General features: G+C 59.6%; 45 protein-coding genes and 3 tRNA genes (2 of these 48 running past the window's edge). 28 read left to right on the forward strand and 20 right to left on the reverse strand.

Features of this window, described 5'->3' with window-relative positions; translation table 11 throughout:
- Positions 1-1,104, forward strand: partial view of a DHA2 family efflux MFS transporter permease subunit gene (locus D3M70_RS17865; protein WP_120127037.1) — the 3' portion only. 429 nt of this gene lie to the left of the window's left edge; the window shows 1,104 of its 1,533 coding nt (coding positions 430-1,533); the start codon falls outside the window, past its left edge; its stop codon occupies positions 1,102-1,104.
- 144 nt (positions 1,105-1,248) lie between these two features.
- On the opposite strand, the gene lpxH is transcribed toward D3M70_RS17865, so the two are convergent.
- A complete protein-coding gene (gene lpxH / locus D3M70_RS17870; protein WP_120127038.1) occupies positions 1,249-2,007 on the reverse strand; it encodes a UDP-2,3-diacylglucosamine diphosphatase in 759 nt (252 codons plus the stop codon).
- Entirely contained in the window at positions 2,004-2,507 is a 504-nt protein-coding gene (locus tag D3M70_RS17875) for a peptidylprolyl isomerase (RefSeq protein WP_120127039.1), read from the reverse strand. The genes lpxH and D3M70_RS17875 overlap by 4 nt, the downstream gene beginning before the upstream one ends.
- Before the next feature lie 272 nt (positions 2,508-2,779).
- Between D3M70_RS17875 and D3M70_RS17880 the strand changes: the two genes are divergently transcribed.
- Positions 2,780-4,480 carry a glutamine--tRNA ligase/YqeY domain fusion protein gene (locus D3M70_RS17880; protein ID WP_120127040.1) on the forward strand — a complete coding sequence of 567 codons (1,701 nt, stop codon included), beginning with the start codon at positions 2,780-2,782 and terminating at the stop codon, positions 4,478-4,480.
- Between the two features lie 9 nt (positions 4,481-4,489).
- Complete coding sequence (gene cysS / locus D3M70_RS17885) at positions 4,490-5,872, forward strand: cysteine--tRNA ligase (protein ID WP_120127041.1); 1,383 nt, start codon at positions 4,490-4,492, stop codon at positions 5,870-5,872.
- Positions 5,873-6,115: 243 nt separating this feature from the next.
- Here the strand turns inward: cysS and D3M70_RS17890 are convergent, their stop codons facing one another.
- Complete coding sequence (locus D3M70_RS17890) at positions 6,116-7,966, reverse strand: sigma-54-dependent Fis family transcriptional regulator (RefSeq protein WP_120127042.1); 1,851 nt, start codon at positions 7,964-7,966, stop codon at positions 6,116-6,118.
- Between the two features lie 341 nt (positions 7,967-8,307).
- Between D3M70_RS17890 and D3M70_RS17895 the strand changes: the two genes are divergently transcribed.
- The 6 genes from D3M70_RS17895 (at position 8,308) to D3M70_RS17920 (ending at position 14,332) form a co-directional block, all read left to right on the forward strand.
- Positions 8,308-9,402 carry an ABC transporter ATP-binding protein gene (locus D3M70_RS17895; protein ID WP_120127043.1) on the forward strand — a complete coding sequence of 365 codons (1,095 nt, stop codon included), beginning with the start codon at positions 8,308-8,310 and terminating at the stop codon, positions 9,400-9,402.
- Positions 9,402-10,520 carry an ABC transporter ATP-binding protein gene (locus D3M70_RS17900; protein WP_120127044.1) on the forward strand — a complete coding sequence of 373 codons (1,119 nt, stop codon included), beginning with the start codon at positions 9,402-9,404 and terminating at the stop codon, positions 10,518-10,520. The genes D3M70_RS17895 and D3M70_RS17900 overlap by 1 nt, the downstream gene beginning before the upstream one ends.
- Positions 10,513-11,379, forward strand: coding sequence for a carbohydrate ABC transporter permease (locus D3M70_RS17905; RefSeq protein WP_120127045.1), 867 nt, complete (start codon positions 10,513-10,515; stop codon positions 11,377-11,379). The genes D3M70_RS17900 and D3M70_RS17905 overlap by 8 nt, the downstream gene beginning before the upstream one ends.
- A gap of 10 nt (positions 11,380-11,389) precedes the next feature.
- Complete coding sequence (locus tag D3M70_RS17910; RefSeq protein ID WP_120127046.1) at positions 11,390-12,190, forward strand: carbohydrate ABC transporter permease; 801 nt, start codon at positions 11,390-11,392, stop codon at positions 12,188-12,190.
- A gap of 12 nt (positions 12,191-12,202) precedes the next feature.
- Positions 12,203-12,475: a DUF2160 domain-containing protein gene (locus tag D3M70_RS17915; protein ID WP_081568657.1), complete on the forward strand. Its 273-nt coding sequence runs from the start codon at positions 12,203-12,205 to the stop codon at positions 12,473-12,475.
- A gap of 84 nt (positions 12,476-12,559) precedes the next feature.
- Positions 12,560-14,332 carry an ABC transporter substrate-binding protein gene (locus D3M70_RS17920; protein WP_120127047.1) on the forward strand — a complete coding sequence of 591 codons (1,773 nt, stop codon included), beginning with the start codon at positions 12,560-12,562 and terminating at the stop codon, positions 14,330-14,332.
- 821 nt (positions 14,333-15,153) lie between these two features.
- Here D3M70_RS17920 and folD read toward each other — a convergent pair.
- Positions 15,154-16,008, reverse strand: a complete 855-nt coding sequence (folD, locus tag D3M70_RS17930; protein ID WP_120127048.1) for a bifunctional methylenetetrahydrofolate dehydrogenase/methenyltetrahydrofolate cyclohydrolase FolD — start codon at positions 16,006-16,008, stop codon at positions 15,154-15,156.
- A gap of 309 nt (positions 16,009-16,317) precedes the next feature.
- Here folD and D3M70_RS17935 point away from each other — a divergent pair.
- From D3M70_RS17935 to D3M70_RS17975, 9 genes are all read left to right on the forward strand, one after another.
- A tRNA-Arg gene (locus tag D3M70_RS17935) sits at positions 16,318-16,394 on the forward strand.
- Positions 16,395-16,455: 61 nt separating this feature from the next.
- Positions 16,456-16,531, forward strand: a tRNA-His gene (locus tag D3M70_RS17940).
- 57 nt (positions 16,532-16,588) lie between these two features.
- Positions 16,589-16,673, forward strand: a tRNA-Leu gene (locus D3M70_RS17945).
- A 374-nt stretch (positions 16,674-17,047) separates the two neighbouring features.
- Positions 17,048-18,358 (forward strand): trigger factor, encoded by a 1,311-nt coding sequence (gene tig / locus D3M70_RS17950; RefSeq protein ID WP_120127049.1) that lies wholly within the window; start codon positions 17,048-17,050, stop codon positions 18,356-18,358.
- Positions 18,359-18,448: 90 nt separating this feature from the next.
- Positions 18,449-19,090 carry an ATP-dependent Clp endopeptidase proteolytic subunit ClpP gene (gene clpP / locus D3M70_RS17955; RefSeq protein ID WP_120127050.1) on the forward strand — a complete coding sequence of 214 codons (642 nt, stop codon included), beginning with the start codon at positions 18,449-18,451 and terminating at the stop codon, positions 19,088-19,090.
- A 115-nt stretch (positions 19,091-19,205) separates the two neighbouring features.
- Positions 19,206-20,489, forward strand: a complete 1,284-nt coding sequence (clpX, locus tag D3M70_RS17960; protein WP_120127051.1) for an ATP-dependent Clp protease ATP-binding subunit ClpX — start codon at positions 19,206-19,208, stop codon at positions 20,487-20,489.
- A 182-nt stretch (positions 20,490-20,671) separates the two neighbouring features.
- Positions 20,672-23,068, forward strand: coding sequence for an endopeptidase La (gene lon / locus D3M70_RS17965; RefSeq protein ID WP_120127052.1), 2,397 nt, complete (start codon positions 20,672-20,674; stop codon positions 23,066-23,068).
- A gap of 146 nt (positions 23,069-23,214) precedes the next feature.
- Positions 23,215-23,487 (forward strand): HU family DNA-binding protein, encoded by a 273-nt coding sequence (locus tag D3M70_RS17970; protein WP_003183171.1) that lies wholly within the window; start codon positions 23,215-23,217, stop codon positions 23,485-23,487.
- A gap of 253 nt (positions 23,488-23,740) precedes the next feature.
- Positions 23,741-25,609, forward strand: a complete 1,869-nt coding sequence (locus D3M70_RS17975) for a SurA N-terminal domain-containing protein (RefSeq protein WP_120127053.1) — start codon at positions 23,741-23,743, stop codon at positions 25,607-25,609.
- Positions 25,610-26,451: 842 nt separating this feature from the next.
- Here the strand turns inward: D3M70_RS17975 and fabI are convergent.
- The 8 genes from fabI to gloB form a co-directional block, all read right to left on the reverse strand.
- Positions 26,452-27,246 (reverse strand): enoyl-ACP reductase FabI, encoded by a 795-nt coding sequence (gene fabI / locus D3M70_RS17980; protein WP_120127054.1) that lies wholly within the window; start codon positions 27,244-27,246, stop codon positions 26,452-26,454.
- Positions 27,247-27,264: 18 nt separating this feature from the next.
- Positions 27,265-28,875, reverse strand: a complete 1,611-nt coding sequence (locus D3M70_RS17985; RefSeq protein ID WP_120127055.1) for an ABC transporter ATP-binding protein — start codon at positions 28,873-28,875, stop codon at positions 27,265-27,267.
- Between the two features lies 1 nt (position 28,876).
- The gene (locus tag D3M70_RS17990) at positions 28,877-29,896 is read right to left on the reverse strand and encodes an ABC transporter permease (RefSeq protein ID WP_120127056.1); all 1,020 of its coding nucleotides are present in this window, start codon (positions 29,894-29,896) and stop codon (positions 28,877-28,879) included.
- 1 nt (position 29,897) lies between these two features.
- Positions 29,898-30,971, reverse strand: a complete 1,074-nt coding sequence (locus D3M70_RS17995; protein WP_120127057.1) for a microcin C ABC transporter permease YejB — start codon at positions 30,969-30,971, stop codon at positions 29,898-29,900.
- A 1-nt stretch (position 30,972) separates the two neighbouring features.
- The gene (locus D3M70_RS18000; RefSeq protein ID WP_120127058.1) at positions 30,973-32,853 is read right to left on the reverse strand and encodes an extracellular solute-binding protein; all 1,881 of its coding nucleotides are present in this window, start codon (positions 32,851-32,853) and stop codon (positions 30,973-30,975) included.
- Entirely contained in the window at positions 32,850-34,679 is a 1,830-nt protein-coding gene (locus D3M70_RS18005) for an extracellular solute-binding protein (protein ID WP_120127059.1), read from the reverse strand. Before D3M70_RS18005 ends, D3M70_RS18000 begins: the two co-directional genes overlap by 4 nt.
- Before the next feature lie 286 nt (positions 34,680-34,965).
- Complete coding sequence (locus D3M70_RS18010) at positions 34,966-36,573, reverse strand: LysM peptidoglycan-binding domain-containing protein (protein WP_120127060.1); 1,608 nt, start codon at positions 36,571-36,573, stop codon at positions 34,966-34,968.
- A 99-nt stretch (positions 36,574-36,672) separates the two neighbouring features.
- Positions 36,673-37,452 (reverse strand): hydroxyacylglutathione hydrolase, encoded by a 780-nt coding sequence (gene gloB, locus D3M70_RS18015; RefSeq protein WP_120127061.1) that lies wholly within the window; start codon positions 37,450-37,452, stop codon positions 36,673-36,675.
- A gap of 97 nt (positions 37,453-37,549) precedes the next feature.
- On the opposite strand from gloB, the gene D3M70_RS18020 reads away from it, so the two are divergent.
- From D3M70_RS18020 to D3M70_RS18035, 4 genes are all read left to right on the forward strand, one after another.
- The gene (locus D3M70_RS18020) at positions 37,550-38,308 is read left to right on the forward strand and encodes a class I SAM-dependent methyltransferase (protein WP_120127062.1); all 759 of its coding nucleotides are present in this window, start codon (positions 37,550-37,552) and stop codon (positions 38,306-38,308) included.
- Positions 38,309-38,347: 39 nt separating this feature from the next.
- Positions 38,348-38,800: a ribonuclease HI gene (gene rnhA / locus D3M70_RS18025; RefSeq protein WP_074759157.1), complete on the forward strand. Its 453-nt coding sequence runs from the start codon at positions 38,348-38,350 to the stop codon at positions 38,798-38,800.
- Between the two features lie 103 nt (positions 38,801-38,903).
- Positions 38,904-39,665: a DNA polymerase III subunit epsilon gene (dnaQ, locus tag D3M70_RS18030; protein WP_177418446.1), complete on the forward strand. Its 762-nt coding sequence runs from the start codon at positions 38,904-38,906 to the stop codon at positions 39,663-39,665.
- A gap of 47 nt (positions 39,666-39,712) precedes the next feature.
- A complete protein-coding gene (locus D3M70_RS18035; protein WP_120127099.1) occupies positions 39,713-40,267 on the forward strand; it encodes a GNAT family N-acetyltransferase in 555 nt (184 codons plus the stop codon).
- Positions 40,268-40,354: 87 nt separating this feature from the next.
- On the opposite strand, the gene D3M70_RS18040 is transcribed toward D3M70_RS18035, so the two are convergent.
- A complete protein-coding gene (locus tag D3M70_RS18040; RefSeq protein WP_120127063.1) occupies positions 40,355-40,567 on the reverse strand; it encodes a hypothetical protein in 213 nt (70 codons plus the stop codon).
- A 336-nt stretch (positions 40,568-40,903) separates the two neighbouring features.
- On the opposite strand from D3M70_RS18040, the gene D3M70_RS18045 reads away from it, so the two are divergent.
- Positions 40,904-41,470, forward strand: a complete 567-nt coding sequence (locus D3M70_RS18045; RefSeq protein ID WP_120127064.1) for an NADPH-dependent FMN reductase — start codon at positions 40,904-40,906, stop codon at positions 41,468-41,470.
- A 251-nt stretch (positions 41,471-41,721) separates the two neighbouring features.
- On the opposite strand, the gene phnX is transcribed toward D3M70_RS18045, so the two are convergent.
- Complete coding sequence (phnX, locus tag D3M70_RS18050; protein WP_120127065.1) at positions 41,722-42,549, reverse strand: phosphonoacetaldehyde hydrolase; 828 nt, start codon at positions 42,547-42,549, stop codon at positions 41,722-41,724.
- Positions 42,550-42,614: 65 nt separating this feature from the next.
- A complete protein-coding gene (locus D3M70_RS18055) occupies positions 42,615-43,724 on the reverse strand; it encodes a 2-aminoethylphosphonate--pyruvate transaminase (protein ID WP_120127066.1) in 1,110 nt (369 codons plus the stop codon).
- A 112-nt stretch (positions 43,725-43,836) separates the two neighbouring features.
- Between D3M70_RS18055 and D3M70_RS18060 the strand changes: the two genes are divergently transcribed.
- From D3M70_RS18060 to D3M70_RS18075, 4 genes are all read left to right on the forward strand, one after another.
- Positions 43,837-44,694: a LysR substrate-binding domain-containing protein gene (locus D3M70_RS18060; RefSeq protein WP_120127067.1), complete on the forward strand. Its 858-nt coding sequence runs from the start codon at positions 43,837-43,839 to the stop codon at positions 44,692-44,694.
- Between the two features lie 179 nt (positions 44,695-44,873).
- Positions 44,874-45,458, forward strand: coding sequence for a hypothetical protein (locus D3M70_RS18065; protein ID WP_120127068.1), 585 nt, complete (start codon positions 44,874-44,876; stop codon positions 45,456-45,458).
- 20 nt (positions 45,459-45,478) lie between these two features.
- On the forward strand, positions 45,479-50,089 hold the full coding sequence (locus tag D3M70_RS18070; RefSeq protein WP_133306491.1) for a dermonecrotic toxin domain-containing protein: 4,611 nt from the start codon (positions 45,479-45,481) through the stop codon (positions 50,087-50,089).
- On the forward strand, positions 50,086-50,322 hold the full coding sequence (locus D3M70_RS18075; protein ID WP_120127070.1) for a hypothetical protein: 237 nt from the start codon (positions 50,086-50,088) through the stop codon (positions 50,320-50,322). The genes D3M70_RS18070 and D3M70_RS18075 overlap by 4 nt, the downstream gene beginning before the upstream one ends.
- A gap of 31 nt (positions 50,323-50,353) precedes the next feature.
- On the opposite strand, the gene D3M70_RS18080 is transcribed toward D3M70_RS18075, so the two are convergent.
- From D3M70_RS18080 to D3M70_RS18105, 5 genes are all read right to left on the reverse strand, one after another.
- Positions 50,354-51,505, reverse strand: a complete 1,152-nt coding sequence (locus D3M70_RS18080; RefSeq protein ID WP_120127071.1) for an acyl-CoA dehydrogenase family protein — start codon at positions 51,503-51,505, stop codon at positions 50,354-50,356.
- A gap of 3 nt (positions 51,506-51,508) precedes the next feature.
- Positions 51,509-52,606 carry an enoyl-CoA hydratase/isomerase family protein gene (locus D3M70_RS18085; RefSeq protein WP_120127072.1) on the reverse strand — a complete coding sequence of 366 codons (1,098 nt, stop codon included), beginning with the start codon at positions 52,604-52,606 and terminating at the stop codon, positions 51,509-51,511.
- A 498-nt stretch (positions 52,607-53,104) separates the two neighbouring features.
- The gene (locus D3M70_RS18095; RefSeq protein ID WP_120127074.1) at positions 53,105-53,707 is read right to left on the reverse strand and encodes a TetR/AcrR family transcriptional regulator; all 603 of its coding nucleotides are present in this window, start codon (positions 53,705-53,707) and stop codon (positions 53,105-53,107) included.
- A gap of 298 nt (positions 53,708-54,005) precedes the next feature.
- The gene (gene egtB / locus D3M70_RS18100; RefSeq protein WP_120127075.1) at positions 54,006-56,153 is read right to left on the reverse strand and encodes an ergothioneine biosynthesis protein EgtB; all 2,148 of its coding nucleotides are present in this window, start codon (positions 56,151-56,153) and stop codon (positions 54,006-54,008) included.
- 159 nt (positions 56,154-56,312) lie between these two features.
- The gene (locus tag D3M70_RS18105; RefSeq protein ID WP_120127076.1) at positions 56,313-56,669 is read right to left on the reverse strand and encodes a DUF427 domain-containing protein; all 357 of its coding nucleotides are present in this window, start codon (positions 56,667-56,669) and stop codon (positions 56,313-56,315) included.
- Positions 56,670-56,956: 287 nt separating this feature from the next.
- Between D3M70_RS18105 and D3M70_RS18110 the strand changes: the two genes are divergently transcribed.
- Positions 56,957-57,671, forward strand: the 5' portion of a protein-coding gene (locus D3M70_RS18110; RefSeq protein WP_120127077.1) for an XdhC family protein. It continues 458 nt past the right edge of the window; 715 of the gene's 1,173 nt are visible here — the first part of the coding sequence; the start codon lies at positions 56,957-56,959; the stop codon falls past the right edge of the window.

Genomic DNA, 57,671 nt, shown 5'->3' on the forward strand with positions numbered 1-57,671 from the left:
CTGCTGGCGATGGTCACGGTGGCGGCTCCGATTGCCGGGCCTATTCTCGGCGGCTGGATTACCGACAGTTATTCCTGGCCCTGGATCTTTTTCATCAACGTGCCCATCGGCATCTTCGCGGCCATCGTGGTGCGCACACAAATGGCGGCACGGCCGGTGGTCATTACTCGTCAACCGATGGACTATATCGGGCTGATCACGTTGATCATTGGTGTCGGCGCCTTGCAGATCGTGCTCGACAAGGGCAACGACCTCGACTGGTTCTCTTCTAACTTCATCATCATCGGCACGGTCATTTCGGCGATCGGTCTGGCAGCCTTCGTGATCTGGGAGTTGACCGACGAGCACCCGGTGGTCAATTTGCGGCTGTTCTCTTTCCGCAATTTCAGGGTCGGCACCATTTGTCTGGTGTTGGGCTATTCGGGTTTTTTCGGGATCAACCTGATCCTGCCGCAATGGCTGCAGACGCAGATGGGCTACACGGCCACCTATGCAGGGCTGGCAGTGGCGCCGCTGGGGATTCTGCCGGTGCTGCTGTCACCGTTCGTGGGTAAATACGCGCCCAAGTTCGACCTGCGTCTATTGGCGGGACTGGCGTTCTTCGCCATCGGTCTGAGCTGCTTCATGCGTTCGAATTTCACCAGTCAGGTGGATTTCGAACATATCGCGCTGGTGCAACTGTTTATGGGGGCAGGGATTGCGCTGTTCTTCATGCCGACTCTGAGCATCCTGTTGTCGGACCTGCCGCCGTCGCAGATCGCCGACGGGTCGGGACTGGCGACCTTCCTGCGTAACCTGGGCGGTAGTTTCGCGGCGTCGTTGACGACCTGGATCTGGATCCGCCGGGCCAACATGCACCATGCCTACCTCAGCGAAAGCGTGAACAACTACGAGCCGACCACGCGGCACGCGCTGGAAACCCTGGGTGGGGCGAGCAATCAGGCCTATGCCCAGCTGGACAGTATGGTTACCAGCCAGGCGTACATGATGTCGACGGTGGACTACTTCTACATGATGGGCTGGGCGTTCATGGCGCTGATCCTGATCATCTGGATGGCCAAACCGCCATTCGCCGCCAAAGCCGGGCCTGGGGCAGGGCATTGATAGGGTTCAGCTCTCACACGGAAGATGATTGTTCCCACGCTCTGCGTGGGAACACCGCCTGGGACGCTCCGCGTCCGCCATCGATGTGACGCCGAGCGTCACGAGGTGCATTCCCACGCGGAGCGTTGGAACGATCATGCGTTGTCAGTCGGGGGAATGCCCGATTGCCAACGGCTGTTCCGGTACAAACCCGAACGACGTCAGTTGAAAGCCCTGTTCATCGACCTGCAACGCCCAGCCTTCACGGTCCCAATCCCCTAACACAATGCGCTGAGCAGTCTCGTTGCCGATCTGCAATTTGTGAATGGCGGGGCGGTGGGTGTGGCCGTGGATCAGCGTCTTGACGCCGAACTCGGACATGATTCGCGGGACTTCTTCAGGGGTCACATCGACGATGTCGTTGGCTTTCATGCGGGTCTGCGCGCGGCTTTCGCTGCGCAACTTGCGCGCCAGCGTGTGCCGGGTGCTCAAGGGCAGGTGGCGCAGGACCCATAAAGTCAGTGGATTGCGCAGGTAGCGGCGCATGCGCATATAGGCTTCGTCGCGTGTACACAGGCTGTCGCCGTGCATCAGCAACACCGGCTCGCCGTTGAAATTCACCACGCTGGGGTCTTTCAACAGGGTGCAGCCAGCCGCCTTGCAAAAGGCTTTGCCAATCATGAAATCGCGATTGCCGTGCATCAGGAATACCTGCGTGCCGCTGTCGCTCAAGGCGCGCAAGGCTTGGCAGATCGAGCGCTGGAAGGGCGACATCGCGTCATCGCCGATCCAGGCTTCGAAAAAATCCCCGAGGATATACAGCGACTCGGCGCCACGCGCCCGGTCAGCCAGTAGATCCAGAAACGCCCGGGAAATGTCCGGGCGTTCTTCTTCCAGATGCAGATCGGAGATCAGCAGTATCACTCAACGATCTCTGCTTTCTCGATGACTACGTCCTCGGCAGGAACGTCCTGGTGGCCAGCCTTGGAAGTGGTGGCGACGCCTTTGATCTTGTCGACGATGTCCTGACCTTCGACCACTTCGCCGAATACGGCGTAGCCCCAGCCCTGTACGGTCTTGGCGCTGTGGTTCAGGAAGCTGTTGTCAGCGACGTTGATGAAGAACTGTGCGGAAGCAGAATGCGGCTCCATGGTGCGGGCCATGGCCACCGAGTACTTCTTGTTTGGCAGACCGTTGTCGGCTTCGTTCTGGATGCTCGGGCGCTTGTCTTTCTTTTCTTTCATGCCTGGCTCGAAACCGCCGCCCTGGATCATGAAGTTGCCGATAACGCGGTGGAATACGGTGTTGCTGTAGTGACCGGCGTTAACGTATTCGATGAAGTTGGCGACAGTGACAGGCGCTTTTTCAGCGTTCAGTTGCAGGACGATGTCACCGTGGTTGGTTGTCAGTTTTACTTTGGACATGTTCTAGGTCGCTCTTTTGGAATTCGTGGTTGGACGTGTCGATCGCGGCTTGCAGCGTGTTAATGGCCGGCGATTTCACCCAGGCGCGCAGTTTACAGAGGCTAGTCGCACTACGGGTAGTCGCGATTAATGTCATCGCCTTAAATGACAGGTGGTGTATCTGGGCAGTTTTGTCACTGCGCGCTGTCAGGGGGTTGACAGGTTCGGCTATGATAGGCGCTTTGATTTATTCGGCCTACCCTGGCCAAGACTGTCAGGTTTTCAAGGATCCTATGAGCAAGCCCACTCAAGACGCTGCTGCCAACACCAAGGCAGGCCCTGCAATTCCCACCAACTTCCTGCGCCCGATCGTGCAGGCGGACCTGGATTCGGGCAAGCACACCAAGATCGTGACCCGCTTCCCGCCGGAGCCCAACGGCTACCTGCACATTGGCCATGCCAAGTCGATCTGCGTCAACTTCGGGCTGGCTCAGGAGTTCGGTGGCGTCACGCACCTGCGTTTCGATGACACCAACCCGGCCAAGGAAGATCAGGAATACATCGACGCCATTGAATCCGACGTCAAATGGCTGGGCTTCGAGTGGTCCGGCGAAGTGCGTTACGCCTCGCAGTATTTCGACCAGTTGCACGACTGGGCAGTGGAGCTGATCAAGTCGGGCAAGGCCTACGTCGACGACCTGACCCCGGAGCAGGCGCGCGAATACCGCGGCACTCTGACCGAACCGGGCAAGAACAGCCCGTTCCGTGAGCGCAGCGTCGAGGAAAACCTGGACCTGTTCGCCCGCATGAAAGCCGGTGAGTTCGAAGACGGCGCCCGCGTGCTGCGCGCCAAGATCGACATGGCTTCGCCGAACATGAACCTGCGCGACCCGATCCTGTATCGCATTCGCCACGCTCATCACCATCAGACCGGTGACAAGTGGTGCATCTACCCGATCTACGACTTCACTCACGGTCAGTCGGACGCCATCGAAGGCATCACGCACTCGATCTGCACCCTAGAATTCGAAAGCCATCGTCCACTGTACGACTGGTTCCTCGATAACCTGCCGGTGCCGTGCAAGCCGCGCCAGTACGAGTTCTCGCGCCTGAACCTGAACTACACCATCACCAGCAAGCGCAAGCTCAAGCAGCTGGTCGATGAAAAGCACGTCAATGGCTGGGATGACCCACGCATGTCGACGCTGTCGGGCTTCCGCCGTCGCGGCTATACCCCGGCCTCGATCCGCAACTTCTGCGAAATGATCGGCACCAACCGCTCCGACGGCGTGGTCGACTTCGGCATGCTGGAATTCAGCATCCGTCAGGACCTGGACCACAACGCCCCGCGCGCCATGTGCGTGCTGCGTCCGTTGAAAGTCGTGATCACCAACTACCCGGAAGACAAGGTCGATAACCTCGAGCTGCCCCGTCATCCGCAGAAAGAAGAGCTGGGCGTGCGCAAGCTTCCGTTCGGCCGTGAAATCTACATCGACCGCGATGACTTCATGGAAGAGCCGCCAAAGGGTTACAAGCGTCTGGAGCCGAACGGCGAAGTGCGCCTGCGTGGCAGCTACGTGATCCGCGCCGACGAGGCCATCAAAGACGCCGACGGCAACATCGTCGAACTGCGTTGCTCGTACGATCCCGACACCCTGGGCAAGAACCCTGAAGGCCGCAAGGTCAAGGGCGTGATTCACTGGGTGCCGGCCGCTGAAAGCATCGAATGCGAAGTGCGTCTGTACGACCGCCTGTTCCTGTCCGCGAACCCGGAAAAGGCAGAAGAGGGTAAGACCTTCCTGGACAACATCAACCCAGGCTCCTTGCAGGTCCTGACCGGTTGTCGAGCTGAACCATCGTTGGGCGAAGCTGCGCCGGAAGACCGTTTCCAGTTCGAACGCGAAGGTTATTTCTGCGCGGACATCAAGGACTCGAAACCAGGTCGTCCAGTATTCAATCGGACGGTGACCCTGCGCGACTCGTGGGGCCAATAAGGAATCGTCGTGCTCTCTATCTACAACACGCTTACCAAGAGCAAAGAAGTCTTCAAGCCGCTGGATGGCAACAAGGTGCGCATGTATGTCTGCGGTATGACCGTATATGACTACTGCCACCTGGGCCACGGCCGCAGCATGGTCGCCTTCGATCTCGTCACCCGCTGGCTGCGTTTCAGCGGTTATGACCTGACCTACGTGCGCAACATCACCGACATCGACGACAAGATCATCAACCGCGCCCGTGAAAACGGCGAAGCGTTCGATGCCCTGACCGCGCGCATGATCGATGCGATGCACGAAGACGAAGCGCGCCTGAACATCCTCAAGCCGGACATGGAGCCGCGTGCCACCGATTACATCGGCGGCATGCACGACATGATCCAGAGCCTGATCGACAAGGGCTACGCCTACGCGCCGGGCAACGGCGACGTCTATTACCGCGTTGGCAAGTTCCTGGGTTACGGCAAGCTGTCGCGCAAGAAGATCGAAGACCTGCGCATCGGTGCGCGGATCGAGGTTGACGAAGCGAAAGACGATCCTCTGGATTTCGTGCTCTGGAAAGGCGTCAAGCCAGGCGAGCCGAGCTGGGAATCGCCGTGGGGGCCGGGTCGTCCGGGCTGGCATATCGAATGCTCGGTGATGTCCACCTGCTGCCTGGGTGAGACCTTCGACATTCATGGTGGCGGCAGCGATCTTGAATTCCCGCACCACGAAAACGAAATCGCCCAGAGCGAAGCGGCCACTGGCAAGACCTACGCCAATGCCTGGATGCATTGCGGCATGATCCGCATCAATGGCGAGAAGATGTCCAAGTCCTTGAACAACTTCTTCACCATTCGCGACGTGCTGGATAAATACCATCCGGAAGTGGTGCGTTACCTGTTGGTGTCGAGCCATTACCGCAGCGCGATCAACTACTCCGAAGACAGCCTGAAAGAGTCGAAGGGCGCACTGGAACGTTTCTACCATGCGCTCAAAGGCCTGCCGGCAAGCGAGCCTGTGGGGGGCGAGGCGTTCGTCGAGCGTTTCTCGGCTGCAATGAACGACGACTTCGGTACGCCGGAAGCCTGTGCGGTGTTGTTCGAGATGGTGCGCGAGATCAACCGTTTGCGTGACAGCGATGTTGCGGCAGCGGCCGGTCTGGCGGCGCGTCTCAAGCAACTGGCCAGCGTGCTGGGTGTGTTGCAGCTCGAAGCCGACGATTTTCTGCGCGCAGGCGCCGAAGGTCGTGTCGATGCGGCCGAAGTGGAAGCGCTGATTGCCGCACGTCTGCAAGCCCGCGCCGACAAGAACTGGGGCGAATCCGACCGCATCCGCGACCAGCTCACCGCCATGGGCGTGGTGCTGGAAGACGGCAAGGGCGGCACGACCTGGCGTTTGGCGGATTGATGCACTCAGCGATGATTGCTGCCACGTTGAGTATGGCAAAGATCACCGTGTAAACCTGTAGCAGTCCGGCTTGCCGGCGGTAGCGATCTCAAGGCCGCCACCGCCGGCAAACGCAACGTCGCCCGGCCGGACTGGCTACAGATTCTGGCCGCAGGCCGTGGGAGTTGGCTTGCCGACGATCTGTTGCGCAGCAACAGCAGAATCAGGCGCCTCATTTGTTCCAGGCCTATGACCTTCCCTCAGTCAGAACCTTTGCTCCCGAAGCCGCTTGTAAAGCGTATTCCGGCTAATCCCCAGCCGTTTGGCCAACTGCGAAATATTCCCTCCGGCCGCCTGCAGCAACTCGTTCAACTCCTCGGGCGTATCCAGCGCTGCCTTGCGATCAAATACAGTCTGCGGTTCGTTGCTGTCGCTTTCCTGCGTCAGATCCGCAAAAAAATCTTCCGGCAGATGCTCGGTGGAAATGGGCTGATCGTCAGCGAGGGCCAGCGCCACCTGAATCACATTGCTCAACTGCCGCAGATTGCCAGGCCAGGGATGTTTCTCGAACAACGCCAGGACTGACGCTTCAAATCCCGCGGTTTGTTGCGGTTCACGATGCTGTTCCCAGATCGTCTGAACCAGTGCGGCTTTGTCGGTGCGTTCGCGTAACGGCGGCAGCTCAAGGTTCAGCCCGCTGATGCGGTAATAGAGATCCTGACGAAAACGCCCGCTTTGCACCTGTTCGCGCAGGGAGCAGTGGGTGGCGGAAATCACGCGGATATCCACCGGGAACAGCTCGCTGCTGCCCAACGGTTGAACGCAGCGTTCTTGCAATACGCGCAGCAGGCGCGCCTGAACAGGCAAAGGCATATCGCCAATTTCGTCGAGAAACAGCGTGCCTTTATCGGCCTTGCGAATAAGCCCGATGCTGCCTTTGTGGTGGGCACCGGTGAACGCGCCTTTTTCGTAACCGAACAGTTCCGCCTCGACCAGCTCCGAAGGAATCGCTGCGCAGTTCACGGCAATCAACGGCTGATCGGCACGGGAGCTGCCCTGATGCAGCGTCTTGACGAACACCTCTTTGCCCGCGCCGGTCTCGCCGAGAATCAACAGCGGTACATTCTTCTCTAAAAGACGCTGAGCCTGACGCGCCGCCTTTGCGACCTTCTCGTCACCAAAGCCCTGCGCAGCCAGCCCCTTGGCGTTATCGGGCTCAGGGTTTTTCGGCGTCGGCACGGTTCTGAGTTTCAGCACAGGGGCTTTGGGCCGCCTGATCAGGCAATGAAAGCGGTTATGACCTGATGCCTGCAGTGCAAACGGTTGGCCTTCCTGCTGAGCGAGCAGATGGGCAATCGGCGCCTTGAACAAGTCTTCGAGATTGGCCCGCAGCAAGCTGACGCCTAGCAAGCTATCGGCGCGCCGGTTGGCACAAAGGACGCGCCCGCTCTCATCGAACACCAGCAATCCTGCCCACTGGCTGTCCAGATTGTTCAGGCCGGTATTGAAGGTCAGTTGAAAGTGACTGTTCTGGAACTGATCGAGGATCAGCCGGTTCTCGATGGTCTGGCTCATCATCTTCACCATCCCCAGCGTGTGGGAGGGTGGCAGGAAGCTGTCGCTGGACACGTCGAGCACGGCAATCATGCGCCGTGAGGCGTCGAAAATCGGCGCGGCGGACCCGGTCATGAAGCGGTTGGCCTTGAGAAAGTGTTCATCGTGTTCAATGTGAACAGCCTGCTCGCAGGCCAGCGCCGTGCCGATGGCATTGGTGCCCACCCCGCTCTCGAGCCAACTGGCCCCCGCGACGAACCCGGCCTGTTGCGCCGGCTCGACGAAACGCTTGGTGCCCCAGGAATTGAGCACCTGGCCTTGCTGATCGGCGAGCAGGATCAGGCAATTGGAGTTACTGAGGATGTTCTCGTAGAAGGGCAGAACCTGCTGGTGGGTGGTCTGCACCAGCGAATGATGACGCTCTAGCAGGTGTGAAACCTGTTGTTCCGGCAAACGGCCGAACGAGGGGCGGGACAGGTGATCCAGCCCGAACTCGCGGCAGCGGGCCCATGAATCCTGAATGATCGTGTCGTGAGCGATGGATGCGCCTGGTGTGGCCATGGGAATGGCTCCGTCCGAATCTTTTATTGTTTTTTGGGGTACGGCTTTGGCAGAGCATCCGTGCTCGAAACGTTCATCCATTGTTGTTCAGGATTGTTCAAAGTCAATGTTCATTTTGTTCAGGTGTTCAGCCTTTCCTGTTCACTTATGTTCATCAACGAATGTGGCTGGCTGTAGTTGTCGGGCTCAAGTGCTCTAAACCGGGTGTCCTGGCGCTTTGTTCGTTAGCGAAGGTCGATTGGCACGATTGTCGCTATCCAACAAGCGGTCGACGAATGTCGCGACCCGAACACGCCACACCCTGAGCCACACCCTAATAAGAACAGATAAAAGGGCACGCCATGTCTCTCACGCTTGAGCACGTCAGTCGCGCAGTCGACGGTCAGATCTGGATCGACGACGCGTCGCTGAGCTTTGAACCCGGCTCATTCAACGTATTGCTGGGGCGCACCTTATCAGGCAAAACCAGCCTGATGCGCTTGATGGCCGGCCTGGACAAGCCAGACAGCGGCCGAGTACTGATGAATGGCAAAGATGTCACCCAGATTGCGGTGCGCCATCGCAACGTCTCCATGGTTTACCAGCAGTTCATTAACTACCCGAGCATGACCGTCTACGACAACATCGCCTCGCCCCTGCGCCAGGCGAAGATGTCCAAAGACGAAATCGAAAGCCGGGTGCGGGAAACCGCGAAGATGCTGCGCATCGAAAAATTCCTCACGCGCTATCCCCTCGAGCTCTCCGGCGGCCAGCAACAGCGCACGGCCATGGCCCGTGCGCTGGTCAAGGATGCCGAGCTGATCCTGTTCGACGAACCGCTGGTCAACCTCGATTACAAACTGCGCGAAGAACTGCGTCAGGAAATGCGCCAGCTGTTCGAGACCCGCAACACGATTGCGGTGTACGCCACCACTGAACCGAACGAAGCACTGGCGCTGGGCGGGACCACGACGATTCTGCATGAGGGCCGGCTGATCCAGCACGGCAGGACCCCCGAGGTCTATCACCAGCCCAAAACCGTGCTGGCGGCCGAACTGTTCTCCGAGCCGCCGATCAACCTGATGCCCGGCCGTATCGACGGCAATGAGGTCAGCTTCGCCAACTTCGTGCATTTCCCGCTCAACGTCGACCTGCGCAAGATCGGCGACGGTGAGTACGGCTTTGGCGTGCGCCCCAGCCACCTGAGCCTGGTGCCGTCCAATGACGATGACCTTGAGCTGGCGGTGACCGTGGAACTCGCGGAAATCAGCGGCTCGGAAACCTTCCTGCATGTGCGCAACGAGCATTTCTCGCTGGTGCTGCACCTGCCGGGCGTTCATGAGTACGACGTCGATACGCCGATTCGCGTGTACATCCCGACGCACAAACTGTTCGTATTCGATCAGCAGGGCGGCCTCATACAGGCGCCGGGCCTGCGCATGGCGAGGGTTGCCTGATGGCCGAGATCCGCTTGCAACAACTCGCGCACAGCTACAGTGCCACCCCCAGTGGCCCCGAAGACTATGCCATTCGAGAAATGACCCACATCTGGGAGCAGGGTGGGGCCTATGCCTTGCTCGGCCCGTCCGGCTGCGGGAAATCGACCTTGCTCAACATCATTTCCGGCCTGCTCAGCCCGTCGGAAGGCAAGGTGATGTTCGACTCCACCGTGGTCAACGACATGTCGCCGGAGCAGCGCAACATCGCTCAGGTTTTCCAGTTTCCGGTGGTCTACGACACCATGACGGTGTACGACAACCTCGCATTTCCCCTGCGCAATCAGGGCATGGCCGAGGAGAAGGTTCGCATCAAGGTGCAGGAAATCGCCGATGTGCTCGACCTGCAACCGCTGCTCAAAAAGAAAGCCAAGGGCCTGACCGCCGACGAAAAACAGAAGGTGTCGATGGGGCGCGGGCTGGTGCGCGATGACGTGTCGGCGATTCTGTTCGACGAACCGCTGACCGTGATCGACCCGCACCTGAAGTGGAAGCTGCGGCGCAAGCTCAAGCAGATCCACGAGCAGTTCAATATCACCATGGTCTACGTCACCCACGATCAGTTGGAGGCCTCGACCTTCGCCGACAAGATCGCCGTGATGTATGGCGGCCAGATCGTCCAGTTCGGCACCCCGCGCGAATTGTTCGAAAAACCCCATCACACGTTTGTCGGCTACTTCATCGGTAGCCCCGGCATGAATCTGATCGAGGTGAAGCCCGAGGTCGGCGGCGTCGGGTTCGGCGGGATTCACCTGCCATTGCCGCAAGCGTTGCAGCTACGTCTGGCGTCGACTCAGTGGAGCACGCTCAAGGTCGGCATCAGGCCGGAGTTCGTGCACGTCTGGGACGGCCCGTTCGAAGACGCGATGTGCGCTGACGTGACCTACGTCGAAGACTTGGGTACTTACAAGATCCTCACGCTGAGTCTGGCCGGGCAGTCCTTGAAAGTCCGTCTGCAGGAAGACAAACCGGTGCCGCAAGGCCAGGCCTGGATCAGTTTCCCGGCTCAATGGCTGATGCTCTACGCCGACGAATTTCTGCTGGAAATCGATCCGGCCAGCGAGGTGCCCCATGAGTAAGGTGCAGAACAACAAGGCCTGGTGGCTGGTACTGCCGGTCTTTCTGCTGGTGGCGTTCAGCGCCATCATTCCGATGATGACCGTGGTCAATTATTCGGTGCAGGACATCTTCGACCAGTCCAGCCGCTACTTCGTCGGCGCCGACTGGTTCAGGCAGGTGTTGCAGGACCCGCGTCTGCATGACTCGCTGCTGCGTCAGTTCATCTATTCGTTCTGCGTGCTGTTGATCGAAATCCCGCTGGGGATCGGCATCGCGCTGACCATGCCGACCAAGGGGCGCTGGTCCTCGGTGTGCCTGATCGTGATGACCATCCCGCTGCTGATTCCATGGAACGTGGTCGGCACCATCTGGCAGATCTTCGGCCGTGGGGACATCGGCCTGCTGGGCTGGTTTCTCAATAACGTGCTGCACATCAGCTACAACTACGCGGCGAATGCGTCGGACGCCTGGGTGACCGTGCTGGTCATCGACGTCTGGCACTGGACCTCGCTGGTGGCGCTGCTCTGCTACTCGGGCCTGCGTGCGATTCCGGACGTGTATTACCAGGCGGCGCGCATCGATCGGGCCTCCAACTGGGCCGTGTTCCGACACATTCAACTGCCGAAGATGAAGAGCGTGCTGTTGATCGCCGTGATGCTGCGCTTCATGGACAGCTTCATGATCTACACCGAGCCGTTCGTGCTCACCGGTGGCGGTCCGGGCAACTCGACCACCTTCCTCAGCCAGACCCTGACCACCATGGCGCTGGGCCAGTTCGACCTGGGTCCTGCGGCGGCGTTCTCGCTGGTGTATTTCCTGATCATCCTGCTGGTGTCATGGGTGTTCTACACCGCCATGACCCACGGCGAAAAGAACTGAGGGGAGGCTCATGAACCTGAAAAAAATAATACCGCTGTGGATTTACCTGCTGTTTCTGCTGGTGCCTATCTACTGGCTGGTGAACATGTCGTTCAAGACCAACACCGAAATCCTTGGCGGTCTGACGCTGTTTCCGCAGGATTTCACCCTTGCCAACTACAAGGTCATCTTCACCGACGAGAGCTGGTACAGCGGCTACATCAACTCGCTTTACTACGTCTGCCTGAATACCGTGATATCGCTGAGCGTGGCATTGCCCGCCGCTTACGCGTTTTCCCGCTATCGTTTCCTCGGTGACAAGCACCTGTTCTTCTGGCTGCTGACCAATCGCATGGCGCCACCGGCCGTGTTTCTGCTGCCGTTTTTCCAGCTGTATTCGTCGATCGGTCTGTTTGATACCCACATCGCTGTTGCGCTGGCCCACTGCCTGTTCAACGTGCCGCTGGCGGTGTGGATTCTTGAAGGCTTCATGTCCGGGGTGCCAAAGGAGATCGACGAAACCGCCTACATCGACGGTTACAGCTTTCCCAAGTTCTTCGGCAAGATTTTCATTCCGCTGATCGGCTCGGGCATCGGTGTGACGGCGTTCTTCTGCTGCATGTTTTCCTGGGTCGAACTGTGGCTGGCTCGGACGCTGACATCGGTCAACGCCAAGCCTATCGCAGCGGTCATGACCCGCACGGTATCGGCATCGGGGATCGACTGGGGCGTGCTGGCGGCAGCGGGGGTGTTGACCATCTTGCCGGGCATGCTGGTGATCTGGTTCGTTCGCAATCATGTGGTCAAGGGTTTTGCCCTTGGTCGTGTCTGAGGAGTCGAAAAAATGGAGTGGATGTCCTGGACACTGCCGACCGCCATTTTCTTTGCGTCCATCGCCGCCATTCTGGTTGCGATGACCGTCTGGGAGTTGCGCTCGGCGAGCATTGAACGTCGCGGCTTTCTGCCGATTGCCACCACCCGTGGCGACCGGCTGTTCATCGGTCTTCTTGGCAGTGCCTACCTGCATCTGCTGGTGATCGGCGCGACCGACTGGAATATCTGGGTGGCATCCGGGCTGTCTCTGGTCTGGCTGCTGGTGGTGATGCGTTGGGGTTGAAGGTCGGGCGGGCTGCTGCCAATGCAGCCGGGCTGGCGGGATTTGCAAAGCGGGACTACATAAGAATCAACACTGGAGGTGTCTATGTTCAATAAGAAAAACAAGCTGCGACATAGTGTGACGGTAGCAACGATGGTGATGCTCAGCGGTTTGAGCGTTTCGGCCTGGGCCGATCAGTACGAAGACGCGGCGAAGAAGTGGGCGGCCAGCGAATTCAAGCCGACCACGCTGTCCGATGCTGACCAGCTCAAGGAACTGGAGTGGTTCATCAAGGCTGCCGAACCCTTTCGCGGCATGGACATCAAGGTGGTATCCGAAACCTTGACCACCCATGAGTACGAGTCGAAAACCCTGGCCAAGGCGTTTACCGAAATCACCGGCATCAAGGTGACTCATGACCTGCTGCAGGAAGGCGACGTCATCGAGAAACTACAGACCGCTATGCAGTCGGACAAGAGTATCTATGACGGCTGGGTCAACGACTCCGACCTGATCGGTACGCACATGCGTTACGGCAAGGCGCTGTCGTTGACCGATTTGATGGCAAGTCCCGAAGGCGCCAAGGTGACGTCTCCGACACTGGACCTGAAGGACTTCATCGGCACCTCGTTCACCACCGCGCCGGACGGCAAGCTTTATCAACTGCCCGATCAGCAGTTCGCCAACCTGTACTGGTTCCGCGCCGACTGGTTCGAGCGTCCTGACCTGAAAGAGAAATTCAAGGCCAAATACGGCTATGAGCTGGGCGTCCCGGTGAACTGGTCGGCCTATGAAGACATCGCCAAGTTCTTCAGTGAAGACGTCAAGGAAATCGACGGCAAGAAAGTCTATGGCCACATGGACTATGGCAAGAAAGACCCGTCTCTGGGCTGGCGCTTCACCGATGCCTGGTTCTCCATGGCCGGTAGCGGCGACAAGGGCCTGCCGAACGGTCTGCCGGTGGACGAGTGGGGTATTCGCGTAGAGGACTGCCATCCGGTCGGTTCGAGCATCACGCGCGGGGGCGACACCAACGGCCCGGCCGCTGTGTATGCGACCCAGAAGTACATCGACTGGCTCAAGGCCTACGCGCCGCCGGAAGCCGCGGGTATGACCTTCTCCGAGTCGGGTCCGGTACCGTCGCAGGGCAACGTCGCTCAGCAGATCTTCTGGTACACCGCCTTCACCGCCGACATGACCAAACCAGGTCTGCCAGTGATGAACGCCGACGGCACGCCGAAATGGCGCATGGCACCATCGCCGAAAGGCCCATACTGGAAAGAAGGCATGAAGCTGGGCTATCAGGACGTGGGCTCGTGGACCTTCCTCAAATCCTCCGACGAGAAGAAGCGTAACGCTGCCTGGCTTTACGCGCAGTTCGTGACATCCAAGTCGGTGTCGTTGAAGAAGACCATCGTCGGCCTGACGCCGATTCGTGAGTCGGACATCAACTCCAAGGAGATGACCGCCCTGGCGCCGAAACTCGGTGGCCTGGTGGAGTTCTACCGCAGCCCGGCGCGCGTGCAGTGGTCGCCGACCGGCACCAACGTTCCGGACTATCCGAAACTGGCTCAGTTGTGGTGGAGTCACGTGGCTGAAGCAGTGACCGGCGAGAAGACCGCGCAAGCGGCGCTGGACGGGCTGGCCAAGGATCAGGATGCGATCATGACCCGTATCGAACGTTCCAAGGTTCAGGAGGCGAGTGGTTGTGCGCCGAAGATGAACCCGGAGACCTCGGCTGAAGAGTGGTACAGCAAGGCCGAGAAGAGCGGCGGTAAATTCCTTGCGCCACAACGTAAACTGGCCAACGAGAAACCGAAGGGCGAAACCATCGCTTACTCGGATCTGTTGAAGAGCTGGGAAGCGGCCAAGAAGTAAGAGTGGGAGATGAAGAGGGACGGCGCCTGTTGGCGCCGTTTTTTTGTGTTCGACGGGGCATGGAGGTGTCAGGCCTGACGCGTTTGTTCTGGCTAACGCCAGATCTGTTTCGACTTCGTCGAGTTACTTTGTTTTGGCAAAGTAACCAAACCATTTCGCTCCACTGTCCGGCCCCTCCTTCGTCGGGGTTCCCTCGCTCCGGCATTGCTCCGTGGGCCCGCCGCAAACGGGCCATCCATGGCCCAATGCGGCTCTCGCGGCATCCATGCCGCTCGGCCCACTCCGCAATACCTCCACTCGGCCTCCCAAAGTCGCAATCTGTGGCGTCAGTAAGATTTGCGCTCAAGAACTCCACACCTTCCCGTAGCAGTCCGGCTTGCCGGCGGCAGCGATCACAAGGACCCCACCGTCGGTAAGCCGGACCGCTACGGGATCGGTGTCGTGCTTTTGATTTGCTTTTGATCTTAATGCGCGACAGCCCAGACACCACCAAACGCGACTTGGGTGCAGGCCGAACGCAGGTCTCGTGGAGTGGGTCGAGCCGCATGGATGCGGCGAGAGGCGTTTGGCCCATGGATGGGCCATTCACGCCGGGCCCACGGAGCGAGACCGGAGTGAGGGAAGTCTGACGAAGTCAGACCCCAACCAGGAGAAAAAGCCCTTGGTTACTTGGGGCTTTTCCAAGTAACTCGACGAAGTCGAAACAGGTCTGGCGTTAGCCAGAACGACAGCGTCAGCCAGGCACCTCACCACCTCAAAAAAACACCGGGCAAAAAAAACGGCACCGCCCGGGTGCCGTTCTCTTGCGCATACAATGCCAATCAGCTATGCAGTGTTTCCGCTGCGTACAGGGTGTTCTCCAGCAGGCAGGCGCGGGTCATCGGGCCTACGCCGCCCGGCACTGGCGTGATCCATCCGGCGCGGGGCAGGGCGGTCTCGTAGACCACGTCCCCGACCAGCTTGCCGTCGTCCTGGCGGTTGATGCCGACGTCGATGACGATGGCGCCTTCCTTGATCCATTCGCCCTTTACCAGCCCTGGCTTACCGGCAGCGACCACTACCAGATCGGCGCGACCAACGTGACCGGCCAGATCCTGGGTGAAGCGGTGAGTAACAGTGACGGTGCAACCTGCCAGCAGCAATTCCATCGCCATCGGACGACCGACGATATTGGAAGCGCCGACGACCACTGCATCCTTACCGTACAGATCCACGCCGGTGCTTTCCAGCAGGGTCATGATGCCTTTTGGCGTGCACGGACGCAGGAGCGGAATGCGCTGGGCCAGACGCCCTACGTTATAGGGATGGAAACCGTCGACGTCCTTGTCCGGACGAATGCGCTCCAGCAGGCTGGACGATTCCAGATGCTCAGGCAGTGGCAGTTGCAGCAGGATGCCGTCGATGGCCGGATCGTCATTGAGGCTGTCGATCAGATCGGTCAGTTCGGTCTGGGTGGTTTCGCTGGGCAGGTCGTAGGCCCGAGAGATGAAACCGACCTCTTCGCAGTCCTTGCGTTTGTGCGAGACGTAAACCTGAGAGGCGGGGTCGCTGCCGACCAGAATCACCGCGAGGCCTGGCGTGCGCAGCCCTTGCTCGCGACGTTCGGCGACTCGTTGGGCGATCTGCTGGCGCAGGTTGGCTGCGATCGCTTTGCCGTCTATTAGTTTTGCAGTCATTACGCGTGATTAACCATCGGAAGGGAGGGAAAAAGAGCGCGCATTCTCGCATGACATGGCCCACCGGCAAAGGCGGTTGGTCTGCTTAATAAGCTAACCCCTTTAATTAACTGAATTTTTTAGAAAAAAGTGTTGACGACCTTCAGGACCGTCTATAAGATTCGTCGCACTTGTCGGGCACAACCCCACGCAGGATTAACCGGAAGCGGTCAGTCAGGTTGAAAGGTTGATTAGGTCAGGTAGAGTTCAGATCGGCTCAGCGTGATTGAAAGCTCTTAATTTGTTATCGAAAGAAAGCAGATTAAATAAGCGCCCGTAGCTCAGCTGGATAGAGCATCCGCCTTCTAAGCGGATGGTCGCAGGTTCGAGTCCTGCCGGGTGCGCCATTAACGGCAGCTTTGGCACAAGTAGCATTCAAGTTGAATGCGTCGGTTACAACGCAATATGGTGGGCGTAGCTCAGTTGGTAGAGCACGGGATTGTGACTCCCGTTGTCGAGGGTTCGATCCCCTTCGTCCACCCCATATTCGAAAAGGCGCCAGATTCATAATCTGGCGCCTTTGCTTTAAGCGCTTCAAAACGCGGATGTGGTGGAATTGGTAGACACACTGGATTTAGGTTCCAGCGCCGCAAGGTGTGAGAGTTCGAGTCTCTCCGTCCGCACCAGCTACAAGCCTCTAGAGCTGCCGAAGGGCGTTCACGAGGATCGAAAAGCCGCCTAGTGCGGCTTTTTTTGTTTCAGCGTATTGGTTTCATGCTGGTTCAAGCCTGTCATGCCGTCGACGACAGGCTTTTCCGGAGTGTTTCCAGGGAATGGATCGATCTTCGGTCGTGCCTCGCTTCCTTTATATAGGTGCGCGCGAGGTGCGTTCCAGACCGCTCGCGAAGGTGCAGGCCTTCGTCCTTTGTTCCCTGGTTGCATTCCACTGTATTTACCCTTGTTCAGTAGGGTGACTTCTTGAGTTTGACCCACTAGAATGCTTGCCCTTGATTCTGGGGTCGGAAACGGCCGGCTAACGTCTGTGCAACGAGGAATATCCATGCAAGTTTCTGTTGAAAACACTTCCGCTCTCGAGCGCCGCATGACCATTGGCGTGCCAGCTGAGCGCATCGAGACCGAAGTCAACAAGCGTCTGCAGCAGACCGCACGTAAAGCCAAGATCCCGGGCTTCCGCCCTGGCAAAGTGCCTATGAGCGTGATCCGCCAGCGTTATGAAGACGGTGCTCGTCAGGAAGCACTGGGCGACCTGATCCAAGCCACCTTCTACGAAGCTGTCGTAGAGCAAAAGCTGAACCCGGCTGGCGCACCTTCCGTTGAGCCTAAAACCTTCGAAAAGGGCAAGGACCTCGAGTACATCGCTACTTTCGAAGTGTTCCCTGAATTTTCTGTTGCCGGTTTCGAATCCGTGACCGTCGAGCGTCTGTCGGCTGACGTCGCTGATTCCGATCTGGACAACATGCTGGAAATCCTGCGCAAGCAGAATGTCAGCTTCGAAGTGGTCGATCGCGCCGCTGCGAACGAAGACCAGCTGAACATCGATTTCGTGGGCAAGGTCGACGGCGAAGCATTCGCTGGTGGCTCGGCTACCGGCACTCAGCTGGTACTGGGCTCGGGTCGCATGATCCCTGGCTTTGAAGAGGGTCTGGTTGGCGCCAAGGCTGGTGAAGAGCGTGTTCTGAACCTGACTTTCCCAGAGGACTATCAGAATCTGGAACTGGCTGGCAAAGCCGCCGAGTTCACCGTTACCGTCAACACCGTATCGGCACCGACCCTGCCTGAACTGAACGAAACCTTCTTCAATCAGTTCGGCATCAAGGAAACCGGTATCGAAGGCTTCCGCACCGAAGTTCGCAAGAACATGGAGCGTGAGCTGCGTCAGGCCATCAAGTCCAAGGTCAAGAATCAGGTAATGGACGGTCTGCTGGCCGCCAACCCGATCGAAGTGCCGAAAGCCCTGCTGGAGAACGAAGTGAACCGTCTGCGCGTTCAGGCCGTTCAACAGTTCGGCGGCAACATCAAGCCTGACCAACTGCCGGCCGAGCTGTTCGAAGAGCAGGCCAAGCGCCGCGTCGAACTGGGCCTGATCGTTGCTGAAGTGGTCAAGCAGTTCGACCTCAAGCCTGACGAAGCCCGCGTTCGCGAGCTGATCCAGGAAATGGCTTCCGCGTATCAGGAGCCTGAGCAGGTCGTAGCCTGGTACTACAAGAACGAACAGCAAATGAACGAAGTGCGTTCGGTTGTGCTGGAAGAGCAAGTTGTGGATACTGTTTTGCAGAAAGCGAGCGTGACCGATAAAGCGGTCTCGTACGAAGAAGCAGTCAAGCCGGTAGAAGCTCCACAAGCCGACTGATTTCCTCTCTCGTTCGAAAACACCATAAGCCAGCCTTCGTGCTGGCTTATGCGTATTCAAGACATGACTATTTGGGAGTGAATGCGAGACATGTCCCGCAATTCTTATATTCAGCAGAACTCTGACATCCAGGCCGCTGGCGGCCTGGTCCCGATGGTTATCGAGCAGTCCGCCCGTGGCGAACGCGCCTATGACATCTATTCCCGTCTGCTCAAGGAACGCGTCATCTTCCTGGTGGGTCCGGTAGAAGACTACATGGCCAACCTGATCTCGGCGCAGCTGCTTTTCCTTGAAGCGGAAAACCCGGACAAGGACATCCATCTCTACATCAACTCCCCAGGCGGTTCGGTGACGGCTGGTATGGCGATCTACGACACCATGCAGTTCATCAAACCGGACGTCTCCACGACCGTGATGGGTCAGGCGTGCAGCATGGGGGCTTTCCTTCTGGCTGGTGGTGCCAAGGGCAAGCGTTTCGCGCTGCCGAATTCCCGCGTGATGATTCACCAGCCACTGGGCGGTTTCCAGGGGCAGGCGTCTGACATCGACATTCACGCCAAGGAAATCCTGTACATTCGCCAGCGTCTGAACGAGCTGCTGGCTTACCACACGGGGCAGTCGCTGGAAAACATCGAGCGCGACACCAACCGCGACAACTTCATGAGCGCTGAACGCGCCGCTGAATATGGCCTGGTGGACTCGGTGCTCGACAAACGTCAAATGATCAAATGATTGCTTGATAGGCAGTAATCCCGGGTGGTCGGTACGTCCGTGCCACCTGCGGACTTGAAAAAGCCCGCAATTGCCTTCATCTTGTGTTGCAAGCCTACCGGATTGGATCGATCGAATGACTGACACCCGCAACGGCGAGGACAACGGCAAACTGCTTTATTGCTCCTTCTGCGGCAAAAGCCAGCATGAAGTGCGCAAGTTGATTGCCGGCCCCTCGGTATTTATCTGTGACGAGTGCGTCGACCTGTGCAATGACATCATCCGCGAGGAGGTGCAGGAAGCACAGGCAGAAAGCAGCGCGCATAAATTGCCATCGCCGAAAGAAATCAGCGGCATCCTTGACCAGTACGTCATCGGTCAGGAGCATGCCAAAAAGGTTCTCGCAGTAGCGGTGTACAACCACTACAAGCGCTTGAACCAGCGCGACAAGAAAAACGACGACGTTGAACTGGGCAAGAGCAACATCCTGCTGATCGGCCCTACGGGCTCCGGCAAGACCTTGCTGGCGGAAACGCTGGCGCGTTTGCTCAACGTACCGTTCACCATCGCCGACGCCACCACCCTGACCGAAGCCGGTTATGTGGGTGAGGACGTGGAAAACATCATCCAGAAGCTGTTGCAGAAATGCGATTACGATGTCGAGAAGGCCCAGATGGGTATTGTCTACATCGACGAAATCGACAAGATTTCGCGCAAATCCGACAACCCTTCGATCACTCGTGACGTGTCCGGCGAAGGCGTGCAACAAGCCTTGCTGAAACTGATCGAGGGGACCGTGGCTTCCGTTCCGCCGCAGGGCGGTCGCAAGCATCCGCAGCAGGAATTCCTGCAAGTGGACACGCGTAACATTCTGTTCATCTGCGGCGGTGCGTTCTCGGGGCTTGAAAAAGTCATCCAGAATCGCTCGACCAAGGGCGGCATCGGCTTCAACGCCGAAGTCCGCAGCAAGGAAGAGGGCAAGAAGGTTGGCGAATCCCTGCGTGAAGTCGAGCCTGACGATCTGGTCAAGTTCGGTCTGATCCCGGAATTTGTGGGCCGTCTGCCAGTGCTGGCGACCCTGGACGAGCTGGACGAAGCTGCTTTGATGCAGATTCTGACCGAGCCTAAGAACGCCTTGACCAAGCAGTACGGCAAGCTGTTCGAAATGGAAGGCGTTGACCTCGAGTTCCGTACCGACGCATTGAAGTCGGTTGCCCGTCGCGCGCTGGAGCGCAAGACCGGTGCTCGTGGTCTGCGTTCGATCCTCGAGGGCGTATTGCTCGACACCATGTATGAAATCCCGTCGCAAACCGACGTGAGCAAAGTGGTGATCGATGAAAGCGTGATCGAAGGTACTTCCAAGCCGCTGTTGATCTACGAAAACAGTGAGCCACCTGCCAAGGCGGCACCCGACGCGTAAGCCTTTGGGCTTCGCACCGGGCGACTGGAAAGAAAAGGGCCCTCTGGGGCCCTTTTTGCATTTCAACATCTGTTTCGCATTAACTCGAAGCGACGCTTGTTTTTTCGGATAGCTACCCCCATCTTGGTTTTCAGCTCATTTCTATCTGTCCATGGCCTTATGGCCGCCGTAGAGGCGAAATCATGAAGACGACCATTGAATTGCCTCTTTTGCCATTGCGTGATGTCGTGGTTTATCCGCATATGGTTATCCCACTGTTCGTGGGGCGCGAGAAGTCCATTGAGGCCCTTGAGGCCGCGATGACCGGTGACAAGCAGATCCTGCTGCTCGCGCAAAGAAATCCTGCAGACGATGATCCTGGTGAAGACGCTCTTTATAGCGTGGGTACGATTGCAACCGTATTGCAGTTGCTTAAGCTGCCGGACGGAACCGTCAAGGTTCTGGTCGAAGGCGAGCAGCGTGGCTCCGTCGAGCGTTTCATCGAGGTCGACGGTCACTGCCGCGCCGAAGTGGCCCTGATCGACGAAGTCGATGCCCCTGACCGTGAATCCGAAGTGTTCGTGCGCAGCCTGCTGGCTCAGTTCGAACAGTATGTGCAGCTTGGCAAGAAAGTCCCGGCTGAAGTCCTGTCTTCGCTCAACAGCATCGATGAGCCGGGTCGTCTGGTCGACACCATGGCCGCGCACATGGCGCTGAAGATCGAGCAGAAGCAGGAAATCCTCGAAATCATCGACCTGCCGGCCCGTGTCGAGCATGTTCTGGCACTGCTGGACGCCGAGATCGACCTGTTGCAGGTCGAGAAGCGCATCCGCGGGCGCGTGAAGAAGCAAATGGAGCGCAGTCAGCGCGAGTACTACCTGAATGAGCAGATGAAGGCCATTCAGAAGGAACTCGGCGACAGCGACGAAGGCCACAACGAAATTGAAGAGCTGAAAAAGCGCATCGATGCCGCTGGCCTGCCAAAAGACGCCATGACCAAGGCCACTGCGGAGCTGAACAAGCTCAAGCAAATGTCGCCGATGTCGGCTGAGGCTACCGTTGTTCGCTCCTACATTGACTGGCTGGTCCAGGTGCCGTGGAAGGCCCAGAGCAAGGTGCGTCTGGACCTGGCTCGCGCCGAAGACATCCTCGATGCCGACCACTATGGTCTGGAAGAAGTCAAAGAGCGGATCCTCGAGTACCTCGCCGTACAGAAACGCGTGAAGAAGATTCGTGGCCCGGTGCTGTGCCTGGTCGGTCCTCCTGGCGTGGGCAAGACCTCGCTGGCGGAATCGATCGCTCATGCCACCAACCGCAAGTTCGTGCGCATGGCGCTGGGCGGCGTACGTGACGAAGCCGAAATTCGTGGTCACCGTCGTACCTACATCGGTTCGATGCCGGGTCGTCTGATCCAGAAGATGACCAAGGTGGGTGTACGCAACCCGCTGTTCCTGCTCGACGAAATCGACAAAATGGGCAGCGACATGCGTGGCGATCCTGCATCGGCACTGCTCGAGGTGCTCGATCCCGAGCAGAACCACAACTTCAACGATCACTATCTGGAAGTCGATTACGACCTGTCCGATGTGATGTTCCTCTGCACCGCCAACTCCATGAACATTCCTGCGGCTCTTCTTGACCGTATGGAAGTGATCCGTCTGCCGGGTTACACCGAAGACGAGAAGATCAACATCGCCACCAAGTACCTCTCGCCCAAGCAGATCGCTGCCAACGGCCTGAAGAAAGGTGAAATCGAGTTCGAGGAAGAGGCCATACGCGACATTATCCGGTACTACACACGTGAAGCCGGCGTGCGTAGCCTGGAACGTCAGATTGCCAAGGTCTGCCGCAAGGCGGTCAAGGAACACGCTCACGAGAAACGTTTCACCGTCGTGGTTACTGCCGCAATGCTGGAAAACTTCCTCGGCGTGCGCAAATTCCGCTATGGCCTGGCCGAGCAGCAGGATCAGATTGGTCAAGTGACCGGTCTGGCATGGACTCAGGTGGGTGGCGAACTGCTGACCATCGAAGCCGCCGTTGTGCCGGGTAAGGGTCAACTGATCAAGACCGGTTCGTTGGGCGATGTGATGGTCGAATCGATCACCGCGGCGCTGACGGTGGTGCGCAGCCGCGCCAAGAGCCTCGGGATCCCTCTGGACTTCCACGAGAAGCGCGACACGCACATCCATATGCCGGAAGGGGCAACCCCTAAAGATGGCCCTAGCGCTGGTGTAGGCATGTGCACGGCACTGGTTTCCGCGCTGACTCAGATCCCGGTGCGCGCAGATGTCGCCATGACCGGCGAAATTACCCTTCGCGGGCAGGTTCTGGCGATTGGCGGTTTGAAAGAAAAACTGCTGGCCGCTCACCGTGGCGGAATTAAAACGGTGATCATTCCGGAAGAAAACGTGCGCGATTTGAAAGAGATTCCTGACAACATCAAGCAGGATCTGCAAATCAAACCGGTTAAATGGATTGACGAAGTCCTGCAAATTGCGCTGCAATACGCGCCGGAGCCCTTGCCGGATGTGGCTCCGGACATGGTTGCCAAGGATGAAAAACGCGAGTCTGACTCTAAGGAAAGAATTAGCACGCATTAGTCTGGGGGGCCTTCCTTGACAGCTTTTTAGAGCCCTTGTTATAAAGCGGCTCTTTCCAGCGTCAGCAGGCCGTTCAGCGTTTTGTTTGGCTTCACCAAAAAACTTAGAAAATATACTCAATATAGATAGATATAAGGGGACTTAGAGTGAACAAGTCGGAACTGATTGATGCTATCGCCGCATCCGCTGACATCCCGAAAGCTGCTGCTGGCCGTGCGCTGGACGCAGTAATCGAATCCGTCACTGGCGCTCTGAAGGCTGGCGACTCTGTTGTACTGGTTGGCTTCGGCACTTTCTCCGTAACTGATCGCCCTGCTCGTACCGGCCGCAACCCACAGACCGGTAAGACTCTGGAAATCCCAGCTGCCAAGAAGCCAGGCTTCAAAGCCGGTAAAGCTCTGAAAGAAGCGGTCAACTAAGTTTCTTTTACCTTTGCCTACCTCCAGGGCAGCGTCATTCGTGTCCTGGTTGCGAAGCGGCAAGTGCGGTTGGTCAAGCGCTGGCCTGTCACCTCGGGGAACGCACATTCGAACCCTGTCCGCTTTGTCTGTTTCGAATGTTACGAGAAGGCGCATCCTCGGATGCGCCTTTCTTCTATCCGGATTCCACCCACGCTCTGCTTTACCGTGTGCCGCAGCTTGGTGAATCGAGTACAAACCCTCTGGGGGACGCATGCTGCAGAATATCAGGGACAATTCACAAGGCTGGATTGCCAAGACCATCATCGGCGTCATCATTGCTTTGATGGCGCTGACGGGTTTCGATGCCATTTTCCGGGCCACAAGCCATAGTCAGGACGCGGCGAAGGTCAATGGTGACGAGATCACTCAGAACGAACTGGGCCAGGCGGTCGAAATGCAACGCCGTCAGCTCATGCAACAACTGGGCAAGGACTTCGATCCTGCAATGCTCAACGAGAAGATGCTGCGTGATTCCGCGCTCAAGGGCCTGATCGATCGCAAGCTGCTGCTGCAAGGCGCGGCGGATTCGAAGTTCGGTTTCTCTGAAGCTTCGCTGGATCAGCAGATTCTGATGACGCCTGAGTTCCAGGTCGACGGCAAATTCAACGCCGATCGGTTCGATCAGGTGATTCGTCAACTCGGTTATAGCCGCATGCAGTTCCGCGAGATCCTGGGTCAGGAAATGCTGATCGGCCAGATCCGCGCGGGTATTGCAGGCAGTGCTTTCATCACTGACGCACAGGTTGACGCGTTTGCTCGTCTGGAGAAGCAGACCCGCGATTTCGCGACCCTGACCCTCCCGGCCGATCCTTCGAACGTGAAAGTCACGGACGATGAGATCAAGGCGCACTACGACCAGCACGCCAAAGAGTTCCTCAGCCCTGAGCAAGTGGTTCTGGACTATATCGAACTGAAGAAATCCTCGTTCTTCGACAAGGTCACGGTGAATGACGAAGATCTGCAGGCGGCGTATCAGAAAGAAATCGCCAACCTGGCTGAGCAGCGTCGTGCTGCTCACATCCTGATCGAAGTCAACGACAAGACCACCGATGCTCAGGCCAAGGCCAAGCTGGAAGAGATTCAGGCGCGTCTGGCCAAGGGCGAAGACTTCGCGGCGCTCGCCAAGGAGTTCTCGCAGGATCCTGGTTCTTCGAGCAAAGGCGGTGACCTGGGTTACGCCGGCAAGGGCGTTTACGACCCGGCGTTCGAGGACGCGTTGTACGCGTTGAACAAGGATCAGGTATCGGCCCCGGTACGCAGCCAGTTCGGCTGGCACCTGATCAAGCTGCTGGGCGTCGAGGCACCCTCGGTTCCGACGTTCGCCAGCCTGAAAGACAAGCTGACTCACGACCTCAAATCGCAGCAAGTCGAGCAAAAGTACGTCGACGCCAGCAAGAAACTGCAGGACGCCGCGTACGAAGCTTCCGATCTGGTACAGCCAGCCTCTGATCTGGGCCTGAAGGTGCAGACCACGCAGCCGTTCGGTCGTGAAGGCGGCGAAGGCATTGCGGCGAATCGTGCCGTGATCCAGGCCGCGTTCAGCCAGGAAGTGATGGAAGAAGGTTCTAACAGTTCGGCGCTGGAGCTCGATCCGGAAACCACGATTGTGGTGCACATGAAAGAGCACCGTCAGCCGGAGCAGTTGCCTCTGGAAGCGGTTTCCAGCGCCATTCGTGCTCAACTGACCAAGGAGCACGCCAGCGAGGCCGTCAAGGGCACGGGCGAGGCGCTGTTGGCCGGTCTGCGTGATGGGAAGGTTCCATACACGGCCACCAAGCAGGAAGGTCAGAACTGGAAAGTCGTGGAAGCTGCATCCCGCGGTCAGGAGGGTGTCGATCCTCAGGTGCTGCAAGCGTTGTTCCGCATGCCCAAGCCTGAGGGCAAGCCGGTCTACAGCAGCCTGACGGCGGCTGACGGAAGCTTCGTGATCGTGCGTCTGAACGGCGTGAATCAGGCAGCGCCGGCGACCGATGCAGAGAAGTCTCAGTATCGTCGGTTCCTGGCGTCTCGTGAGGGCAAGCAGGATTTCGAGGCTTACCAGGCTCAACTGCAGGCGGCGGCGAAGATCGAGAAGTATTGATCCTCGTTAAACGCTGAAAAACAGAAAGCCCCGGCTCGTGAGAGTTGGGGCTTTTTGGTTTTTGGTTTTTGGTGCGGGGTGGGCCGTGTTCAGAGCCGCTATCTGTGGTGCCGCCGATTGGATCTGGCTAACGCCAGACCTGTTTCGCCTTTGGCGAGTTACTTGATAGGACCCCAAGTAACCAAGGGTCCTTGCTCTTGGTTTGGCCCCTCGTGCCTCGGGGTTCCTTCACTCCGGTCTCGCTCCGTGGGCCCGCGCCGAACGGACATCCATGTCCTGACGGCGCTCTCGCCGCATCCATGCGGCTCGGCCCACTGCGCGAGACCTGCGTTCAGCCTGCACCCAAGTCGCGATTGGCGGTGTCTGGGATTTTGCGTATGAAGATCAAGATCACAAGCAGATCAAAGGCTTCCTGGCTGAAGCCGGCCCCAATGAAATCAATGCGTACAAACGGTAGGACCGGCTTTAGCCGGGAAGCTGTTGCTGTTGCTGTTGCTCTTCTACGCGGTAGCCCGGACACCACAAATCGCGACTTGGGTGCAGGCCGAAGGTAGACGACGCGGAGTGGGTCGAGCGGCATGGATGCCGCGAGAGCGCCGCTAGGACATGGATGTCCGTTCGGCGCGGGCCCACGGAGCGTCGTCGAAGTGAGGGAACCCGACGAAGTCGGGCCAAACCAGGAGCAGGCACCCTTGGTTACTTGGGGTTATCAAGTAACCCGCCGAAGGCGCAACAGGTCTGGCGTTAGCCAGAACCCTATCAGCGTCACCCGAGATAACGGATATTCGCACGCTACCCGCTACCCACCTCAAACAAACGAGCCGCCGAAGGCGGCCCGAGGATCAACCTTCCAGATCACCCATCGCGGTGGTGTTGAAACCGCCGTCGACGTACATGATCTCGCCGCTGACACCGGAAGCCAGGTCAGAGCAGAGGAAGGCGCCGGCGTTGCCGACTTCTTCAATGGTCACGTTGCGACGCAGCGGCGTCTGGGCTTCGTTGGCAGCCAGCATTTTACGGAAGTTCGAAATACCCGACGCCGCCAGCGTGCGGATTGGACCCGCCGATACCGCGTTGACGCGGGTGCCTTCCGGACCGAGGCTGCGTGCCAGGTAACGAACGCCGGCTTCCAGGCTCGCCTTGGCCATGCCCATCACGTTGTAGTTCGGCATGGTGCGCTCGGCGCCCAGGTACGACAGGGTCAGCAGGCTGCCATTGCGGCCTTTCATCAGTTCACGGCCGGCTTTGGCCAAGGCCACGAAGCTGTAGGCGCTGATGTCGTGCGCGATGCGGAAACCGTCACGGGTGGTGGCCTGGGTGAAGTCGCCGTCCAGTTGGTCGCCCGGGGCGAAGCCAACGGAGTGCACGATGCAGTCCAGGCCATCCCATTTCTTGCTCAGTTCTTCGAAGACCTTGGCGATTTCTTCATCGCTGGCTACGTCGCAAGGGAAGCACAGGTCGGCGTTCGAACCCCAGCCTGCTGCGAATTCTTCCACGCGGCCTTTGAGTTTTTCGTTCTGGTAGGTGAAGGCAAGCTCAGCGCCCTCGCGATGCATGGCGGCAGCGATGCCGGATGCGATGGACAGTTTGCTTGCGACACCGACGATCAGGACGCGCTTACCGGCGAGAAAACCCATGGTTTGTTCCTCTTCAGGTTAATCGACAGCTGCCGGCGCCAAGAAGGCGGCTTCCAGCAGCTGCTGTGTATAAGGATGTTGCGGTGCGGCGAAGATGTCCTCTGCCACACCCTGTTCGACCACTTGGCCTTGCTTGACCACCATCAGTTGGTGGCTCAGCGCTTTGACTACCGCCAGGTCATGGCTGATAAACAAATACGTCAGGTTGTACTTGGTTTGCAGGGAGCGCAAAAGCTCCACCACTTGACGCTGAACGGTCCGGTCGAGGGCCGAAGTCGGCTCGTCCAGTAAAATCAGCGCCGGTTTTAACACTAATGCCCGGGCAATGGCGATCCTTTGCCGTTGTCCACCGGAAAACTCGTGGGGATAGCGGTGCCGGGTATCCGGGTCCAGACCTACCTCCTTGAGCGCCGCGATCACCGCCGCTTCCTGTTCGACGGGGGTACCGATCCTGTGAATCCGCAAACCCTCGCCAACGATGTCGCATACCGACATGCGAGGACTGAGGCTGCCGAACGGGTCCTGAAACACCACTTGCATCTGGCGTCTTAACGGACGCACCTGATCCTGCTTGAGACACGCCAATGAGTGGCCCTGGAAGCGTATCTCGCCTTCGCTGCGAATCAACCGCAGAATCGCCAGCCCCAGCGTCGACTTGCCCGAACCGCTCTCGCCGACGATCCCCAGCGTCTGTCCCTTGGGCAGACTGAAGTGGATGCCGTCCACGGCCTTGACGTGATCGACGGTGCGCTTGAACACACCTTTCTTGATCGGAAACCAGACTTTCAGGTCCTCGACCTCCAGCATCGGCGCACCGGGAACGTTGTTGGCCGGGCCGCCTTTGGGCTCGGCACTGAGCAGTTCTCGGGTGTACGGATGCTGCGGCGCGGTGAACAGCTCTTCGCACGATGCCTGTTCGACGATGCAACCGCGCTGCATGACACATACGCGGTTGGCAATTTGCCGAACCACGTTCAAATCGTGGCTGATCAGCAGCAAGGCCATGCCCAGCCGACCCTGCAGTTCCTTGAGCAACTTGAGGATTTTCAGCTGGACCGTGACGTCCAGCGCGGTGGTCGGCTCGTCGGCAATCAGCAGCTCGGGTTCGTTCGCCAGGGCCATGGCGATCATCACCCGCTGGCGCTGGCCGCCTGAGAGCTCGTGTGGCAGGGCTTTGAGGCGCTTGAGCGGCTCGGGGATGCCGACCATCTCCAGAAGCTCCAGCGTACGCCGGGTCGCGGCCTTGCCGGTCAGGCCCTTGTGCAGGCCGAGCACTTCGTTGATCTGCTTTTCGATCGATTGCAGCGGGTTCAGCGAGGTCATCGGCTCCTGAAAGATCATCGCAATGCGGTTGCCACGAATGGCGCGCATGCGTTTTTCGCTGACCGTCAGCAGGTCGTTGCCCGCGTACTGAATCGTGCCGGTCGGATGCCGGGCGAGGGGGTAGGGCAGAAGGCGCAGGATCGAATGGGCTGTCACTGACTTGCCCGATCCACTTTCGCCGACCAGTGCCAGGGTTTCGCCCTTGGGAATATCGAAACTGATGCCTTCGACCACGCGCTGGACTTTGTCGCCCGTGACGAACTCGACGGACAGGTTGCGGATCTCGATCAGATTGTCCTGGGTCATGTCATTTCCTCGGGTCGAATGCGTCACGGGCGGATTCGCCGATGAACACCAGCAAACTCAACATGATCGCCAGCACGGCGAAGGCACTGATGCCCAGCCACGGCGCTTGCAGGTTGGATTTGCCCTGAGCCACCAGTTCGCCCAGCGATGGCGAGCCAGCGGGCAGGCCGAAGCCCAGGAAGTCCAGCGCGGTCAGGGTGCCGATCGCGCCGGTGAGGATGAACGGCATGAAGGTCATGGTCGAGACCATGGCGTTGGGCAGGATGTGGCGGAACATGATCGCCCCGTTCTGCATGCCCAGCGCGCGTGCGGCACGAACGTATTCCAGGTTGCGGCCGCGCAGAAACTCGGCGCGCACCACGTCCACCAGGCTCATCCACGAGAACAACAGCATGATGCCCAGCAACCACCAGAAGTTGGGCTGAACGAAGCTCGCCAGGATGATCAGCAGGTAGAGCACGGGCAGGCCCGACCAGATTTCCAGAAACCGCTGACCGACCAGATCCACCCAGCCGCCATAGAAGCCCTGCAAGGCGCCGGCAATGACGCCGATGATCGAACTGAGCACCGTCAACGTCAACGCGAACAGCACCGAAACGCGGAAACCATAGATCACTCGTGCCAGCACATCGCGCCCTTGATCATCGGTGCCCAGCAGGTTCTCCCGAGAGGGCGGAGCGGGGGCCGGGACTTTCAAGTCGTAGTTGATGCTCTGGTAGCTGAACGGAATCGGTGCCCAGAGCGTCCAGCCACCCTTGGCCGCCAGCAGCTCCTTGATGTACGGGCTCTTGTAGTTGGCTTCAAGCGGGAATTCGCCGCCGAACGTCGTTTCCGGATAACGCTTGAACACCGGGAAATACCACTCGCCGTCGTAGCGCACGGCCAGCGGTTTGTCGTTGGCGATCAGCTCGGCGCCCAGGCTTGCGCCGAACAGGATCAGGAACAGCCACAGCGACCACCAGCCACGCTTGTTGGCCTTGAAACGTTCGAAACGGCGTCGATTGAGAGGGGACAACGTCATATCAATGATCCCTGCGGTCGAAGTCGATACGTGGGTCAACCAGCGTGTAGGTCAGGTCGCCGATCAGTTTCACCACCAGCCCCAGCAGGGTGAAGATGAACAGGGTGCCGAACACTACCGGGTAGTCGCGGTTGATCGCCGCTTCAAAGCTCATCAGACCGAGGCCGTCGAGGGAAAAGATCACTTCCACCAGCAGTGAGCCGGTGAAGAAGATGCCAATGAAGGCCGAAGGGAAACCGGCGATCACCAGCAGCATGGCATTGCGAAACACATGCCCGTACAACACGCGACGCTGGGTCAGGCCCTTGGCCTTGGCGGTGATCACGTATTGCTTGCCGATTTCATCGAGGAAGCTGTTCTTGGTCAGCAGGGTCATGGTGGCGAAGTTGCCGATCACCAGTGCCGTGATGGGCAGCACCAAGTGCCAGAAGTAATCGCCGATCTTGCCCAGCCAGCTCAGTTCGTCGAAGTTGCTGGAGGTCAGGCCGCGCAACGGGAACCAGTCGAAATAGCTGCCCCCGGCGAACACCACGATCAGCAGAATGGCGAACAGGAACGCGGGAATCGCATAGCCGACGATGATTGCCGAGCTGGTCCAGACGTCGAAATGGCTGCCATGTCGCGTGGCCTTGGCGATCCCCAGCGGGATCGACACCAGGTACATGATCAAGGTGCTCCACAGCCCAAGTGAGATCGAGACAGGCATCTTCTCGACGATCAGGTCGATGACCTTGGCGTCGCGGAAGAAACTGTCACCGAAATCCAGTCGGGCGTAGTTCTTGATCATGATCCACAGACGTTCCGGCGCCGATTTGTCGAAGCCGTACATGTGCTCGATTTCCTTGACCAGCGCCGGGTCCAGGCCCTGGGCGCCACGGTAGGTCGAGCCCGCCACGGACACTTCCGCGCCGCCACCGGCAATCCGGCTGGTGGCGCCCTCGAAGCCTTCGAGTTTGGCGATCATCTGTTCGACCGGCCCGCCGGGCGCGGCCTGGATGATCACGAAGTTGATCAGCAGAATGCCGAACAGGGTCGGCACGATCAGCAGCAAGCGCCGCAGCATGTACGCCAGCATGTTATTGCTCCGTGTCCTTGGAGGGTGCCTCAGGCTCGGCGAGATCCGGCGCGGTCTGCAGCGGAATCGCTGGCGTCGCGTCGGGTTTGACCCACCAGGTCATGGTGCCGATGTCGTACAGCGGGGTTTTGTCCGGATGGCCCAGATGATCCCAGTACGCCAGGCGCCAGGTCTTGATGTGCCAGTTGGGGATCACGTAGTACCCCCACAGCAGGGCGCGGTCCAGCGCGCGGGTGTGGTCGATCAGGCTTTGCCGCGAATCGGCGTTGATCAGGCCATCGACCAGCGTGTCGACGGCGGGATCCTTGAGCCCGATCAGGTTGTAGCTGCCCGGCCTGTCGGCAGCGGAGGAGGTCCAGTAATCGCGCTGTTCGTTACCCGGCGAGCTGGATTGCGGGAAGCTGCCGACGATCATGTCGTAGTCCCGCGAGCGGCGGCGGGTGATGTATTGCGAGACGTCGACCCGGCGAATCTCCAGGTTGATGCCGATGTCGGCCAGGTTGCGTTTGAACGGCAGCAGCACGCGCTCGAACTCGGTCTGGGCCAGCAGGAACTCGATGGTGACCGGTTTGCCTTCGGTATCGACCATCTTGTCGCCGACGATTTTCCAGCCCGCGTCCTTGAGCAGCTGAAACGCCTTGCGCTGTTGTTCGCGAATGATGCCGCTGCCATCGGTGACCGGCAGCTTGAACTCATCGGTGAAAAGTTGTGCAGGCAGTTTGTCGCGCAGCGGTTCAAGAATCTTCAATTCGGCCTCTGACGGCAGGCCGCGCGAGCCCATGTCCGAGTTGTCGAAATAGCTCTTGGTGCGTGTGTACGTGCCGAAGAACAGCTGCTTGTTGGTCCATTCGAAATCCAGCAACAGGCTCAGCGCCTGACGCACGCGGGCATCCTGGAACATCGGCTTGCGCAGGTTGAAGATGAAACCCTGCATGCCCTGCGGGTTGCCGTTGGGGATTTCTTCCTTGATCAGGCGACCTTCGCGCACGGCGGGTACGTCGTAAGCGGTGGCCCAGTTCTTGGCGGTCATTTCCTGCCAGAAGTCGAACGCGCCGGCCTTCAATGCTTCGAGGGCCACGGTGTTGTCGCGGTAGTAGTCAGTCGAGAGCTTGTCGAAGTTGTAGAAACCCTTGTTGACCGGCAGGTCTTTGCCCCAGTAATCCTTGACTCGCTCATAACGCACGGAGCGTCCTGGCTTGACGTCGACCACCTTGTACGGCCCGCTGCCCAGCGGAATCTCCAGATTGCCTTTGCTGAAATCGCGTGTGGCCCACCAGTGTTTCGGCAGCACCGGCAACTGGCCGATGATCAGCGGCAGTTCGCGGTTATTGGTGTGCTTGAATTTGAAGAGCACGGTCAGCGGGTTTTCGGCCACCACCTGATCGACATCGGCGTAGTAGCTGCGATAGAGCGGCGAGCCATCCTTGATCAGGGTGTCGAAGCTGAACACCACGTCTTCGGCGCGCACCGGATGGCCGTCGTTGAATTTCGCTTCGGGGCGCAGGTAGAAACGCACCCAGCTGTTGTCCGGCGCCTTCTCGATCTTGCCGGCGATCAGGCCGTATTCGGTGAATGGCTCGTCCAGACCCTGACGCGCCAACGTGTCATAAATCAGACCGATGTCATCGGCGGGCACGCCCTTGCTGATGAACGGGTTAAGGCTGTCGAAACCGCCAAACCCGGCGCTGCGCAGAATCCCGCCCTTGGGCGCATCGGGGTTCACGTAATCGAAGTGCTTGAAGTCTGCCGGGTATTTCGGCGGTTCGTTGTACAGCGTGATGGCATGTTGCGGGGCCGCCTGGGTCGTGCAGGCCATTCCAAGCAACAAGGGTGCTAGCAGGAACAGGCCGCCAGCCCGCGTCAGGGAGCGCAGTGCGGTCATTGGTTTTTCTCCGAAGGCTTGAGCCACCACGCACGCAGGCCCAGGGTGTAGGGCGGGGTGGTGACGAAGGCGAACCGGTTGCGGTACGCCAGACGGTGATTGTTGAGGTACCAGTTGGGGATCATGTAGTGCTGCCAGAGCAGGACGCGGTCCAGTGCCTTGGTCGCCGCAACCTGATCGTCCCGGGTCTTGGCTGCCAACAACTGGTTGAGCAGGTTGTCCACCACCGGGTTGGCGATGCCTGCGTAATTCTTGCTGCCCTTGATGTTGGCCTGGCTGGAATGGAAATACTGCCATTGCTCAAGTCCGGGGCTCAGGGTCTGGTTCAAGGTCATCAGAATCATGTCGAAATCGAACTGGTCCAGGCGCTGTTTGTATTGGGCGCGATCCACCGTGCGCAGCCGTGCGTCGATGCCGATTCGCGTCAGGTCTTCGATGTAAGGTTGCAGGATTCGTTCGAGGTTGGGATTGACCAGAAGTATTTCGAAACGCAAAGGCTGCCCGGCGTTGTTGGTCAGGCCGCGATCGGTGAACTTCCAGCCCGCCTCGGCCAGCAGGCCCAGCGCTTTGCGCAGGGTGTCGCGAGGCACGCCGCCGCCGTCGGTTTTCGACACCGTGAACGGCTGCGTGAACAACCTGGGCGGCAATTGATCGCGGTAGGGCGAGAGGGCGAGAAACTCGCGCCCTGCCGGCAGGTCCGTCGCCGAAAATTCGCTGTTGGGGTAATAGCTGGTCGAGCGACTGTAGGCGTTGTTGAACAGCGTGCGGTTGGTCCACTCGAAGTTGAACATCAGCCCCAGCGCCTCGCGCACCTTGATATCGGCGAAGGTGCTGCGACGGGTATTCATGAACAGGCCCTGAGTCTGAGTCGGGATCTGATGGGGAATCTGCGCCTTGACCACGCTACCGTTGGCCACCGCCGGGAAGTCATAGCCGGTGAACCAGTTCTTGGCCTGGTGCTCGATATAGATGTCGAACTCGCCGGCCTTGAACGCTTCGAAGGCCACATCGGCGTCGCGATAAAACTCCACTTCCACCCGATTGAAGTTGTACTTGCCGCGATTGACCGGCAGGTCCTTGCCCCAGTAATCCCTGACCCGCTCGAACACCAGGCTGCGGCCAGGACGCACTTGCGTGATGCGATAGGGTCCGCTGCCCAGCGGGGCGTCGAAGGTGGTGGCCTTGAAGTCGCGATTCTTCCAGTAATGCTGGGGCAGTACGGGCAGCTCACCGAGGCGCAGGATCAATAATGGGTTGCCGGATCGCTTGAATACGAAACGAATGCGGTGACGATTGAGGATGTCCACCCGCTGGACTTCCTGCAAGGCGGTTCGGTATTGCGGGTGGCCGTCCTTCAACAGCGTTCGGTAGGAAAACGCGACGTCATAGGCAGTCATCGGTTTTCCATCGTGAAAGCGTGCTTCGGGGCGCAGGTTGAACACCACCCAGCTGCGGTCATCGCTGTATTCGACGGTTTTGGCGATCAGGCCATAACTGGACGTAGGTTCATCGCCGGAGGGATCGTACTGCCCGGTGCCGACCATCAGCGGTTCGTTCAGCTCGCTGACGCCGTACTGGCCGAAATTGGGGGTGGAAATCGGGCTGCTGCCCTTGAAAGTGTAGGGGTTGAGCGTGTCGAACGTGCCGTTGGCCATGATTCGCAAGGTGCCAGCCTTCGGCGCCTGGGGATTGACCCAGTCGAAATGGGTGAAGCTGGCCGGATACTTGAGGACGCCGAACTGTGCGTAACCATGGCTTTCGCTGATGGTCGCGGAGGCTGTCGTGCTCAAGACCAGGCTGGAAATCAGCAGCAATGGGCGTATCAAATCGGCGTTCGATCCAGGCAGCGGTCGGTCACAGTAACAGCTTGTATGGGCAGGAAAAAGGGGAGTCGTGGAGGGCGCTGCCGGACACCTGTAGCGAGTCTGAATCCTGTAGCAGCACGGCTTGCCGGCGGTAGCGATTCTTTGGACGCCACCGCCGGCAAGCCGTGCTGCTACAGAGCGTACGGTCGATATTCTTTATCGTCTGCAAGATGGGTTCGCGGGCAAGCTTCCTCCCACAGGTCCGGCGTCAGTTAGAGAGACCGAAGTCAGGCCAGTGGGTCGCCGATCAATGCGGCAGGTAAACCGTCAACGTCTGCCCCGGCTTCAACGCCTGACCACTGCGCGGGTTCCAGCGTTTGAGGTGCTGCATCTCGACGTTGAACCGTTTGGCGACCAGATACATCGAGTCACCTTTCTGTATCTTGTACTGCATCGGCTTGCCGTCGACGCCTTTGGGGCTGGTGTCGGCTTTGGCCACTGCGCGGGAAGTGCTCTTTGCCGGCTTGCTGTTGTCCTGCATGACCAGGGTCTGGCCGACCTTCAGGTTGTAACCGGACATTTTGTTCCAGTGCTGCAGGTCCTTGACTTCAACCTTGTTGATGCGGGCGATCTGCCCCAGGTTGTCGCCTTTTTTCACCTTATAGGTGCGGGTGCGCGCCGGTTTTTCATCAACTTCGGCCACTTCCTCGAACACCGGCATCGCGGTCTTCATGCCCGGCTGTACCGGAATGGTCAGTGCCTGCCCACGTTTGAGGTGATTGCTGGACAGCCTGTTCAGGTCCTTGATCGTGCTGGTCGACACCTTGTAGCGGCTGGCGATGCTGGCCAGGCTGTCGCCCGGACGTACGCGGTATTGCTGCCAGTCCACCAGTTCTTCCGGCTTCATGTTCGACAGGCTTGCGGTCAACAGTTGCGACTTTGAGGTCGGTACCAACAGGTGCTGGGGGCCGTCGATGGTCAGACGCTTTTTGAAGGCGGGGTTGAGTTGCATCAACTCGTCTTCATCGATATTCGCCATTTCGGCGACCTTGGACAGGTCCATGCGCTGATTGAGCTCGACAACCTGGAAATACGGCTTGTTGTCGATCGGGTTCAGGTTGACGCCGTAGGCTTCCGGCGACATGACCACCTGCGACAGCGCCAGCAGTTTAGGCACGTAGTCGCGGGTCTCCTGCGGCAGCGGCAGGTTCCAGTAGTCGGTTGGCAGGTTGAGCTTTTCGTTGCGCTCGATGGCGCGGCTGACAGTGCCTTCGCCTGCGTTGTACGCAGCAAGGGCCAGCAGCCAGTCGCCGTTGAACATGTCGTGCAGCTTGGTCAGGTAATCCAGGGCGGCAGTGGTGGACGCCGTGATGTCGCGGCGGCCATCGTAGAAATTGGTCTGACGCAGGTTGAAGTAGCGGCCGGTGGACGGGATGAACTGCCAGATACCGGCGGCGTCGCTGCGGGAGAGGGCCATCGGGTTGTAGGCGCTTTCAATCACCGGCAACAGGGCCAGCTCAAGCGGCATGTTGCGCTCTTCCAGACGCTCGACAATGTAGTGCATGTACAGGCTGCCCCGTTCGCCGGCCGTTTCGAGAAACGACGGGTTGTTGGCGAACCACAGACGCTGTTGGTCGATACGTGGGTTGAGGTCGTTGCCGTCCTGCAACTGGAAGCCTTGACGCATGCGCTCCCAGACGTCGTGCGGCGGTGCCAGCGGCGCCGGCTTGCGTGCGACGAAAACCGGTTTTGGCTTGACGGCGGCGGGCGAGTGAGAGGCGCTGGTCGAACCGCCAGGCTCCAGGTTGCCGGTGGTCTGGCAGCCTGCCAACGTGGCGCTCGCGACCACCGCAATTGCCTGAGCTAACCGAGTCAATGCGTCGGAATTAAAGGTTCTGCGTATAGATGACGACATTGGCTGGGGGATAGTTCCAGTCGAAAATGTCGGGCGATTCTAGAAAGCGTCTTAAGAACGGTCAACCTTTCAGAATTTTTGTGCTGATCCTCGAGGGGATTAGAACTTATCTTTCCATGCCCTCAAAGCCGCAAAAACCGCCACGGCCGAGGTGTTGTCTGTGCCGGTCCGTTCGTCTGCTTTTTGTTTCACGGCAAGCTGTGAAACACGTAGAAAAGGGTTGGTTCTGTGTTCCAGTGCCAGATTGGAAGGCAGGCTTATGCGGTTTTCTTCGCGCCAGCGGGTCACTTGCTCCAGGCGGCCGGTCACGTCGGGGTTCTCCGGTTCCACGGCCACGGCGAAACGCAGGTTGCTCAGGGTGTATTCGTGGGTGCAGTAGACGAGGGTGTTGTCAGGCAGCGCCGCCAGGGTCGAAAGCGATTGATGCATCTGCTCGGGAGTGCCTTCGAACAGTCGACCGCAGCCCGCGGCAAACAGTGTGTCGCCGCAGAACAGCAGCGGCGTCTGCGGGTCGGCGTGGTAGAACGCGATGTGACCCAGGGTGTGGCCCGGCACCGCATGGACGGCGAAGCTCAGGCCGAGTACGGTGACCTCATCGAGATTGGTCAGCGCGACATCCCGGGCCGGAATTTTTTCGTTGGCCGGGCCGTAGACTTTGGCCCCGGTGATATTTTTCAGTTCAGCGACGCCACCGGTGTGATCGGCATGGTGGTGAGTGACCAGAATATCGCTCAGTTCCCAGCCTGCATGCTGTTCGAGCCAGGCCAGCACCGGCGCTGCATCGCCGGGGTCCACGACGGCACAACGTTTGCTGGCATTGTCTTGTAACAACCAGATGTAGTTGTCGGAGAAAGCGGGCAGGGCATCGATCTGTATCATGGCGCGGTTCGCTTTGTTGAAAACAAAGATCCATCTTAGAGTCTGAACAGATTCCACGCGAGCCACTCGCGTACGGGAACACTCATGGAGACCGGAAATGACCGATGAAGCGTTCGCCCAGGCCGACCCCGAATGGCTTGAGTTGATCAGCTCTGCCCGTGAATGGTTGTCCGGGCCTCTGGGGCAATTGCTGCTGGAAGAAGAACGACGGGTGCTTGAAGAAGAACTCGAGCGTTTCTTCGGCGGCTATCTGGTGCATTACGGCCCGTCGGCACAGACCCCGCCGGCGGCCAAGCAGGTGCAGCGCAACGTCCGGCTCGGCGCGCCGTTGCCCGGTGTCGAAATCGTCTGCGAAGAGCAGGCCTGGCCGCTGAGCGAGCATGCTGCCGACGTCGTGGTCATGCAGCACGGGCTGGATTTCTGTCTTTCGCCTCATGGCCTGTTGCGCGAAGCCGCCAGCAGCGTGCGCCCGGGTGGCCATTTGCTGATCGTCGGCATCAACCCCTGGAGCACTTGGGGCATTCGCCATTTCTTCACCAACGATGCGCTGCGCCGCGCGCGCTGTATCTCACCCTCACGGGTCGGCGACTGGCTCAACCTGCTGGGCTTCGCGCTGGAGAAACGCCGGTTCGGGTGCTATCGTCCGCCGCTTGCTTCGCCCAAGTGGCAAACCCGCCTCTCGGGCCTGGAACGCCTTGGCGACGGCTGGCAAAGCCCCGGTGGCGGCTTCTATCTATTAGTGGCACGCAAGCTGGTGGTCGGGCTGCGACCTATACGCATGCCCCGTCGCGAACCCATGGGCAAACTGTTGCCGCTGCCGATGGCCAAGGTCAATCGGCGCAGCCCCGAGCCGTGATCTCGGCTTCAAGCTTTCTGAATTCTGGAAAAAGTCGTAATGAGCGATACCGTAGAACTCTTCTCCGATGGCGCCTGCAAAGGCAACCCCGGTCCTGGTGGCTGGGGCGCGCTGCTGGTGTGCAAGGGCGTGGAAAAGGAACTGTGGGGCGGTGAAGCCAACACCACCAATAACCGCATGGAGCTGCTCGGCGCGATTCGTGGCCTGGAAGAATTGAAGCGCCCCTGCGACGTGATTCTGGTGACTGACTCGCAGTACGTGATGAAAGGCATCACCGAGTGGATGGTCAACTGGAAGAAGCGCGGCTGGAAGACCGCTGCCAAGGAACCGGTGAAAAACGCAGACTTGTGGAAACAGCTCGACGAGCAGGTCAGCCGCCACAACGTCACCTGGAAATGGGTGCGCGGGCACATCGGTCACCACGGCAACGAACGGGCTGACCAGTTGGCGAACCGTGGTGTGGATGAGGTTCGCGGGATCAAGCACGGCTGATCAGCGTCGGGTGATCTCTATAGTGGGCCGTCGCCCGACGGTCATGCGCCCATCCCGAAAACTCCCATGCTAATATCCGCGCCTGAAGCTGAGGCGATAGGCAATGACTGTACAAAACATCATCACTGAACGCAGAGTCGTACTCGATACCGAAACCACCGGCATGCCCGTCACCGACGGTCACCGGGTGATCGAAATCGGGTGTGTGGAGTTGATCGGTCGGCGGCTGACCGGGCGCCACTTTCACGTTTACCTGCAACCGGATCGTGACAGTGACGAGGGCGCGATCGGCGTTCACGGCATCACTGACCAGTTCCTGATCGGCAAGCCGCGTTTTGCCGAAGTCGCCGATGAATTCTTCGAATTCATCAAGGGTGCTCAGCTGATCATCCACAACGCGGCGTTCGACATTGGCTTCCTCAACAACGAATTCGCCCTGATCGGTCAGACCGACCGTGCGAACGTCAGCACCTATTGCTCGGTGCTCGATACCCTGGCCATGGCCCGTGAGCGCCACCCGGGTCAGCGCAACAGCCTCGACGCCCTGTGCAAACGCTACGACGTCGACAACTCCAACCGCGAACTGCACGGCGCCTTGCTCGACTCCGAGATTCTGGCCGACGTCTATCTGGCGATGACCGGTGGCCAGACCACGCTGTCGCTGGCCGGCAACAACGATGGCGAAGGCGGGGCGGACCGTCCGAGCGAAGTGCGCAAGATCGCCAATCGCACGCCAGGGCGGATCATCGTCGCCAGCGAAAGCGAACTGGCGGAGCATCAGGCCCGTCTGGCGGTGATCGCCAAGTCTGCCGGTGCGCCGGCGTTGTGGACGCAACTGCTCGAAGCGCAGGCAGAACCGGCCTGATTCGACGTGAGCGGTAGTCCTCTCATCGGTGGCGCAGGAGGCCCATGGTGACAACGGCGAGCCCGATCCTGAACATTCGTGTCGCTGACGAATGCTTTGAGGACTACATCCTCAACAGCGAATTCACCTTCACTGTCACCGGTTACGCCCAAGTGCAGATCGGTCAGCCGGTGGCGCAATGGCGCATCGACGCCGTCGAGCCCTATCTCAAGAACTACGGCATCGATTCGGAGGAGTTCTGCAATTACCGGGAGGGCGGCGAGGGCACGGTACTGGTGGCCTGGCTCGACGAGGACCCGGTAGGGCACATCGTGATCAGCAAGCACTGGAACGGATTTGCCCACATCGATGAGCTGGCGGTAGACACCTTCGCCCGGCGCAGTGGCATTGCCCGCAAATTGCTGGATGTGGCGCAGTTCTGGAGTCGTAAGCACCAACTGCCGGGCATCACACTGGAAACCCAAAACAATAACCTGGCCGCGTGCAAGCTGTACGAAAGTTATGGATTCGTGGTGGGCGGCGTCGATTATCTGCGATATAGCGCAATCGACCCGCAGACGCAGGAAGCGGCGATTTTCTGGTATCTGTTATTCGTCGAATAGAACGTGTGCGCCGACGGTCATCGTCATCAGAGCCTGACCGCCGGCAAGCCGTGCTGCTACAAGGCTTGCGCGGCATGTTCGAGGTTATTAGAGCACTCGTGTCAGCTTGATGCCGGACTGCACCAGCTCGAACTCGTCACCGCCCAGATGGTTCACGCGGTCGCCAATGGCCAGGCGATACGTCGACGTGGGCTCCTTGCCGTCAGCCTCTTCGGGCTGTGATTCGCGGAATTCATGCACCGGGTAGATACGGCCTTCCGCATCTCTGGCATGAAATTGCCCAACTAGAACTGAAGCCATTTGCTTTGTAACCTCTGGAAATAACTGCTCGTTTTCGCTCGCATCGTAACACTGCGCGCGGTGAATCCGTGTTCGCGTGTAGGGCAATTCTGTAGGTTTTGTGGGTGCCTTCCTCGCTCAAGGCTTTCAGACCGCCATTTTCAGGGGGAGTTTTCGCCCCGAAAAAAAATACTCGCGACCGACGGTAGGGAAAACTGCCGTGATAGAAGCTTCAGGCGGATAACGGATCAGCCGAAGATCGGCTGATTCGATCAATGGCAACGAAAAAACAGGGCAGAACAAGTCGCATCTTTCATCTATAACTGTCCATTCCTCCATCAGAAGAAGGTCCGATACATGAGCCAGGTTCATTCGATTGCAGTGATCGTCGGCAGTTTGAGAAAAGACTCACTCAACCGCAAGGTCGCTCGCGCACTGGCCGAGCTGGCACCGCCCAGTCTGAAGCTGAGCATCGTCGAAATCGGCGATTTGCCGCTGTACAACGAAGACATCGACCTCGATGCCCCTCCTGCCTCATACACCGCGTTCCGCCAGGCCCTGCAAGGCGCTGACGGTTTCCTGTTCGTGACCCCTGAATACAACCGCTCGGTGCCGGGCGCCCTGAAAAACGCCATCGATGTCGGGTCGCGCCCGTATGGCAAGAGTTCGTGGGGCAAGGCCAAGCCAGCGGCGGTGGTGAGTGTGTCACCGGGCGCTATTGGCGGTTTCGGTGCCAATCAGCATTTGCGCCAGAGTTTCGTGTTCCTGGATGTGCTGTGCATGCAGCAGCCCGAAGCGTATCTGGGCAATGCAGGCAGTTTCTTCGATGAGCAGGGCAAACTGAGCGAAAAGACCCGACCTTTTCTGCAGAACATCGTTGATGCGTTCGCCGCGCACGTGGCGCGGACGGTGAAGGGTCAATAAGGCTGGGTTGTTGACTCTGCCCGGAGGGCGTGGGAGTCCGATTTGTCGGCGATCGGTTGCGAAGCTGTCGTAGACCTGAGACCCGCGTGTAACTGATGCAACGCGGGCTCAGGTTTACTGCCGGTGCCCGGCAGATCGCCGACAAGTCGGGCTCCCACGCCTTCGGCAGAAGCGGCGTCATGCCCTGAGGTCGCTCGCGTTCGGTAGAGGCGGCTTCATGCCCTGAGGTATCTCGCGTTCGGCAGAAGCGGCTACACGGCCTGCGGCATCTCGCCTCTGGCCAGGCGCCGGTTGATGTCGGCGATCACTTGGGGCAGATCGTTGATGGTGTCCACCCGATAGTGCGGGCGTGAGCCTTCGAACAGGGCGTGGATGCGTTTACGTTCAGCCACCAGCTGGTCGGGCGCCAGCGCCTGGTATTGCTCATAAGTCAGCCCCAGTGCATTTCCCGAGCAGACCAGCGCAACCGTCCACATCCCTGCGCGACGACCTTCCAGAATTCCCGGCACCGTGTCATCGACCTTGACGCACGCCGCCACATCATCGATTCCCAGGGCAATCACGTTGGCCAGCGCCTGTGCAGGCCATGGGCGACCATTTGGCACTTCGTCGGTGGCTACGACGTGGTCCGCGACATAACCGTTTGTCGCTGCCAGTTCCACGACCTTCTTCATGACCACAGCCGGATAGCCTGAGCAGGAGCCAATCTTCAGGCCTTGCTGGCGCAGACCGGTGAGGGTGTCCAGTGCGCCCGGGATCAACGCCGAGTGGCTGGCGATCTTCTCGATCTGCAACGGCATGAAGCGCTCATAAATGGCGGTGACGTCTTCGTCGGTCGGCGTGCGGCCGAATGCCTTGCGATAGCGCTCGGCGATCTGCGGCTGGTCGCACAGGGTACGAATGTGGTCCCACTTGCCCATGCCCATCTGGCCACGGGCCTCTTCGATGGAGACCTGCACGTCGAACTCACCGAAGGCTTCGACGAAGATCTGGGTCGGGGCGAACGAGCCGAAGTCGACGACGGTGCCGGCCCAGTCGAGAATCGCGGCCTGCAGCTGAACGGGGTTGTTGTAGTTCATGGATGAGTCCTCAGGATCGAAACGGGTGCAGGATTGCAAATTCGGGTTTCAAACAAGCGAAAGAGTCAGATGTCCAGCACTTCCATTTCCCGCAGGACTTCGCCGATGGCATCGACTGCCGCCCGTATGCCCGAGCGGTCGACGTGACCGATGCAGCCGACGCGGAAGGTTTCGACCTGGGTCAACTTGCCGGGGTAGAGGATGAAACCCTTGGCCTTGACCCGCTCGTAGAAGTCCTGGAACTGGTAGCGCGTATCACGCGGGGCGTGGAAGGTGACGATGATCGGTGCCTGGATCTCGGCTGACAGGAAACTGCGCAGGCCCAGTTCGGCCATGCCGTCGATCAACGCTTTGCAATTGTCCGCGTACCGCGCGTTGCGGGCGGGCAGGCCGCCTTCTTCCTTGTATTGCAAGAGCGCTTCGTGCAGGGCGGCAACAACGTGGGTAGGCGGGGTGTAGCGCCATTGGCCGGTCTTGGCCATATAGCTGTGCTGGTCGTGCAGGTCCATCGCCAGCGAGTGGGAATTGCCGACCGCGGCGGCCAGCGCCTCTCTGCGGGCGAACACAAAGCCCATACCCGGCACGCCCTCAAGGCATTTGCCCGAGGCGGCGATCAAGGCGTCAAAGGGGATGCTTGCCGCATCCACCGGCAGTGCGCCGAAAGAGCTCATTGCGTCGATGATCAGGCGTTTGCCGGCGCGGGCGATGACCTCGGCGATTTCTGGCAGCGGATTGAGGATCCCGGTACTGGTCTCGCAGTGGATCAACGCCACATGAGTGATGCGCGGATCGGCCTGCAGCATGGTTTCGACATCGGCGGCAGTGGTCGGCTGGTCTTCAGCGGTTTCGAAGGTGCAGAAGTCGCGACCGAGCACTTCACAGATTTTCGCCAGGCGTTTGCCATAAGCACCGTTGATCAGGACCAGCACCTTGCCGTCGCGGGGAACGAGTGTGCCGATGGCCGCTTCCACGGCGAACGTGCCGCTGCCTTGCAACGGTACGCAGCGATGAGTTTCGTGGCCATTGATGATGTCCAGCAGTTGCCAGCAGAGGCTGGCGGTGAGTTGGTTGAAGCGGTCATCCCATGAGCCCCAATCCACCATCATCGCCTGGCGGGTGCGGGCAGAAGTGGTCAGCGGGCCGGGCGTCAGCAGGATCGGTTGGGCGATGCTCATGCGGGTGTCCTCGAAGCGTCAGGGATCGGAAGCGACGGGGATACGTTGATCTTTGCCTGTCCATCAATCAAATTGCTTGTTGTTATCCGAACTATAAGTAAGGCCGATAGCCATGAACCTGTTCCAGCTCCGCGCGTTCGATGCCGTTGCCCGTGAAGGCAGCTTTACCAAGGCCGCTGCTCGACTGTTCATCAGCCAGCCTGCGGTGACCGGGCATGTGAAAGCGCTGGAGGATCACTATCAGATCACCTTGCTGCGGCGCACGGCCCGGCGAGTGGAACTGACCAAAGAGGGAACCAAACTTGCCGCAATCACTAGGGCGATGTTCGGCATGGCCGAAGAGGCGCAGGCTTTGCTGGAGGCGAACCGGCAACTGCTCACGGGACGCTTGGAGGTTGCAGCGGACGGACCGCACATGGTCATGCCGATGCTGGCGCGTCTGCGGGCAAAGTTTCCGGGGATCACGGTCAACCTGCGGCTTGGCAATGCGCAGGACACCCTGGCCGCACTGGTCTCGGAGCACGCCGACGTCGCGGTGTTGACCGAAGTCGAGTCGCGCAAGGGGATGTACCTGCAAAGCCTGGCGCAGTCGCGGATCTGCGCGTTACTTCCGGCACGGCATGAATGGGCGGGGGAACATGAAATCGCTCTGGCGTCATTGCATCAACAGATCATGGTGCTGCGCGAACCGACGTCGACCACCCGGCGCACCTTTGACGAAGCCTGTGTATTGGCCTCGATTCAGCCACGGGTGCTGCTGGAGCTCGACAGCCGCGAAGCCGTGACCGAAGCGGTGGCGGCGGATCTGGGGGTCGGCATCGTCTCGTCAGTTGAGGTCAGCCATGACCCGCGGATCGTCGCGGTGCCGCTTGCCGGCGAGGGCTTGCTCAATCAGCATTTCATCGGATGCCTGGAGCGCCGCCGCGACCTGCGTCTGATCAAGGCGTTTTTTGAATTGGCGGTAATGTGAATGCAAAGGTTGGATTAACGTGGCCCCGTCGCACCGCCTTCAGTGAACCGCAAATCCCAACGCTGATGTGCTGCGTTATGTAGCGCAGTTCGCAGTGTTTTTCTCCTTACGCTCCTTGTCACTGGAGCCCTTGTCCGGTCTATCGCCGGGCTCGGGCGGTTAAAGGACAAGGAGCTTTCATGAACCCCGCAAACCCCGTTTTTTTTCACAGCACTTCGCTCAGGGAACGCTTTCTGGATGGACTCGATAACGCCCTGCAGGACAGGCATATCGACGCCGACGAGCGAAGCTGGCTACTCGCGTTGGGCGGACCTGCCCTGGCAAACGATACGGATCCGATCCGGGCGGATCGGTTGAGCTTGAACGATGGCTCCCATGAACCGTTCGAGCTTGCTGCGGGCCTGTTGTTGAGCCATGCGACGGCCGAGAGTGAGCGGGTGTATCTGTTTACGCTGGCCCAGGGAATAGAAGTCTTCGACAGTCGTGATCTGTTGTTGACCACGCTGCGAGCGCGGTTCGCCGAAGGGGATGAGCGCGCGGTGTTCGAAGCTGAAAAGATCGAGGGCGACCCTTTCCACGCTCAGATGCTTGCGATTGTCGAGCAACAGGTCGACGCCATCACTGAATTGAGCAGGCAACTGAAGCTGACACCGACGTTGTATGAGGTAGCCAAGGTGTCTGTTACCCGACAGTTGAAGGCGCGATTTGGGGGGCGACGGTTGATCCTGAAGTCCATCCGCTGCAGCTTGTGCCCATTTCAGTGAGCACCGACGAGCTGATTCCCATGACCCGGACGCTGGCGCAAGCCGCGTTTGACGACGTCTGTTCGACGACGAATGCCCAAGGTTACAAGCGTGAGTTTTTCGACGCACGAGGGAACCTCGCCACTGCGGCGGATACGGCGCTGTTCGCTCGCGCATTGAGTGATGCGGCAAAGGATGTCACCGAGCAGTACGGCGCGCTTCTCAACGCCTGGTGGGAAGAGGTGTGGGCGGGCAAACGCAAACGCCGGGACCTGGCGGTCGAGTCGTTCACGGCCAGCGTGCGCAGAGCGCTTTACCAGCAAAGCCATGACGGCACCTTGAACGCTCAGGCGCTCAAAACCCTGATGCCGCTGTTCGAATCTCCAGAAGCACAGGCTCGATGGCGTTGCAGCCGAATGACCATCAGGAGCGCCGATTCCATTTCATGGGCACTGGCCGGGACCTTCGTCGTACAGTCCAGAGATCCCGCAGTGTCCTCGTTATGGTGGTATTCCCCTGATCACACCTGGACCGAGTTCGCCAACCTGGCGATGCTGACTGCCCACTTTGAAACTGCCACGGGACGTCAAGAACTCTATCCGGCGCTGGGCCTGGAGCATCAGGTCACGGGGCTGAATGCCGGTCTTCTGCATCTGAAATTCAAAGAAATCACTGGCCCCCTTTGCGCTGACCGCGTCGACTCGATCATCGCTGTGCAGGCCCGCAACCTCGTGTACGCGATGGGCCTGACCTGCGTCCCGACGAAGCGAATGGCGATGATCGATGATGCGCTGGACATTCGTCAGTTGCTCGATCCGCGACAGTTGCCCCTCAGCGCAGGTCGCTGGCGCAAGGCGGGTTCGCCGAACTTCGCTGAGCAATGGGTCAATCCGCTATCCGGTGTAGTCAGTGCGGCTGAAACCGGGACTCAGCACATAGCGGATTCCGGGCGGCCAACGTCGTGGATGAACTATGTCCAGGCGTTCGATTTACGTGCCGCGCATGGCAAAGACGCACTCAGCTGTCTGTTCTCTCATACCGAGCAGCGAGTGCAGCAATACCTGTGCGCATGGGGTTGTCGCTCGGTATCTATCAGTGATCTGCGGGTGCAATGGTATGAGGCGGTTATCGCCGAGCACTCGGATACAGGTGCAGCCGGATCGCAGCGCCTGATTTCCGTGGCGCTGGTGCCGCTGCTGCTCGAATGTGTCAGCGGTCATCGTTCCCGTGTTCTGCCAAGCGACGCGAAGGTCGTACTCGATTCGTCCAAAGCCCCGAGTCCTGTTTCGGTTGATCTGATCGAGAACATGATCGGGAAGCTGGCTGACGGGTTCGCCGATCGGTACGTCCAGGCCTTCGAATCCGCCCAATCCGGTTTCCAGCGTCAGGGCGATGTGCATGTCCAGCCATCCGCCGAGGCGCTCGACCTTCGCCAGCAAGCCCTGGCGCTTGACCTGGCAGTGGCCAGGCGCAAGGCCGCCCTGGACAGTGCCTCCATCGACATGGCCCGGCAGGTACTGGACCGTCCTCAACGCAGATTGCGGTTAGGGCTGACGGGGGCAATGACACAGGCGTATTCGGTCTCACTGTCATACGGCACCTCGCCGGCCGTCATGCTCTGTGACACGCTGGTGCTGCGTCAGCCGGACGTTCAAAACGGTGCGGTCCTGTTATGGCAGGGCACTCGGGGCTGGAGGTCGTTCACCTCGGTCGATGACGTGCAAAACCTGATCCAGCGCGAGCTCAATCGCAACCATGCCGAACGATGGCTGGAGATGCTGGGTGCAGGTGATCGCGCCCGATTGCGTGCCCATTTGCTCGATCCTTCCGGCAATACGGTCGAGGTGAGACTCGCGCAAATCGACGGTCATGCGATTCAGGCCTTGCAGCATCAGGCACTGAGTCGCAAGCAACAGGATCTGCGCCAACTGTGCCAGCGTGCCGAACGGGCTCGTTTCGAAGCGAATCTGTTCACTCACCTGGCGGCAGCGGAGGAGCCTGACGGTCAGTTGAGCGGGTTGCTGGACGCGCTGTCGATCAGGATCGATAACTGCAATTTCGAGGAAATACTGCCGGTGTGGATCAGCTCGGCGCCCATCGTTGATCTCAAGCGTTACTACGACATTTTCATACGCCTTTACCTCGCCACGGATGGCGGCAACGACTTCCTCTTCGATGTTCCCTCTGTTCAGGGCTACGCGCGCAAGCGACTGGTCGCTCAGTTGAACAAGGACTTTCCCGGGCAGGCGCTGAATCCCGACCATGTCATGGTGACCTCGCGTCGCTACGTCAGCGCTTTTCCGGCGGTTGGCGAGTTGCCGTCAGTGATCCCTGCGGCGACCTCGATACGCACCGAGTCACTGGTGGACTACGCGATAAACCGATTCGTCGATACCCAGGATGCCAGCCTCAGCGTTCACGCTGCCGAACAGCCGCAGGCGGCGAGTTTGCTCACGGTCCAATACCTGAAGCGATTGGTCAGGCAGCTTGATGTGGGGGCTGGTTATCTCGCGATGCTGCGCAGGGCGCTTGACTCCTCGAATGCCGACTATGCGCTGCGCAAACGCCTGTTCTTTCTTCAGTTGCCACCCGCGCACCTGGCGTTGGCCCTTGCGGAAAAAATGCAAGGTAACCTCAGTGCGCAGGGCTACGCATTCATCTCCCAGGTTCTGGATATGCCCGATGGCATAGCCCGCGAAAAACTGGACGAAATGCACGTGATCCTCAGCCCGCTGCAACTGGTCGCCGACGCGGGCATGACGCCTGATCTGCCGACTGAGGTGTATCTGATCTGTCCGGCGGACCCCGATAAAGGACCGGTCGTGCTGTACGCGCTTTTCTATTCCTCGTTCACGTTTCGTGAGTACGCGAGTCAGACCGCGCTGCTGGACGGCATCCGCAGCGATAAGTCGCTGCAGAGACTCTTGCTCGAACGCCTGGATCCTGAAGTGCGCCGTCGCTATGACCATGGCGGGTTCATCGAGCCGCATCTGCCATTTTCTGTCGGACTGTATGACGTTCCGGTCCGTGCGTCAGGGCCGGTCACTGTGAACCTGGCTGCGGTCGACGGCAACGCATTGCAGGTGTTGTTCAACGACACCGTCAAGCTGGTGCTGGACATGGGGGCGTCCAGCACGGTGACCAACGCCCAGTCCGATCAGGCGGGGGGGCGGTTTCTAGCGACGTTGATCGTCGGTCAGGTGCTGACATTGCTGCCCGGAAGGCTGGCGGCGATGCTGACGCTCTGGCAGAGCCAGACGTTGTTTCGCGCCTCTGTGCGATCGGTATCGGAGCATCGCTGGGGGGAAGCGCTTTCCGAGTTCGCAGCGGCTCTTTCGGTCATGGCCGCCACGCGGGAGCAGGCGCTGGAAGATGAACAGGTCAGCGTTGAGCTGCCACTTGAGGCCAGCGAGCCGCAGGACGTGACATCGGCCTTTTCCTGGCGAGCGAACACGTTGACCAGCGAGCAGCAGAGCTGGCTGCAGTCGTTGCAGGCTCAAGGTGTCGCACTTGCGCAAATGCGCCATGACTCCGTGCTCAACCTCTATCGGGACAAGCATTCAAGGCCTTATGCGGTGGTGGACGGCAAGGTCTATCAGGTGCAGCAGCTGTCGGGCACCGATGGCTGGAAAATCGTCGGCAGCGACGGCACCTCCGGACCCCGCTTGATGCAGGAGGGCAATCTACGCTGGCAACTGGATCTGAATCTGCGCCTGCGAGGCGGGGGTGGCGCAGTGACGAAGATCAAGGCATCGCTGGCATTGACCGCAGCGGAGGAGGATTTGATCATCGAAGCCAGCGGAATGGCCGAGATCCGCCAGTTGTATCGCGATCGGGCGCGACGCATCGGACACGCGCATCTGCAGGCCCGCCGCTATCTGGAGAACTGTCTGGACAACCTCAATGCGCGGCAGGGGAACGGTACGCTCGACCCGCGCGTCAAGGCCGTCATCGGTGACTTCTTCGGCACCGCCAACCCGGACCAGGCGCTGCTGGAGCGCACCGAGAGCGCGATCAAGACCCTGTTCGATGCCATAGTGGATCCGTCGCTGTCGCCATTTACATCCGAGCGGTTCGTCATCGGTTCCAACCGGCCGGGGGTTGAGCGGGTTACCGCCTTCGTCCTGTCCAGGGATCCCAAGAAGCGAATATTTTTGACCGAGCAGTTCTTTCTGATCCCGCTTTATCGTCTCAAGCCTGAAGCCGCGGCGCAGGGCTTCGATCGGGTGGCGCATTTTCAGGCGGGCTCCCTGATACATGAGGTGTCGCATCTGGCGCTCGACACCAAGGACATTGCCTACGTCGAGGCGCCGGCACCGTACCCGGATCTGCTGCTGGACAACACTCCGTCCACGCTTCGGGTGCGCGATGAAACCGTTCGCCTGCACACTCGCACGCTGTCACATCGCACGCCAGCCGATGAATTGTTCACGATCTTGGAAGGAGGAACATCCCGTGACATCCGTCGCACCGACAACATTGGCTACAGCACAGTGCTGCGGATAACCGGCACCCATACGCTGGAAGATGCGCGGCGGGTGTTCTTCGCCGATGTTCAGGCGCGCAGCCAGGTCATGCTCAAGAATGCCGATTCGCTGACCTTGCTGGTCCTGCTTTTGGGTCGACGCAATTTTCTGGTGCCTTATCCATGACGCCATCTCGTATCATCGGGGATTTTTTCGGCGTCATCCGTCCCGACCAGCTGCTGCTCTGCGAAGTGGAAAACGCGGTGAAGACCCTGTTCATTCATATCGAGCGATTGCACACGCGGCGCTTTTCCCACCGCAGTGACCGAGATGCGCTGTTCACCATTGCTCAGCAGGCGCGCAACCTCGGTTATGTGACGGGCCTTGGGGGAAGGAATTACCTGCTGCCGAGCCCTTGATGAGCCCGGCGGCGGGGGGATAACAGGTTGTTTACAGACTGTAGTGGCGTAGCTCGCGAGCGATCAGCAGACGCTGGATTTCGCTGGAGCCTTCGTAGATCTGGGTGATGCGGGCATCCCGGTAGTATTTCTCTACCGGGTAATCCTCAAGATAGCCGTAGCCCCCGTGAATCTGTACCGCCTTGGAACAGACCCACTCGGCCATCTCGGAGGCGAACAGCTTGGCCTGGGACGCCTCCGACAGACAGGGCCGCCCCGCCGTGCGCAGGCGCGCGGCGTGCAGCACCAACAGCCGTGAAGCGTTGATGCGCGTGTGCATGTCAGCCAGCAGATTGGAGACACTCTGGTGCTCGATGATCGGCTTGTCGAACTGCACCCGCTCGCGAGCGTAAGCCAGCGCCGCTTCGAACGCGGCGCGAGCGATCCCCAACGCTTGCGCGGCGATGCCGATGCGTCCGCCTTCCAGGTTGGAGAGGGCAATGGACAGGCCCTTGCCGCGTTCGCCCAGCAGACTGGATTCTGGAATACGGCAGTCGCTCAGGGTCACCGCGCAGGTGTCCGAGGCGCGAATGCCCATCTTGTGTTCCATGCGATCGACCGTGTAACCGGGGTTATCGGTGGGCACCAGAAACGCCGAGATACCTTTCTTGCCCAGCTCCGGATCGGTCACCGCGAAGACGATTGCCAGTTGCGCGCGCTTGCCATTGCTGACGAACTGCTTGGCGCCGTTGAGCACCCATTCGCCGTTGTTCAGTTCTGCGCGGGTGCGCAGATTGTGCGCTTCGGAACCGGCCTGGGGTTCTGTCAGGCAGAAACAGCCAATCGCTTTGCCGCTGGCGAGTTTTTCCAGCCACTGGTTTTTCTGCTCGTCGCTGCCGTAATTGAGCACCGGCCCGCAACCGACCGAGCTGTGCACGCTCATCAGCGTGCCGGTGGCGGCGTCGGCGGCGGAAATCTCTTCCACCGCCAAGGCGTAAGCGACGTAATCAATGTAGGTGCCGCCCCATTGTTCCGGGACGATCATGCCCAACAGGCCCAGTTCGCCGAGTTTTTCAACCAGGCCGTCATCGATCCAGCCCGCCTTTTCCCAGGCCTGTGCGTGGGGCGCGATTTCATTGCGCGCGAATTCCCGCGCCATGTCGCGAATCATGATCTGTTCTTCGGTCAGTTCAAGGTCTTGCATGGGTCACGCCTCATGACCGCTGAAAAAACTCGCCACATGCTCGGCATTCAATGCCTGCACACTGGACGGGTTCCATTGCGGCTTCTTGTCTTTATCAACGATCAAGGCGCGCACGCCTTCGATCAGGTCACCCCGTTCGAACCACTGGCGATCCAGATGCAACTCCAGATCGAAGCAGGCTTCCAGCGGCAGGTGGCGACCCCGGCGCAGCATCTCCAGGGTCACGGCCATCGCCAGGGGGGAACGGGTTTGCATCAGGTTGGCAGTGTCGACGGCCCAGCTGTGGGTGTCGATGACGGTCACTTCCAACAGCTGTTCGATGATGCTCGGGATGTCCGGCAGGCCAAAGAAGTGATCGATGGCCGGGCGCAGTTTTTCCAGGGGCGGGTCCGGGAGTTTCTGCACGCCGATTCTTGCCAGCACCCCTTGCAGGTCTTTGAGCGGCGTGAGGGTCCACTTCAGGTAGTCGAGCTGGCGGTCGAGGTCGTCGAATCGGGCGCTTTGCAGGTACCAGTCCGCGAGGCCGCAATACAGTGCGTCGGCCGCCTGAATCTGCACGCCGGTCACGCCCAGATAGATGCCCAGTTCGCCCTGGACGCGTGGCAGAAAGTAGCTGCCGCCCACATCCGGAAAATAGCCGATGGCGACTTCCGGCATCGCCAGACGGCTGCGTTCGGTCACCACCCGTAGGTCCACCCCTTGCGCCAGGCCCATCCCGCCGCCCAGCACGAAGCCGTCCATCAAGGCCATGACGGGCTTGCGGTAATGATGCAAGGTGAGGTCCAGGGCGTATTCTTCGACGAAGAAGTCCTGATGATCGGTCTGACCGCTTGTGAAGCTGTCGTATAGCGAACGGATGTCGCCCCCGGCGCAGAAGGCTTTTTCTCCTGCTCCGCGCAACACCACCGCGTAGACCTTGTCGTCCACCGCCCAGGCATCGAGCTGTCGTTGCAGCTGGCGCACCATCTCCAGATCGATGGCATTGAGCCCTTGTGGGCGATTGAGGGTGATGTGGCCGATATGATTGCGAACTTCGGACAGAACGGTGTCGCAGGCCGGTTCCTGACCTGAAGACGTGGCCGATACTACCTGTGCCGTCATTACTGACTCCCTGTGGCTTTTTGTTTTTGCTCGTTCAGGCGGCTGCAAGCGCCGCACTCCATGAGGTGCAGCAAGGATGCTAACAGCGCGTTTTTGCAAATGGCAATGAAGAATAGTGCAGGGACGCCATGCATGTTTGCAGGTTGCCTCGGCGTATGAAGACATCGGCCGACCTGGCGGACCGCCTCAGCCCGAGGGGCGTGGGAGCCCGACTTGTCGGCGATCTGGCGCGCAGCGGCAGCAAAACCATTCACTGCGCTGCTCCAGACAAACCGCATTCAACAGAGTTTACTGCCGGTAGCCGGAGGCCTGCTTATCCCGCACAGCGTGCTTTTGATTCTGGCCGGAGGCCGTGGGAGCCCGACTTGTCGGCGATCTGGCGCGCAGCGGCAGCAAAACCTGTGCATGCGGTGGGTCTGATGTATCGAAGTCGCTGACCTTACTGCCGCTTCGCGCCAGATCGCTGGCAAGCCAAGCTCCCACGGCCTTCGGCCAGAATCAAAAAACTCGATTCACGCCGCAATCCCGCAGAACGCTGTTGGCGAGTATCGCGGAAAAGCCGTCCAGTGCCTGGGTATTGCGCTGCGCCTTGGCCAGCAGCACCGCGCCTTGCAGCGACGAGACGATGAACAGCGCGACCTGCCGGCTTTTGAAGCCATCAGGCAGGTCCCCGGCGCTGACTGCCTCGTCCAGGCAATTGCAGATGATGTCGCAGAGCCATTCGTAGATGGTCGCCAGCCGCAGGCGAATCGGCTCGCTGTGTTCGGTGCTTTCAGCGGTGAAATTGCCCAGCAGGCAGCCCTTGTGCAGGCCGGACTCGAGCAAGCCCTTGTGGCAGTCGACGTAGCTCAGCACCCGCTGCACGGGCGGCAACGCGGCGTCGAGAAGGGTCTCGTTCACCCGCGCCCGGGTACTCTCGAAGTAGAGGTCGATGATCTCCAGACCAAAGGCTTCCTTGGACACGAAATGGTTGGTGAACGACCCTTGAGGCACGCCCGCCGCGTGCACGATGTCCCGCACGCTGGCGCAGGCGAAACCGCGCTCATGAACGACTTTCAAACCTTCGGTCAGGATCTTTTCGCGGTGGGAGGGTTTAGCCATGGATTGTTAACCTGCCTGTGCGTATCCGAATCTGCCTTGAAGGGCATGGACGTTAGCAGGTGGGAATATCGGCGTCGATAAGCTCCCTAAGGGTATGCAGAGCGCATATCCCTTGCCTCTGGCCGAAGGCCGTGGGAGCCCGGCTTGCCAGCGATCTGCCGGGAACCGGCAGCAGACACTGAGGATGCTGTGGGTCAGGCAGATTAAGGCAGCTGAGTGTGCAACTGCTGCGCAGCCGATCGTCCACAAGCCGGGCGCCCATGCCCTGCGGGGCAGAATCAAAAGCAGGGCGCGGTGCCTACGCCTGCAAACTGAACAACCCCATCTGCGGCGCCTCGCTGATCCAGTGCTCGCTGACCGACCATCCGGCCCGCGCCGCCAGCTCTGTGAACGACTCTACCGTGAACTTGTGCGAATTCTCGGTATGCAGCCGCTCGCCGGCAGCGAAGTGGAAGCTGTGGCCCGCCACTTTCACCACCTGTTCGACCTCGCTCACCAGGTGCATTTCCATCCGCGCCTGTTCCGCGTTCCAGACCGCCAGATGGCTGAACGCCTCGACGTTGAAATTGGCGCCCAGTTCGCGATTGATGCGCGTCAGCAGGTTCTTGTTGAAGCGCGCCGTCACCCCCTCGGCGTCGTCGTAGGCTGCGACCAGCGTGTCCGCTTCCTTGACCATGTCCACGCCGACGATGAAGTGTGCGTTCTTGCCCAGTACATCGTGAGCGGCATGCAGGAAATCCACCGCCTCTTCGTGGGTGAAGTTACCAATGGTCGAGCCCGGAAAGAAACCGACGCGGGTGTGGCCGTTGGCTTCCTTGGGCAAAGTCAACACACGGGTGAAATCGTCCACCTGGGGCGCCACTACCAGCGTCGGGTACTGCTTGCGCAAGGACTGTGCGGCCTTGTTCAAGGCCGTGGCGCTGATGTCGATCGGCACATAGACCGCGATGTGCGGTGCAGCGTCCAGCACCAGGCGGGTTTTCTCGCTGGCGCCACTGCCGAACTCCACCAGTGCGGCGCCATCGGGGATTGTGGCGGCGATCTGGCTGGCGATGCTTTTCAACAGCCCGGTTTCGGCACGGGTAGGGTAATACTCGGCGGTTTCGCAGATCGCTTCGAACAGGTCTGAACCCGCCGCGTCGTAGAAGTATTTGGGCGACAGCGTCTTGGTCGGTGCGGACAGCCCGGCCACCACATCGCGGGCGAACTCGCTGTCATTGGGGTTGACCACCCCCGGTTGGCGGCTGTCACGCGCCAGACGCAACCCGGACACCATCCAGCGTTTCTCGGCATGGAAGAAGTTGCGATAAGTGACCCGGCAATGCTCTGGAGAGGTCACGCTGGCGCCACCGCGAAGCACCATCTGGTTGACCATGAACTTGCCGTTGTATTCGCCCACCGCACCGGCGGACGGCTTGAAGCCAGGGTAGGGGCTGTAGGCACTTTGCGTCCACTGCCAGGCGACATCGTCGACCTGTTCCAGCAGACCTGCGCGGGCGGCGGCTTCCCATTCCGCTTCGGTGGGCAGACGGGCATCGGCCCACGTGGCAAAGGCCACCGCTTCGTAATAACTGATGTGGGTCACGGGCGCGGCCGGGTCGATGGCCTCAAGCCCGCGCAGGCTCATGCGCTTCCAGCCGTTTTCATCGTGATGCCAGTACAACGGCGCATTCCAGGCCTGTTCCTGCACCAGCGTCCAGCCTTCGGACAGCCACAGCGCTGCGGTGTGATAACCGCCATCGGCGATGAAGCTCAGCCACTCGCCGTTGGTGACCAGCCGATCACTGATCTCGAAAGACTGCAGATACGTGGTATGGCGCGGCCCCTCGTTGTCGAAGGCGAACGTCTTGGCACCATGACCGATCTGCGTGAGGCCCGCGCTCAGCGGTTTGAACTGACCGCGACGCCCGGGGGCGTCCTTGGGCCAGGTGGGGTCATAGGCCGGTTTGAGCGAGGACAAGCTGAACAGGTGGAGAATGTCCATCAACAGCAGTTCCTGATGCTGCTCTTCGTGGGCCAGGCCCAGCTCGATCAGGCTCGACGCCTCGTCCGACAGACCGCTCATCAGCAACGCCGACATGTGTTCATCCACATGTTTGCGGTAGGCCATGACCTGATCGACGCCGGGGCGGGTCATCAGACCCCGCTGCGGGCGCGGATGGCGTGGGCCGACGGCTTCGTAATAGGAGTTGAAGAGGTAGCAGAAAGTTGGGTCGAACGGGGTGTAGTTGGGGATGTTCGGCGCCAGCAGGAACGTTTCGAAAAACCAGGTGGTGTGCGCAATGTGCCACTTGGCCGGGCTGGCGTCGGGCATCGATTGCACCACCATGTCCTCGGCGCTGAGTGGTGCGACCAGGGTTTCGGTGCGACTGCGAACGCTTTGGTAGCGCTTGCACAAGGTGGAAGTTGCAGGTGTTTCGCGAAGCTGGCGTGAATGGCGCGTCATCGGGTCTTCTCCGGATCTTGCCGACGCCCGGTAGGCTGATGCAGTGCAGCCAGGCGGTACGGCTTCTCATGACCGGGCCGCGAAGAGGGTATCGCGGCCCGGGCGTGTTCTGGCGAACGTGATCAAACGATGCAGCGATGGAACGGGTCCGGCTCGGAATCAATGAACGTCGATCGTCACCTTGTCCGGATAGAAGGCGACGTGCCCCTCGATTTGCTTGACCGATGGATACGCCTCTTCGTAGGTCCATACAGCGTTTTCGGCCGACTCGCCGTTGGCGGTGAGGCTGAAGTAGCTGGCATCGCCCTTGTAGGGGCAATGGGTTCGATGTTCGGTTCTAACGTAATGTTCAATCGAAATATCCGAGCGGGGCACATAGATGACTGCCGGGTACTGCGCTTCCTTGAGTTCAAGCGCTTTGTCGCTCTGCGCGACGCGTTCACCCTTGAACTGGACCGTGACGCGGCCATTGAGCGGGGAAATGGTGATGGGATGGTCCGGACCTGGGGTTTTCATGGCGATGGATCCTGTTGGGCAGGGGAGATCGACAAGCCAGCCTTCTGCATCGGGCAGGCGCCGAAGAAGGAAGGGCAGTGTAGTAGGCGTGAATACGGATGACCGTATTTTCTTTGACGCCACCGACCAGCGGAATTATAAACGTGCATCGGACGATGAATGCTGAAAGCCTGAACCCCAGGCGCAGCGGGCAGTCAGCAATAAAGGCACCAATGTCCAAGGCATGGGTGCCTTTCACGTCAATAGTAGGCCGGGCCAAATGAACGGGCCGGTGTCGGGGGACATGCATGAACGATCTGTCCAGTCTGCTGGATGCGCTTGACCGGGCGCAGGCCGAGCAGCAGGAAGCGGTGATTGCCACTGTGGTCAAAGTCGAGGGTTCGGCCTATCGGCGACCGGGCGCGCGAATGGTTATTGCGCAATTGGGCGACGCCACCGGTACGGTGAGCGGTGGTTGCCTGGAAAGCGATGTCAGCAAAAAGGCCTGGTGGTTGACCGCCAGCGGCAAGCCGTCGATCCGTACCTACAGCACCGGCGAAGACGACGACGAGCTGGAAGAGGCAGAACTGAGTTTCGGCCTTGGCTGCAACGGGACGGTGCATATTCTGTTCGAGCGCGTGTACCCCAAGGCCGCCAGTCTGGTAGGGGATCTGCTGCGCGACGTCAAGAACAGTGGCCGCCCCGCAGCGCTGGCGACGGTCATTGGTTCAGCCAGCGAGCGCCACACCGCCATTGGTGAACGGGTGGCGCTGACGCCGTCCGCTGAGACGAAGGTGCTGGTGCGCGAACGCTGGCTGGCTCAGGCGATGGCAGACGATCTGCAAGCGGTGCTCGAGGCCCGCCGATCCGCCACGCGTACCTATGACGGGCCGGGTGGAGAGGTCGAGGTTCTGCTGGAGTACATCCCTGCGCCGCGTCGTATGGTGATTTTCGGCGCCGGTCATGATGCGGCGCCGCTGGTCAGCATGGCGCGATTGCAGGGCTGGCACATCACCGTCATCG

Origin of the sequence: Pseudomonas sp. LS-2, from assembly GCF_003605735.1 — a bacterium.
In the GTDB taxonomy this organism is placed as follows: domain Bacteria; phylum Pseudomonadota; class Gammaproteobacteria; order Pseudomonadales; family Pseudomonadaceae; genus Aquipseudomonas.

Excerpts from the sequence above, each read along its gene's own strand:
- D3M70_RS17875 (WP_120127039.1), bottom strand. The coding sequence starts at position 2,507 with ATGTCCAAAGTAAAACTGACAACCAACCACGGTGACATCGTCCTGCAA.
- D3M70_RS17880 (WP_120127040.1), top strand. The coding sequence starts at position 2,780 with ATGAGCAAGCCCACTCAAGACGCTGCTGCCAACACCAAGGCAGGCCCT.
- D3M70_RS17890 (WP_120127042.1), bottom strand. The coding sequence starts at position 7,966 with ATGGCCACACCAGGCGCATCCATCGCTCACGACACGATCATTCAGGAT.
- D3M70_RS17895 (WP_120127043.1), top strand. The coding sequence starts at position 8,308 with ATGTCTCTCACGCTTGAGCACGTCAGTCGCGCAGTCGACGGTCAGATC.
- D3M70_RS17900 (WP_120127044.1), top strand. The coding sequence starts at position 9,402 with ATGGCCGAGATCCGCTTGCAACAACTCGCGCACAGCTACAGTGCCACC.
- D3M70_RS17905 (WP_120127045.1), top strand. The coding sequence starts at position 10,513 with ATGAGTAAGGTGCAGAACAACAAGGCCTGGTGGCTGGTACTGCCGGTC.
- D3M70_RS17910 (WP_120127046.1), top strand. The coding sequence starts at position 11,390 with ATGAACCTGAAAAAAATAATACCGCTGTGGATTTACCTGCTGTTTCTG.
- D3M70_RS17915 (WP_081568657.1), top strand. The coding sequence starts at position 12,203 with ATGGAGTGGATGTCCTGGACACTGCCGACCGCCATTTTCTTTGCGTCC.
- D3M70_RS17920 (WP_120127047.1), top strand. The coding sequence starts at position 12,560 with ATGTTCAATAAGAAAAACAAGCTGCGACATAGTGTGACGGTAGCAACG.
- folD (WP_120127048.1), bottom strand. The coding sequence starts at position 16,008 with ATGACTGCAAAACTAATAGACGGCAAAGCGATCGCAGCCAACCTGCGC.
- tig (WP_120127049.1), top strand. The coding sequence starts at position 17,048 with ATGCAAGTTTCTGTTGAAAACACTTCCGCTCTCGAGCGCCGCATGACC.
- clpP (WP_120127050.1), top strand. The coding sequence starts at position 18,449 with ATGTCCCGCAATTCTTATATTCAGCAGAACTCTGACATCCAGGCCGCT.
- clpX (WP_120127051.1), top strand. The coding sequence starts at position 19,206 with ATGACTGACACCCGCAACGGCGAGGACAACGGCAAACTGCTTTATTGC.
- lon (WP_120127052.1), top strand. The coding sequence starts at position 20,672 with ATGAAGACGACCATTGAATTGCCTCTTTTGCCATTGCGTGATGTCGTG.
- D3M70_RS17975 (WP_120127053.1), top strand. The coding sequence starts at position 23,741 with ATGCTGCAGAATATCAGGGACAATTCACAAGGCTGGATTGCCAAGACC.
- fabI (WP_120127054.1), bottom strand. The coding sequence starts at position 27,246 with ATGGGTTTTCTCGCCGGTAAGCGCGTCCTGATCGTCGGTGTCGCAAGC.
- D3M70_RS17985 (WP_120127055.1), bottom strand. The coding sequence starts at position 28,875 with ATGACCCAGGACAATCTGATCGAGATCCGCAACCTGTCCGTCGAGTTC.
- D3M70_RS17990 (WP_120127056.1), bottom strand. The coding sequence starts at position 29,896 with ATGACGTTGTCCCCTCTCAATCGACGCCGTTTCGAACGTTTCAAGGCC.
- D3M70_RS17995 (WP_120127057.1), bottom strand. The coding sequence starts at position 30,971 with ATGCTGGCGTACATGCTGCGGCGCTTGCTGCTGATCGTGCCGACCCTG.
- D3M70_RS18000 (WP_120127058.1), bottom strand. The coding sequence starts at position 32,853 with ATGACCGCACTGCGCTCCCTGACGCGGGCTGGCGGCCTGTTCCTGCTA.
- D3M70_RS18010 (WP_120127060.1), bottom strand. The coding sequence starts at position 36,573 with ATGTCGTCATCTATACGCAGAACCTTTAATTCCGACGCATTGACTCGG.
- gloB (WP_120127061.1), bottom strand. The coding sequence starts at position 37,452 with ATGATACAGATCGATGCCCTGCCCGCTTTCTCCGACAACTACATCTGG.
- D3M70_RS18020 (WP_120127062.1), top strand. The coding sequence starts at position 37,550 with ATGACCGATGAAGCGTTCGCCCAGGCCGACCCCGAATGGCTTGAGTTG.
- rnhA (WP_074759157.1), top strand. The coding sequence starts at position 38,348 with ATGAGCGATACCGTAGAACTCTTCTCCGATGGCGCCTGCAAAGGCAAC.
- dnaQ (WP_177418446.1), top strand. The coding sequence starts at position 38,904 with ATGACTGTACAAAACATCATCACTGAACGCAGAGTCGTACTCGATACC.
- D3M70_RS18040 (WP_120127063.1), bottom strand. The coding sequence starts at position 40,567 with ATGGCTTCAGTTCTAGTTGGGCAATTTCATGCCAGAGATGCGGAAGGC.
- D3M70_RS18045 (WP_120127064.1), top strand. The coding sequence starts at position 40,904 with ATGAGCCAGGTTCATTCGATTGCAGTGATCGTCGGCAGTTTGAGAAAA.
- phnX (WP_120127065.1), bottom strand. The coding sequence starts at position 42,549 with ATGAACTACAACAACCCCGTTCAGCTGCAGGCCGCGATTCTCGACTGG.
- D3M70_RS18055 (WP_120127066.1), bottom strand. The coding sequence starts at position 43,724 with ATGAGCATCGCCCAACCGATCCTGCTGACGCCCGGCCCGCTGACCACT.
- D3M70_RS18060 (WP_120127067.1), top strand. The coding sequence starts at position 43,837 with ATGAACCTGTTCCAGCTCCGCGCGTTCGATGCCGTTGCCCGTGAAGGC.
- D3M70_RS18065 (WP_120127068.1), top strand. The coding sequence starts at position 44,874 with ATGAACCCCGCAAACCCCGTTTTTTTTCACAGCACTTCGCTCAGGGAA.
- D3M70_RS18070 (WP_133306491.1), top strand. The coding sequence starts at position 45,479 with ATGACCCGGACGCTGGCGCAAGCCGCGTTTGACGACGTCTGTTCGACG.
- D3M70_RS18075 (WP_120127070.1), top strand. The coding sequence starts at position 50,086 with ATGACGCCATCTCGTATCATCGGGGATTTTTTCGGCGTCATCCGTCCC.
- D3M70_RS18080 (WP_120127071.1), bottom strand. The coding sequence starts at position 51,505 with ATGCAAGACCTTGAACTGACCGAAGAACAGATCATGATTCGCGACATG.
- D3M70_RS18085 (WP_120127072.1), bottom strand. The coding sequence starts at position 52,606 with ATGACGGCACAGGTAGTATCGGCCACGTCTTCAGGTCAGGAACCGGCC.
- D3M70_RS18095 (WP_120127074.1), bottom strand. The coding sequence starts at position 53,707 with ATGGCTAAACCCTCCCACCGCGAAAAGATCCTGACCGAAGGTTTGAAA.
- egtB (WP_120127075.1), bottom strand. The coding sequence starts at position 56,153 with ATGACGCGCCATTCACGCCAGCTTCGCGAAACACCTGCAACTTCCACC.
- D3M70_RS18105 (WP_120127076.1), bottom strand. The coding sequence starts at position 56,669 with ATGAAAACCCCAGGTCCGGACCATCCCATCACCATTTCCCCGCTCAAT.